Here is a 57,270-nt window from a genome sequence, read left to right on the forward strand (position 1 = left end):
GCGACTTTTTTGTAAACATCGATTGGTCCGAGATTCTCCAGGCCAGCCTCGACACCTTCTGGATGCTCGGCGGTTCGCTGCTGTTCACCGTCATCCTCGGCCTGCCGCTGGGCGTGCTGCTGTTCCTCACCGGGCCCAAACAGATGTTCGCCAACCGCGGCATCTACGGCGTGCTGGCGTTCATCGTCAACGTGCTGCGCTCGCTGCCGTTCATCATCCTGCTGATCGTACTGATCCCGCTCACGGTGATCCTGGTCGGTACCTCGCTGGGCGTTGCCGGGGCCATCCCGCCGCTGGTGGTGGGTGCCACGCCGTTCTTCGCGCGCCTGGTGGAAACCGCGCTGCGCGAGGTGGACAAGGGCATCATCGAAGCCACCCAGGCGATGGGCGCCAGCACCCGCCAGATCATCTGGAACGCGCTGCTGCCCGAGGCCCGTCCGGGCATCATCGCCGCCATTACCGTTACCGCCATCACCCTGGTGTCCTACACCGCGATGGCGGGCGTGGTCGGCGCCGGCGGCCTCGGCGACTTGGCGATCCGCTACGGCTACCAACGCTTCCAGGACGACGTGATGCTGCTCACCGTGGTGATGCTGGTGGTACTCGTCCAGATCCTGCAGACCGTCGGCGACAAGCTGGTGGTCCATTACTCGCGCAAATAACCACAAGGCCCGCCGGATGCGGGCCGACCAAGGAGCCAACCATGAAGAAACTGTTCGCCGCGTTCGCTGCCGCCGCCGTCATCGCTGCCCCGCTGGCCCAGGCCGCCGACAGCCTGACCGTCGCCGCTACCCCGGTGCCGCACGCCGAGATCCTCAACTTCGTCAAACCCATCCTGGCCAAGGAAGGGGTAGAGCTGAAAGTGAAGGAATTCACCGACTACGTGCAGCCCAACACCCAGGTCGCCGAGAAGCGTCTGGACGCCAACTTCTTCCAGCACCAGCCGTACCTGGATGAGTTCAACAAGACCAAGGGCACCAGCCTGATCGCCGTCACCGGCGTGCACATCGAGCCGCTGGGCGCCTACTCCACCAAGTTCAAGAAGCTCGACGAGCTGCCCTCGGGCGCCACCGTGGTGATCCCCAACGACGCCACCAACGGCGGCCGCGCGCTGCTGCTGCTGGACAAGGCCGGCGTGATCAAGCTCAAGGACAACAAGTCCATCACCGCCACCCCGAAAGACATCGTCGAGAACCCGAAGAACATCAAGGTGCGTGAGCTGGAAGCGGCCACCCTGCCGCGCGTGCTGACCCAGGTCGACCTCGCCCTGATCAACACCAACTACGCCCTGGAAGCCAAGCTGAACCCCACCAAGGACGCACTGGCCATCGAAGGCGCCGACTCGCCCTACGTGAACATCCTGGTTGCCCGTCCGGACAACAAGGACAGCGCCGCCATGCAGAAGCTGGCCGCCGCCCTGCACAGCCCCGAGGTGAAGCAGTTCATCCTCGAGAAGTACAAGGGTGCTGTCGTTCCGGCGTTCTGATCGCCGCGAAGTATCCCCCTGAAAAGCCCGGTCGAATGACCGGGCTTTTTCGTTTCTGGCTTTTGGCTTCAATTCTTTTGTAGGAGCGAGCTTGCTCGCGAACAAGACACGCCGAGGGCACCGACATTGGGCGTGTTCGCGAGCAAGCTCGCTCCTACAGAACAGGTTTGAGCATTTTTTCGCCAACCTTCCTTGCATATTTTCCATGCCGCAAAGGCATCGATTTTTCTCGACCTCGCTTAAAGCCACGAACGACGGTGCCTGCAGCGATACGTCAAAAACATATAGCACCAAAAGTTATTTAAATAAGAGAAACAATCACTTCAAGAGCTAAGACGCTCCGCCAATCATGCAGGTCCGTTTCAAGCGCGTCGTAGAGCCGCGCAGACCTGCAAGGAGATCGTTCATGGCTCAACCCCAGCATGCCCTCGCGCCGGATACCTTCCTGCGCCACGTGCCCGGCGGCGACCTGGTCGATCTCGGCCGCCCGCTGCGCCACGCGCTGGAGCTGGGCCGCCATGTGCCGGCAAAAGCCCGTGCGCTGAGCCGCCGCGAAGCCGTCCTGCTCGGTCTGTTCGCCCTGACGCTGCACGGCGCGGTGATCTACTGGCTGAGCCAGCAGCCCACGCCGAAGCTGCCGGAGGTGCCACCGCAGGTGCCGCCGATGACCATCGAATTCACTGCACCCACCCCGCCGGTCGTCGAACCGCCGCCACCCGAGCCGATCCCCGAGCCGGTTGTGCAGGAACCACCGCCCCCGGTGGTGGACGAGAACGCGGTGAAACCGCCGCCGCCCAAGCCGATCCCCAAACCCAAGCCGAAACCGGTCGCCAAGCCCAAGCCCGTGCCCAAGCCGGTCGAGCAACCTACGCCGCCCAAGGCCGAAACCCCGCCGCCGCAACCGGCACCACCCGCTCCGCCAGCGCCGGCTCCGGCCCCGCTGACACCGCCCTCGGCCAACGCCGGCTACCTGAAGAACCCGGCGCCGGAATACCCACCACTGGCCCAGCGCCGTGGCTGGGAAGGCACCGTGCTGCTGCGCGTGCATGTCCTCGCAAGCGGTAGCCCGAGCGAGATCCAGGTGCAGAAGAGCAGCGGCCGCGACGCCCTCGACGATGCGGCGGTGCGCGCGGTGAAACGCTGGAGCTTCGTCCCCGCCAAGCGCGGCGACGTGGCCCAGGACGGCTGGGTCAGCGTACCCATCGATTTCAAATTGCATTGATTCAACTTGCCCAGATCAGCCGCACGAGAAACGCGGAAGGAGAACACCCATGAGTCTGCCCCTGAACCCCCTGGAATCCGTCGAAGGCGCAGTCATCTGGCTGCTGGTCGGCTTCTCCGTCGTCACCTGGGCCCTGGCCCTGGTGAAAGGCGTCCAGTTCACCCGCCAGAAGTCCCAGGACAAGCGCTTCCAGAAGCAGTTCTGGAGCGCCACCAGCCTCGAATCGGCTGGTGACCAGGCCGCCGGCAAGCCCGGCGCCGGCGCCCGTGTCGCCCAGGCTGGCTTCGCCGCCATCCAGGTGCAGGACAACGGCCAGCCGGACCTCGCCCAGTCGATCAACCACCAGGACCGCCTCGAACGCGCCCTGCGCCAGCAGATCCAGCGCGAACGCCGCTCCCTGGAATCGGGCCTGGCGGTGCTCGCCTCCATCGGTTCCACGTCGCCCTTCATCGGCCTGTTCGGCACCGTGTGGGGCATCATGGAAGCGCTCAAGGGCATCAGCGCAGCCGGCTCGGCGAGCCTGGAAACCGTCGCCGGCCCTATCGGCAGCGCACTGATCGCCACCGGGGTGGGTATCGCCGTCGCCGTGCCGGCGGTGCTGGTCTACAACTACTTCCTCCGTCGCCTGAAGCTCACGGCGGCCGACCTCGACGACTTCGCCCACGACTTCTACAGCCTCGCGCAGAAGAGCGCCTTCCGCGTCGTCGCCCTGCCCACCGCCGCACGCAAACCGTCTGCCGGCGCCAGCGTGAAGGAGGCGAGCTGACATGGCCTTCTCGACCCAGGACAGCGACGAGGTTCTCTCCGAGATCAACGTCACCCCGCTGGTGGACGTGATGCTGGTGCTGCTGGTGGTGTTCATCGTCACCGCGCCGCTGCTGACCAACGCCATCCCGATCAACCTGCCCAAGACCGAGGCAGTCGCCCCGCCGGAGCAGAAGGACCCGCTGGTGGTGAGCATCGACGGCGCCGGCAAGTGGTTCATCAACAAGGACGAGATTCAGCCGGACCTGCTGCAAAGCAATCTGGCGGCGGCCAAGGCCAAGGACGCCGAGGTCCGTGTGCAGCTTCAGGCGGATGAAACCGTGAACTACGGCCAGGTGGCCAAGGCCATGGCCTCCATCGAGAAGGCGGGCATTACCAAGCTGGCGGTGATCACCGCGCGCTGAGGCACCTGTAAGACACTTGAAACAGAGCGGGTGTAGAAAGGGACCTCCACAACGTACCGAGCTTCAAGGCCGCTCTCCCAATACTCAGGCAGGGGTGAGCGGCCTTTTTTTATTCCCGACATACGTCGGGGTTCGCGAGCAAGCTCGCTCCTGCAGGTTTGGGCCGGGAGCGCTCTTTGTAGGAGCGAGCTTGCTCGCGAACCGCCCCTGATCCGTCCACCGCCGTTCGTCGTCATCCCCGCCCCGGCAATAAACCTATGCCTTTCAGGCCCTTCCGTGGCCGCCGCAGTTCTACTAAGTTGATGACAGTCTGGAGACCTGAGGGGTACCGCATGACATCGTCTCCCGCTTCGGAAGGCCCGTTCTATCCACCGACACTGGGGGTGCCGGAACGCTTCACACCCGAACAGCTGCGCGCCTCGCTCGACATCACCATGAGCGAACATGGCGCCGGCCCGGTGTGGCTGTTCGCCTACGGCTCGCTGATCTGGCGCCCGGAGTTCCCGGTGGCCGAGGCACGCCGCGCGCGGGTGCACGGCTACCATCGGGGGCTTTACCTGTGGTCCCTCACCCACCGCGGCACCCCGGAAGCGCCGGGCCTGGTGCTCGGCCTGGACCGTGGCGGCTCCTGCTCCGGTTTCGCCTTCCGCCTGCCCGAAGACCACCTCGACGCCAACCTCTATGCGCTCTGGGAACGGGAGATGCCCTACGCCTCCTACCGCCCGGAATGGCTGAATTGCCGGTTGGACGACGGCAGCCGTGTGCGCGCCCTGGGCTTTGTCCTCGAACGCCACCTGCCCAGCTATGCCGGCTCCCTGCCCGATACCGTCGTCGAGCACGTCCTGGCCAGCGCCCAGGGCCATTTCGGCACTACCCGCGACTACGTCGAGCAGACTGCCCGCGCGCTGCGTGAATACGCCATGCCCGACCTCAATCTGGAGGGCATTTTGGCGCGCTGCTGCCCGTTGCGCCGGGCGCAGGACTGACGCCTTATCGCCATTCGTTAGATAGAAATACTGCATAAGCAAAGAATTTCTTATTCCTTAACGAATATTAAAACCCTCCCTAGAATGCCTTCTCATGACGATTCGAGAGGGCCGCTCCATGCGCAACGAACGCATCCGCTACCTGATCGTGCCGGGCTGGCACGGTTCCGACGATGCCCACTGGCAGAGCCACTGGCAGCGCGCCCTGCCGAACGCCGCGCGGGTGCAGCAGCAGGACTGGATCACCCCGCAGCACAATGACTGGGTTGCCGAACTCGACCGCGAAATCCGCCGCGAGCCCGGCCGCGTGGTGCTGATCGCCCACAGCCTGGGCTGCGTCACCGTCGCCTCCTGGGCCTCCCGCGCCGACCGTCGCGCTCTCGCCCAGGTTGCCGGCGCCCTGCTGGTGGCACCGGCCGACGTGGAGCGAGAAACCTGCCACGAGGCCCTGCGCAATTTCGCGCCCATCGCCGTCCAGGCCCTGCCGTTCGCGACGGTGCTGGTGGGCTCGGACAATGACGCCGCCTGCAGCCCGCAACGCGCCATGGCACTGGGCCGCACCTGGGGCGCCGAGACGGTGATCCTGCCGTCCGCCGGGCACATCAACGTGAAATCCGGCCACGGCGCCTGGGAATCGGGCTACCGTCATCTGTATCGCCTGCAGTACCTGATCGACCAGCAATCGCGCCAGCGCGCCTGATTCCGTCTCCTGATTAGCGGAGCATGGAGCGCGGTGTGACGACCGCGCCTATCCCCTCTTGGCGTGGATTCGGCTAGGGTGAGGCATAGCCCCACGCCGGAGACCGCCATGCCCCCGTTGCACGACCTGTCCGCCGTCGAACTGCTGGCCTTGTACCGCTCGCACCAGCTTTCCCCCGTCGAGTACCTCGAACACCTGATCGCTCATATCGACCGCTGGGAGCCGCAGCTCTGTGCGCTCTACGCCTTCGATCCGCAGCGAGCGATGGAGCAGGCGCGGCGCTCCGAGGCACGCTGGATTCGCTGCGCGCCCTGCGGCGAACTCGATGGCGTGCCGGTGACCATCAAGGAACTGATCGCCACCCGTGGCGACCCGATTCCCCAGGGCAGTGCTGCCACCCTGCTGCAACCTTCCACCGGCGACGCACCGCCTGCTGCGCGGATGTTCGAGGCTGGCGCGATCCTGCTGGGCAAGACCACGGTGCCGGACTTCGGCATGCTCTCCTCCGGGCTCTCCAGCTTCCACGAACTGGCGCGCAACCCCTGGGACCTGCGCATGAATCCCGGCGGCTCCAGCGCCGGTGCCGCGTCGGCCGCCGCGGCCGGCTACGGGCCGTTGCACATCGGCACCGACATCGGCGGCTCGGTACGTCTGCCGGCGGGCTGGTGCGGTCTGGTCGGCTTCAAGCCGAGCTTCGGGCGCATTCCGATCGACCCTTACTACACCGGCCGCTGCGCCGGCCCCATGACCCGCACGCTGGATGACGCGGCGCTGATGATGAAGCACCTCGCCCGCCCGGACTGGCGCGACGCCACGTCACTGCCGCCGACGGACCTGGACTGGCACATCGAACCGCTGGATGTGCAGGGCCTGCGCATCGGCCTGCAGCTCGATCCTGGCTGCGGTCTGCAGCCGGACGCGGAAGTCCGTGCCGCCGTCGAGGCGGTTGCACGGCGCTTCGCCAACGCCGGCGCGGAGGTCGTCGAGGTCCAGCCGATCCTCGACCGCGAGCTGCTCGACGGTCTCGACAAATTCTGGCGCGCGCGGCTGTGGGCCGAGCTGGAGAACCTGCCTCGGGAGCGCCAGGCCAAGGTGTTGCCCTACATCTACCAGTGGGCCGAGGGTGGCGCCTCGGTCAGCGGCGCCGACGCCGTGCGCGGCTACAACCGCACTTTCGACATGCGTCGACGGGCCGCCGAGCAATTCCACGAAGTAGACTTCCTGCTCTCGCCGACCAACCAGGTCGCCGCCTTCCCGGCCGAATGGGCCTCGCCCACCAACGACCCGGCGCTGCCCTTCGAGCACATCGGCTTTACCGTGCCATGGAACATGTCCGAGCAACCGGCACTCTCAATCAACTGCGGCTTCACCAGTGCCGGCATGCCCATCGGCCTGCAGATCGTCGGCCCGCGCTTCGCCGACATCGCGGTGCTGCGCCTGGGCAAGACCTACGAACACTGGCGCGGCCCCGTCAGTCGCTGGCCGCAGCCGCCGGGAGTCAACTAGGCTCAAAGCCACCGCCGACCACAAGGAACCGATCGCGCGCCCATGCAGTATTCCGCCTACATCGCCCATTTCCTGGTGGTCATCCAGCTGCTGGGGATCATCGCCGCCGTCCATGCGGTACTCAGCGTGCGTACCGCGCAGGGCGCCATTGCCTGGGCGACTTCCCTGGTGTTCATGCCGCTGCTGACCCTGGTGCCCTACCTGGTGTTCGGTCGCAGCCGCTTCGACGCCTACATCGGCGCACGCCGGCAGGCCAACGAGGAAATGCACGTGGCCGCCGCCGAGCTGGACTGGCGCCCCTGGGTGGAGGAAGCCCTCGCCGCCCGCCAGTACCACGCCTACAAGTCGCTCAAGGCCATGGTCGGGCTGGCGCGCATGCCGACGCTGGCCAACAACAAGGTGCGCCTGCTGGTGAACGGCAAGACCTCCTTCGATGCGATGTTCGAGGCGATCTCCAGCGCGCAGAAAGTGATCCTCGTGCAGTTCTTCATCATCCGCGACGACGCCCTCGGCCAGCGCCTTGCGCAACTGCTGCTGGAGCGCGCGGCGAATGGCGTTGACGTGTTCCTGCTGTATGACGGCATCGGCAGCCATGCCTTGTCCCGCCGCTACATCGAGCGCCTGCGCCAGGGCGGCGTGCAGGTGCATGCCTTCAGCACCGGCAGCGGGATGATCAACCGCTTCCAGGTGAACTTCCGCAACCACCGCAAGATCGTGGTGGTCGACGGCGTGCGTGGCTTCGTCGGCGGGCATAACGTCGGCGTCGAGTACCTGGGCGAGAAGCCACCGCTGGCGCCCTGGCGCGATACCCACATCGAACTGCACGGCCCGGCGGTGGCGTGCCTGCAGGAGTGCTTCGCCGAGGACTGGTTCTGGGCCACCCACGCGCTGCCGACGCTGATCTTGCCCGATGGCTACGACGACGCCGGGATGCTCTGCCAGGTGGTGGCCAGCGGCCCGGCAGACACCCAGGAGACCTGCTCGCTGTTCTTCGTCGAATCGATCAACGCGGCGGTGGAGCGGGTGTGGATCACCACGCCTTACTTCGTGCCGGATGAAGCCGTCGCCGCCGCGCTGCGCCTGGCGGTGCTGCGCGGCGTGGACGTGCGCATCCTGTTGCCCTCGCGGCCCGACCACAAGACGGTCTACGCCGCGTCCAGCCTCTACGCGCTGGAGGCCGTGCGCGCGGGTGTGCGGGTGTTCCGCTACCAGCCGGGGTTCCTGCACCAGAAGGTGATCCTCATCGACCACGACAGCGCCGCGGTGGGCAGCGCCAACCTGGACAACCGCTCGTTCCGCCTGAACTTCGAGATCATGGTGATCACCGTCGACGAAGGCTTCGCCCGCGACGTGGAGAACATGCTGGAAGAGGATTTCGCGCAGTCGGTGGAGATGACCCTGGACGACCGCAGACGCGTGCACCGACTGCAGCAACTGGGGATGCGGGTGGCGCGGCTGGTGTCGCCGATTCTCTGAAGCTTTGGGTGAGGCGATGTTCGCGAGCAAGCTCGCTCCTACGAAGAGCGGATCGCGCCTCCCACTGTAGGAGCGAGCTTGCTCGCGAACGCTTTCCCCGCACAAAGGAAAACGCCCGGCTCACTCTCGTGAACCGGGCGTTTCTTTCTCTAGCGCGAGGTCATCAGGCTGGCGCGGAGGAGCGGATCAGGTGGTCGAAGGCGGAGAGCGACGCCTTGGCGCCTTCGCCGACCGCGATCACGATCTGCTTGTACGGTACGGTGGTCACGTCACCGGCGGCGAAGATGCCCGGCAGCGAAGTCTCGCCGCGAGCGTCGACGATGATCTCGCCACGCGGGGTCAGCTCGATGGTGCCCTTGAGCCATTCGCTGTTGGGCAGCAGGCCGATCTGCACGAAGATGCCTTCCAGGTCGATGGACTTGAACTCTTCCGAGTTGCGGTCCTTGTAGACCAGGCCGGTGACCTTCTGGCCATCGCCTTTCACTTCGCTGGTCAGCGCGCTGGTGATCACGTCCACGTTCGGCAGGCTGAACAGCTTGCGTTGCAGCACGGCATCGGCGCGCAGCTTGCTGTCGAACTCCAGCAGGGTCACGTGGGAGACGATACCGGCCAGGTCGATGGCCGCTTCGACGCCGGAGTTACCGCCGCCGATCACCGCCACGCGCTTGCCCTTGAACAGCGGGCCATCGCAGTGCGGGCAGAAGCACACACCCTTGGCCTTGTACTCTTTCTCGCCCGGCACACCCATTTCACGCCAGCGGGCGCCGGTGGCCAGGATCACGGACTTGGCCTTCAGGCTGCCGCCACCCTCGAACTGCACTTCGTGCAGGCCGCCGGCGCTCTTCGCCGGAATCAGCGCACTGGCGCGCTGCAGGTTCATGATGTCGACGTCGTAGTGCTTGACGTGCTCTTCCAGCTGGCGCGCCAGTTTCGGGCCTTCGGTCTCGGTCACCGAGATGAAGTTCTCGATGGCCATGGTGTCCAGCACCTGGCCGCCGAAACGCTCGGCAGCAACGCCAGTGCGGATGCCCTTGCGCGCGGCGTAGATGGCAGCCGCAGCGCCGGCCGGGCCACCGCCGACGACCAGCACGTCGAACTCTTCTTTCGCCGACAGCTTCTCGGCTTCGCGGGCAGCGGCGCCGGTGTCGATCTTGGCGAGGATTTCTTCCACGCCCATGCGGCCCTGGCCGAACACTTCACCGTTGAGGTAGATGCTCGGGACAGCCATCACCTGGCGGCGCTCGACTTCCTCCTGGAACAGCGCGCCGTCGATGGCGACGTGGCGGATGTTCGGGTTGAGCACGGCCATCAGGTTTAGCGCCTGCACCACGTCGGGGCAGTTCTGGCAGGACAGCGAGAAGTAGGTTTCGAACTCGAACGAACCCTGAATGCCCTTGATCTGCTCGATCACGTGCGCGTCGAGCTTGGACGGGTGGCCGCCGACCTGCAGCAGCGCCAGCACCAGGGAGGTGAATTCGTGGCCCATGGGGATGCCGGCGAAAGCCAGGCCGATGTTCGCCCCCGGGCGATTCAGCGCGAAGGAAGGCTTGCGAGCGTCGCTGCCATCTTCACGCAGGGTGATCTTGTCGGTCAGGCCGACGATTTCGTGCAGCAGTTCGCTCATCTCGCGGGATTTGTCGCTGTCATCGAGGGACGCGACGATCTCGAACGGCTGCTGAACCTTTTCCAGGTAAGCCTTCAACTGGGTTTTAAGAGTGGCGTCCAACATGATCCAGATCCTCGAAATTTGAGCAAAGGGGTTCCCCGGCGAGCCCTCGGGCCCACCCTACGCACGCTTTTGGCTTTAGGTAGGGAGGATGCCGGTAGGCATCCTCGGGGTGTTGCAAAACGGTGGGGGAAGCCGTCGGGCGAGCGCCCGGAGGTTGCGCGGCGGGAGCCACCGCGCAACCGCTTCCCGGCCGTTCTTAGATCTTGCCGACCAGGTCCAGGGAAGGAGCCAGGGTCTTCTCGCCTTCTTTCCACTTGGCCGGGCAGACTTCGCCCGGGTGAGCGGCGGTGTACTGGGCAGCTTTCAGCTTGCGCAGGGTTTCGCCGACGTCACGAGCGATCTCGTTGGAGTGGATTTCGACGGTCTTGATCACGCCTTCCGGGTTGATCACGAAGGTGCCGCGCAGGGCCAGGCCTTCTTCCGGGATGTGCACGCCGAAAGCGTTGGTCAGCTGGTGGGTCGGGTCGCCGATCAGCGGGAACTGAGCCTTGCCAACAGCCGGGGAGGTTTCGTGCCACACCTTGTGGGAGAAGTGGGTGTCGGTGGTCACGATGTAAACCTCGGTACCAGCGTCACGGAACGCCGCGTAGTTGTTGGCGGCGTCTTCGATCTCGGTCGGGCAGTTGAAGGTGAAGGCTGCCGGCATGAAGATCAGTACCGACCACTTGCCCTTCAGGGACTGCTCGGTGACTTCGATGAACTTGCCATTGTGGAAAGCGTTGACCTTGAACGGTTGGACTTGGGTGTTGATCAGGTTCATTAGGCAATTCCTCGTAGAGAGTTGTCGTTTAATCGAGTGGGTCGATCGTTAGAAATTCGACAGGTAGAAGATTATCGTCTGATGACAGAAAAGGCCCATTGATTTAGGGCATTAGGAATATTGAGTCTTTCTATGAGGGTGCTTATAGAAGGAAGAAGTTTCCTATCAAGCGCAACGGCGCATCCTACCGCTGGATGCTTGCTTCGAGGGCTCTGCCTGGCGGCCTCAAGCCCTTCCCCCCTGAGTCCGGCGGCTGGCACCGGTCCTGACACCTTGGCGCGAAAGCCACGGGAGGGCAACGGCGGATGCGACGTACGGTCCTCTGCCCCCTCTCCCGGCCTTCGCCTTTTTGCCCTGCCCGCCCACGAGCCTATGCTTGTGCGTGAGGGCTGCTGCCGGGGGGCTCTCGCGTATTCCGGACAGCCTTCGCGAAGCGCTACGCCGCACGCCTGACGACGAGGACTACCGATGATCCAGTTCCTGCTCGGCGACGAAGCCATCCAGGTCGACGGCCTGGCACCCGAGACCAGCCTGCTCGACTACCTGCGCATCCACCGCGCGCGCACCGGCACCAAGGAGGGCTGCGCCTCGGGCGACTGCGGCGCCTGCACCGTGGTGCTCGCCGAACCCGAGGGCGAAACCCTGCGCTACCGCGCAGTAAACGCCTGCATCACGTTGCTGGGAGCGGTCCACGGGCGCCAGGTGCTGACCGTGGAGAACCTCGGCGAACCCGGCGCGCTGCACCCGGTGCAGCAGGCGATGGTGGACTGCCATGGGTCGCAGTGCGGCTTCTGCACGCCAGGCATCGTCATGTCGCTGTTCGCCTGGCACCACTCGCCGCCGCCGCACAACCGCGAGACGGCGCTGACCGCGCTGTCCGGCAACCTGTGCCGCTGCACCGGCTACCGGCCGATCCTCGATGCTGCCACACAGATCGCCGGGCAGCCCTGTCACGACCTTTTCGAGCAGAACACCGCCCTCACCGTTGCCCGCCTACGGCAGATATCCACAGCCGGCGCCCTGCGCGAAGGCGAGGCGCAGGCCTGGTTACCCGCCTCGCTGGATGAGCTGGACGCCCTCCTGCAAAGCCAGCCGACTGCCCGACTGATCGCCGGCGGCACCGACCTGGCGCTGGAAGCCACGCAGAATCTCAAGGCCTTCCCGGCGCTGATCCACCTTGATCGGGTTAGCGAATTGCAGCGCCTGGAAGCCCACCCCGACCACCTGCTGATCGGCGCTGCACGGACCTATGCCGACTGCCTCGAAGCACTGCAGCAATTCCCCGGCCTCGCCGCCCTGCTGGAGCGCCTTGGCTCGCTGCAGATCCGCCAGCGCGGCACCCTGGGCGGCAATATCGCCAACGCCTCGCCCATCGGCGACATGCCCCCGCTGCTACTGGCACTGGACGCGCGGTTGCGTCTGCGCAGGGCGGGGAGCATGCGTGAAGTCTCCATCGACGGGTTCTTCACCGGGTACCGCAAGACAATCCTGCTGCCCGGCGAATACATCGAAACGGTGCTGATCCCGCGCTTGCGCAGCAATCAGCGGTTCCGCGTCGACAAGGTATCCAAGCGGCGTGACGACGACATCTCCGCCGTCTGCATGGCCCTGCGACTGGACCTGGACGACACCGGCATCGTCACCGACGCACGCCTCGCCTGCGGCGGCATGGCCGCTACGCCTTTGCGCGGCGCACAGAGCGAAGCGGCCTTGCGTGGCAGACGTTTCGACGCCGCTGCCGTGACCGCCGCACAAGCGGCGATCCCGCAGGATTTCCAGCCCATCGACGACCTGCGCGCCAGCGCCGCCTATCGCCTGAAGGTGGCGCAGAACCTGTTGCAGCGCGCACTACTGGAGTGGTCCGACAATGCTGCGGAGGTGCGCCATGCGTAGCCTGCCACCGCTGTCCAGCAATGGCGTCACGGTCGCCACCCACAGCGCGGGCAAGCCCCGCGAGCACGATAGCGCCGCGCTGCACGTAAGCGGCGCTGCACGCTACGTGGATGACCTGAAGGAGCCACGCGACCTGCTGCATGCCGCTGTCGGGCTGACTGAAATCGCCTGTGGCGACGTGCGCTCGCTCGACCTCGACGCCGTGCGCAGCGCGCCCGGCGTGGTGGCCGTGCTGACCCTGGACGACGCGCCCGGTCACACCGATATCGGCCCGGTGTTCCCCGGCGACCCGCTGCTGGCCGGTGAGCGGGTGAAGTACCACGGCCAGGCGCTGTTCGCCGTCGCCGCCGAAAGCCTGATCCAGGCGCGCCGCGCGGTGCGCCTGGCGAAGGTTGAATACGCGCAGGAAGACCCACTGATTGATCCGTTGAAGGCCAAGGCCGAAGAACGCTTCGTACGCCCACCACACCACATGCGCCGGGGCGATGCGCAGGCTGCACTGGAGGGCGCTCCGCACGTGCTGGAGGCGCGCCAGTTCATCGGCGGCCAGGAGCACTTCTACCTCGAAGGCCAGGCCTCGCTCGCCCTGCCCAGCGATGACGGCGGCATGCTGGTGCACACCTCCAGCCAGCACCCCAGCGAAGTGCAGAAGCTGGTGGCCGAAGTACTGGCGATTCCGCTGGCCAAGGTCACCGTGGAAGTGCGCCGCATGGGCGGCGGTTTCGGCGGCAAGGAGACCCAGGCCGCGCCCTTCGCCTGCCTCGCCGCGCTGCTCGCGCACAAGACCGGTCGCGCAGTGAAACTGCGCCTGCCGCGCGCTGACGACATGCGCCTGACCGGCAAGCGTCATCCCTTCCACAACCGCTACCGCATCGGCTTCGACGGCGAGGGCCGACTGCTCGCCGCGCAGCTCGAAGTGGTGGGCGACTGCGGCCATTCGCCGGACCTCTCCGACGCCATCGTCGACCGCGCGATGTTCCATGCCGACAACGCCTACTTCATCCCCGACGTGGCCATCTCCGGCTACCGCAGCTTCACCAATATCGTCTCGCACACCGCCTTCCGTGGCTTCGGCGGGCCGCAGGGGATGATGATCATCGAGCGCGCCATGGACGACATCGCCCGCGCGGTGGGCAAGGATCCGCTGGAGGTGCGCAAGCTGAACCTCTACGGCGGCTTACTTTCAAGTGAGAAAGGGCGCGAGCTGACGCCCTACCACCAGAAGGTCGAGCACAACCTGCTGGGCGAACTGATCGCGCGGCTGGAGCAGAGCAGCGACTACGCCACGCGTCGTTCGGCGATCCGCAAGTTCAACGCGCAGAGCCCGGTGCTGAAAAAGGGCCTGGCGCTGACGCCGGTAAAATTCGGCATTTCCTTCACCGCGCAGCACCTGAATCAGGCCGGCGCGCTGATCCACCTCTACACCGACGGCAGCATCCAGCTGAACCACGGCGGCACCGAGATGGGCCAGGGCCTGAACACCAAGGTCGCGCAGATCGTCGCCGAGGAATTCCAGGTGCCGCTGGAGCGCGTGGTGATTACCGCCACGCGCACCGACAAGGTACCCAACACCTCGCCCACCGCTGCTTCCAGTGGTACCGACCTGAACGGCATGGCCGCCCGCGATGCCGCGCGCACGCTGAAGAAGCGCCTCATCGACTTCCTCGCCGAACGCGATGGCGTGAAACCGCAGGAGGTTCGCTTCGAGCACGGCGGCGTGAGCGTCGGGGCGCAGCATCTGGGTTTCACCGAAGTCGTCCAGGCCGCCTACTTCGCGCGCATCCAACTCTCCGCCACCGGTTTCTATCGCACGCCGAAGATCTTCTATGACCGCGAGAAGAGCCAGGGCCACCCGTTCTTCTACTTTGCCTATGGCGCGGCGGTATCCGAGGTGGAAGTCGACACGCTGACGGGCGAGTACCGCGTGCTTCGCGTGGACATCCTCCACGACGTCGGCCGCAGCGTGAACCCGGCGATCGACATTGGCCAGATCGAAGGCGGCTTCGTCCAGGGCATGGGCTGGCTGACCACCGAGGAGTTGCGCTGGGACGACTCGGGCAAGCTGCTCACCGTGGGACCGGCCACCTACAAGATCCCGGCGGTGAGCGACGCGCCGGAAGACTTTCGCGTGGCGCTGTTCGAGCGGCCCAACGAGGAGGACAGCGTGTACCTGTCCAAGGCGGTGGGCGAACCGCCATTCATGCTGGCGATCTCGGTGTGGTCGGCGCTGCGCGACGCGATCGCCAGCCTCGCGGACTACCGGCTGAGCCCCGACCTGGATACGCCGGCGACGCCGGAGCGGGTACTCTGGGCCTGTGAGGCGATGCGTTGCGCAGGGCAAGAGCGCCCTCACCCTGACCCTCTCCCGCAAGCGGGAGAGGGGACCGATCGGCATGAAGCGCTCCCACAGTTTCAGCCGGTAACTGCCGGCAAGACCGACGCACCAACCTTAACCACCGCAGCGGACAGCCCCCTCTCCCTTCGAAGCGGGGCGCGCAGCCAGGGTTGGGGAGAGGGCAAAACATCTACACAGGAACCCCAACCATGACCCGCCACTGGATGGACGCCATCGCCCGCCTGCGCGACAGCGCTGAAAGCTACGTGCTGATCACCGTGGTCGGCGTGCAGGGCTCCACGCCCCGCGAGTCGGGCAGCAAGATGCTGGTGACCGCCGGGGAAACCTTCGACACCATCGGCGGCGGCCACCTGGAATTCGCTGCCATCGAGCACGCCCGCCAGTTGCTGCTGGCCGGCAAGGACAGCCAGGCGCTGGAACACTTCCCGCTCGGCGCGCGACTGGGCCAATGCTGCGGCGGCCGCGCCAGCCTGCTGTTCGAATGCTTCGCCGCACGCGGGCCGCAGGTCATGCTGTTCGGTGCCGGCCACGTGGGCCGTGCGCTCGCGCCGCTGCTGGCGGGGCTGCCGCTGCGCGTGGAATGGGTGGACAGTCGTGCGGCCCAGTTCCCCCAGTCCGTTCCCGAAGGTGTACGCATGCGTTTGCTGGAGGAGCCGGAAGACGCCGTGCACGAGGCGCCAGCGGGCAGCTACTTCCTGGTCATGACCCACAACCACCCGCTGGACTACGCCATCGCCGAAGCGGTGCTCAAGCGCGGCGACGCCGGCTTCCTCGGCATGATCGGCTCGCGCACCAAGGCCCGGCGCTTCCAGATGCGGCTGGAACAGCACGGTTATCCACAGGAGGTGATCGAACAGATGCATTGCCCCATCGGCCTGTCCGAAGTGCCCGGCAAACGCCCGCTGGAAGTGGCCATCTCGGTCGCCGCCCAGGTCATCGCCCGCTATCACCAGGACGCCCCTGCCCGACAGACGCGCGAAGGAGTGGAATGGGCCGAGCTGTGTGGTGAAGGCTCGTGCAGCGACGCGCCAGCAGACATAAAAAACTGACCGATTGGACAACAGTTTTTCCTACCCCCGCCGATACACTCAACGACCCCGTCTCTTCGCCCGCCTCTGTCGGGCGTTTCGTTGTGCGTTCGGAGGAAAACAAGAAAATGCGCCTGCGAAGTATCCAGACCCAACTCATCCTCAGCATGGGCGCTGCCCTGCTCATCAGCCTGCTCATCGTCCTCGGCCTGTATGCCGTGCTGGTCAATCGCCTGAGCGAGCGCTACCTGCTCGAACAGGCGCTGCCGGCGAGCATCCAGGCGATTGCCAACGACTTCGAGAAGCGCCTCACCGGCCCCATCACCGCGGCGGCAGGCATCGCCGACAACACCCTGGTGCAGGACTGGCTGGCAGCCGGGGAGAGCCCGGAGAAACTGGCCGAATTCACCCGCTATCTGAGCGGTATCCGTGCCTCCCAGAAGGCCTTCTCCGCGCTGATCACCTCCAACGCCAGCGGCGCCTACTACAGCGACAAGGGCAAGGAACGCACGCTGAGCCGCAGCGAGCCGAAGGACAGCTGGTACTTCCAGTTCATCGACAGCGGCAAGCCGCGCATGTGGAACATCGACACCGACGGCAGCACCGGCGAACTGGCGCTGTTCATCGACCAGCGCGTGGAACAGGGCGGCAAGCTGCTGGGCATCGCCGGGCTGGGCCTGGAAATGCGCGAGCTGTCGACGCTGATCCGCGACTTCCGCTTCGGCCAGTCCGGCCGCGTGTACCTGGTGAAGAACGACGGCCAGGTGCAGATCCACCCCGATGCCTCGCTGCCCAAGGGGCGCAACCTTGGCGACCTGATCGGTGCCAGCGCCGCCGGCGCGCTGCTCGGCCAGCAAGGCTTCCACAGCGCGCGTTTCGAGCGCGACGGCGAGGACTACCTGGCCGCCAGCCTGCCGCTGCATGACCTGGGCTGGACCCTGGTGAGTGAAGTCCCGGAAGCGGAAATCTACGCCGACGCCCGCGAGGCACTGGCCTTCTCCGGCCTCGCCGGGACTGTGGTCGCCCTGCTCTGCCTGGCGCTGGTCGTATTGATGGCGCGCAGCCTGGCCAGGCCGATCCGCCAGGTCACCGGTGCGCTGCTGGAAATCGGCGGCGGCGGCGGCGACCTCACCCGCCGCCTGGACGACAGCCGCGCGGATGAACTGGGCGACCTCGCCCGTGGCTTCAACCGCTTCCTCGAAGGCCAGCGCGCGCTGATCGGCGCCGTGCTCGGCACCAGCCAGCAATTGCTGCGCACCGTAGGCGAGGTAGCGCAGGTGGTGGACAACACCGCCGAGCGTGCCGGCCGCCAGCAGGAAATGACCGACATGGTCGCCACGGCGGTGAACGAGATGGGCAGCACGGTGCAGGAAATCGCCCGCAACGCCGAACAGGCCGCGAGTGCCTCGCAGCAGGCCCGCGAGGAAGCCGGCGAAGCACGCCGCGTGGTGGGCGGTTCGCTGCAGGTCGGTCAGCGCATGTCCGGGGAGATCGGCGAGGCCGCTGGCGCCGTGGGCGAGCTGGCCGGACAGGTGGCGAGCATCGACCAGGTGCTGGCGGTAATCCGTGGCGTCTCGGAGCAGACCAATCTGCTCGCGCTCAACGCGGCCATCGAAGCAGCGCGCGCCGGTGAACTGGGTCGCGGCTTCGCCGTGGTCGCCGATGAGGTGCGCACGCTGGCCAGCCGCACCCAGGGCTCGACCGACGAAATCCTCACCATCATCCAGCGCCTGAAGGGCGGCGCGGAGGCAGCGGTGCGCTCGATGCAATCCAGCCAGCAGACCACCGGGCAGAGCCTGGCTGCCAGCGAACAGGCCGGCGCCTCGCTGGGCGCTATCGCCGATCAGGTGGAGCGCATCAGCGACATCAACCACCAGGTCGCCACGGCCACCGAAGAGCAGTCGGCGGTAACCGAGGAGATCAACCGCAACGTGCAGGGCATCGCCGACCTGGCCCACGCCACCACGCGCGAAGTGCAGCATGGCCGCGAGCAATGCCGCGCGTTGCGCACCCTGGCCGATGACCTGGCGCGGCAGATGGCGCAGTTCCGACTTTGAACGGCTCTAGCGCCGGGCTTGCGCCGGCGCCTTTTCCCCAATGTTATCCACAGATTTTCCAAGCGAAACGGCAGGCTTTCCGCCATGGCCGGTGGGTGATCACGGCCGATCAGCGCACGAAGTGTCTCGTCAGCGAGACACCTTTCCCACACGTTGCGCACAGATTGTCCAGAAACTTACCCACAACCCTCGGGGCGCAACCCGCACAACCGATGAAAAGCCCAAGCCCAGGCTCAGCAAGCCCTGCATCAATTCGATGAATAACTCACCGAATGGTCAGAAGGCGCGCTTGACGATGTCCAGGTGAAATTTCACCCACATCTTTTCCACAGCTTGTTCATATTTTGCTCAACAGGCTGGCGTCCGATTGATCAGAAAATGAGCGTGGCGCTGCAAGCAGCGGACGGCGGGGCCAGGAGCGCTCCGGCCACAGGTTATCCACAGGCGGTTCCACGGCAATTGGGGAGAAGAATCAGGCGTCCAGCAACTGCGCCTGGGTACGACCACGGCTGAGGTCGTTGAGCAGCTTCTGCAAGGGCTCGACCTGAGTAGTCGGCAGGTTCAGCGTCATGCGCACGCCTTGCGCGCCGAAGGCTTCGTCTTCGATGCTGGCGCCAAGTGCCAGCACCCGTGCCTTGAACAGCGCGTGCTCGGCGAAACTGCAGTCGAAAGCCAGTCGGCTGCTGGGCACCAGTTCGAGGCGCTCGGCGTCCTGCAGGCATTTCGCCGCGCAGCCACCGTAAGCGCGGGCCAGGCCGCCAGTGCCGAGTTTGATGCCACCGAACCAACGGCTGACCACGACCACGACGCGGTCCATGTCCTGCCCCTCGATGGCGACCAGCATGGGCCGGCCGGCCGTGCCGCCGGGCTCGCCGTCGTCGCTGAAACGGTACTGGTTGCCCAGCTTCCAGGCCCAGCAGTTGTGCCCGGCGCTGGGGTCGCGGTGCGTAGCGAGGAAGGCCTGGGCCTCAGCTTCGCTGGCAATCGGGGCGGCGACGCAGTGGAAGCGGCTCTTGCGGATGTCTTCCTCGTAAACCGCAGGCCCGGCGAGGGTGAAACTCATGCCGAGGCCGGTGGCGGCGTCAGCCCGCAACCCTTGAGGATGATGCGGATGAGATTGTCGCTGGCGTCGCTGAAATCCTGCTTGGACATGCGTTTGCGGCCGGTGACGAAGCCGATCTGGGTGGCGAAGTCGGCGTAGTGCTGGGTACTGCTCCAGATCAGGAAGATCAGGTTCACCGGGTCCACCGCATCCATCTTGCCGGCGTCAATCCAGGCCTGGAACACCGCGGCACGGCCGGAGAACCAGGTGCGGTAGTCCTGGCTGAAATGCTCGGAGAGGCATTCGCCGCCGCTGATGATCTCCATGGCGAACACCCGCGAGGCCTGCGGGTAACGACGGGAGAACTCCATCTTGGCGCGGATATAGGTCGCCAGGGCAGCGGCCGGATCATCGTCCACGGTGAGGTGGTTGAAGGTGCTGTCCCACAGTTCGAGGATGTTGCTCAGCACCGCCACGTACAGCCCCAGCTTGTTGCTGAAGTAGTAGTGCAGGTTGGCCTTGGGCAGGCCGACGCGCTGGGCGATGGTGTTCATGCTGGTGCCCTTGAAACCGTGGCGGGCGAACTCCTCCTCGGCGGCGGCGAGGATGGCTTCCTCGTTCTTCTGGCGAATACGGCCGGCGGGCTTTTCGCCGTTGGGCGCAGTGTGGGCGGGTACCTGGAGGGTCATGCGGGTTGTCCGTGCATTGAGCGGGGGCGCTGCATGGATAACCCAGGCGGGTGGCGGGATTCAAGCATAAGGCATGAAAAAGGGCGGGAACCGGTGCCAGCCTGGCAACCGATCCCCGCCGGCAAGCGGCCCTGCCCCGGCGAGCGCCGGGGAAGCCCCTTACTTGGTGGTACCCGTGGTACCGGACGAGCTGTGGTGGCCACCACCACCATGGTTGCCGATGGCAGCACCCACCGCGACGATCGCGGCACCGATGCCGACAGCTGCGCCCACGGACATATTGCCGTACAGCGGGCGACTCAGCCCCAGGCCTGCACAACCGTCCGGAACCGGAACGATGGCCGCGCCATCACGGTTCTCCTCCTCGTTTCCTGCGGTGTTGCGTGCCTGCTGCGATTGCTCGTCAGACTTGCCGCCACCCCACAGCGGGGCGCACTCCGTGGTTGCGACCACGGCCTTGTGCTCCTTCTCGGGCTCCTGCGGCGCGGCCGGCTGGGACCGGACAACTACGTCCTGGTAGAAGCCACCGGCATGCGTTTCTTTGTGAACCCTGGTGGGCGGAATGCCGTCCTGCGCCACAGGCGCAGCCAGCAACGGCGCACTGACGCTCACGGCGATTGCCACGATCAACAATCTTTTCATTGCTCGAATCTCCATGGTGAAGCAAGGAGAGGCAACGCTAGAGGCACGGGCGCCCGCGACCAATTGGCCGGGGCCGGGATAGAGCGTGGGCAATTTCCGAATTTTGTGAAAGCAAAGGGACTGGAGCGAGGAAGGGGGCAGTGCCTGAGACAACGACCCCGCCGGGCGGCGGGGTCGTCAAGAGCGTCAGAAGTGGTACTTGACCAGCGCGCTGACGGTGTTCTGGTCGGTGGTGAAGTACTGCGAATCCTTGATGCCGTACTTGTCGGACCAGTAGTCGTACTCGATACCCACGTACAGGTGCTTGGCCTCGTAGCCCAGGGATTTGCCCAGGTCGTACTTGAGCTGCGGGTTGAAGTGCAGGTTGGCGTGGTAGTCCGACTGGTTGCGGTGGCTGGAGCTGGCGTCCTTGTTGTTCACGACCCAGTCCATGAAGCCGTCGAACAGGATATCGGAGTTGCCCACCGGGATGGTGATGGCCCAGGCCGGGGTGATCTGCCAGGCGCCGGACGGCACGCGGTTGCCATCGGGCTTGCGGTAGTAGAAGTTCAGCTGGAAGTAATCGAAGCCCGGCAGTGCCAGGTCGAAGCCCGGACCGACCAGGTAGGACTCGACGTCGCCCTCGCCGAATTCGTAGGTGGTGGCCAGCAGCACATCCTTGACCGGGCCGAAGGACAGGTCGGTGCCGGTGATCTTGCCGAACGACAGGCGCGGGCTGAACTCACCGTAGTAGGTGTTCTTGCCGTTGGTGGCGCTTTCCTTGCCGTTGTAGTTGATCTGGTCGACGAAGAACCAGATGTCGCCCCAGGTCCAGGCGCTCGCGCTCTCGAAGGTGAAGGTCTGCTGGATCGGCGGGTCTACCTTGAAGTTCTTGCCCCACAGGTAGGACAGGCTTTCGTTGTGCCAGATCAGCGGGCCATCGTTGACGGCCTTGGCCGGCTCCAGGTCTTCACCGCCAGCCATGGCCTGCCCGGCCGCGAGCAGCCCGCCGGCGAGCAGCAGGGATGCGAGAGTGCGAGTCATGCGTTGCTCCTAATCAGTGCAGTCGTGTTGCGTTTTTAATTGTCGGTGGAACCTGTCCGGTCGGTCAGGCCTGGCGAGGAAAAGCAAGATTGGCGCCAATCCTGACCAGATGTTCCACTTTTATGACGAACCCCTTGGGATTCGCTCCTTTGGCAGAGAAGACGCAGGTGCACGGGCCGGGCCATTTCCTGACTCACAGGACAACTTCGCCTGTTTAGAGGGCGTCGGCCCCAGCAGGAAGCACCGCAATGGCGATTGCCAACCAGAAGATTGGATACATGACAAACCTGTGTTGAAACGAATCAACACAAATTGTGTATACAACTCCCTTGTGGGAAATCTACACAACAGCCGTCGGAATACACCACGCGTTTTTCCGGGCGCGGATAATGCCAGACAAGGGCATTTACCACACCTGCCAGAGTGCCTCGGACCGCCGGGCGGTCGAGCTTCCGGACGTTTCCGTCAGCGCTGCAACAAAAGTCGATTCCACCGTGAGCGCCTCTGCTCCGGCTTGAGACAAGCGGGGCGGCCTGCCAGACTTTGCCAACCAGCGATACTCTTCCAAGATATGCCGATGAAAGGACAAGCTCCCGAACTGCAACGCCTGATCCCGGTGCTGGACCGCCTGCCGCGGCCGGTCTATGCGCGGGCCGAACGGCTGCGCGCGGGCTCCTGGACCAGCCGGCATCATCACGCCTGGGTGCAACTGTCCTATGCCATCACCGGCGTACTGGGTGTGCACACCGCTGAGGGCAGCTTCTTCGCGCCGCCGCAGCGGGCCATCTGGATTCCGGCCTTCCTCGATCATGAAGTGGTGACCTCGACCCAGGCGGAAATGCGCAGCCTGTACATCCGCGACGACGCCTGCCGCTGGGCGCCGGACCGCTGCCGGGTGCTGGAGGTGACGCCGCTGGCGCGCGAGCTGATCAAGAGCTTCTGCGAGCTGCCGGTGGATTATCCACAGGGCGACAGCGCTGAATCGCGGCTGGTGGAAGTGCTGCTGGACCAGCTGCGCGACCTGCCGGAAGTCGCCTTCTCCCTGCCGATGCCGCAGGAGGGCCGGCTGCTGCAGTTATGCCAGACGCTGATCGACCACCCGACCGACAGCCACACTCTGGGTGACTGGGCGCAGCGCATCGGCACCTCGGAGAAGACCCTGTCGCGGCTGTTCCAGCGCGAGACCGGGATGACCTTCCGCCTGTGGCGACAGCGCCAGCGCCTGCTTGCCTCGCTCGGCTCACTGGAGGCCGGCGACAGCGTGACCGCGGCGGCGCTGGATTGCGGGTACGACTCCACCTCGGCGTATATCGCGTCGTTCAAGGGGTTGTTCGGGTTTACGCCCGGCGATCTGTTCCGGCAGCGGTAGACCGTGCCGGTGGGTACCGATCGCGGACGGAGTCCGCTCCTACCCAAAGCCCACCCCCGCGTAGGAGCGGACTCCGTCCGCGATGGGTTGGCTCCCGCGCCGCAGCGTCTTGTGTAGGAGCGAGCTTGCTCGCGAACCGCCCAATCTCGTGCCGCCGGGAAATTCGTTCGCGAGCAAGCTCGCTCCTACAGATACATGCATCGGCGGATTTCCGCTCAAGACCCGCGCCAATCGGCGCCGCTTCGCCTGCCATCACCCGACAGAAAACCACTGAAACCCTTCTGCCACGCGGCTTTCGAGCCTTGGCACGCTGCCTGCTATCGCCCTCGACACTGCGCCGCCCTCGCGGCGCGCCGGCGTGACGTTTTCGAGTAGTCCGCACGCCTGACGACAACAACGACAAGAGGAATACCCATGGATAGCGCAAGCGCCGTCTCCGCTTCTGCCGCACCCCGCACGACTTCCCAGCGCATCAAGTCGATCTTCAGTGGCTCGGTCGGCAACCTGGTCGAGTGGTACGACTGGTACGTCTACGCCGCCTTCTCGCTGTACTTCGCCAAGGCGTTCTTCCCCCAGGGCGACATGACCGCCCAGTTGCTGAACACCGCCGCGATCTTCGCCGTGGGCTTCCTGATGCGCCCGATCGGCGGCTGGCTGATGGGTATCTATGCCGACCGCAAGGGCCGCAAGGCGGCGCTGCTGGCCTCGGTCCTGCTGATGTGCTTCGGCTCGCTGATCATCGCCCTGACCCCCAGCTATGAAACCATCGGCGTCGGCGCCCCGATCCTGCTGGTGCTCGCGCGCCTGCTGCAGGGCCTGTCGGTCGGCGGCGAATACGGCACGTCCGCGACCTACCTGAGCGAGATGGCCAACAAGGAGCAGCGCGGCTTCTTCTCCAGTTTCCAGTACGTGACCCTGATCTCCGGCCAGCTCATTGCCCTGGCGGTGCTGATCGTCCTGCAACAGACGCTGAGCGTCGAGCAGCTGGAAAGCTGGGGCTGGCGTATTCCGTTCTTCATCGGCGCGCTGTGCGCGGTCGTCGCCATGTTCCTGCGTCGCGGCATGGAAGAGACCGAGTCCTTCAGCACCAAGAAGGAAGAGCCCAAGGAAAGCCTGATGCGCTCGCTGATGCGCCATCCCAAGGAAGTGCTCACCGTGGTCGGCCTGACCATGGGCGGTACCCTGGCCTTCTACACCTACACCACGTACATGCAGAAGTACCTGGTGAACACCGTGGGCATGAGCAAGAACGACTCGACCATGATCTCGGCGGCCACGCTGTTCCTGTTCATGCTGCTGCAGCCGATCGTCGGCGCGCTCTCGGACAAGATCGGCCGTCGCCCGATCCTGATCGCCTTCGGCGTGCTGGGCACCGTGTTCACCTACCCGATCCTCAGCACCCTGCACACCATCGACACCTGGTGGGGCGCGTTCTTCCTGATCATGGCCGCGCTGGTCATCGTCAGCGGCTACACCTCGATCAACGCCGTGGTGAAGGCCGAGCTGTTCCCCACCGAGATCCGCGCCCTGGGCGTGGGCCTGCCGTACGCACTGACCGTGTCCATCTTCGGCGGCACCGCCGAGTACGTGGCGTTGTGGTTCAAGAGCATCGGCATGGAGAGCGGCTTCTACTGGTACGTCACCGCGTGCATCGCCTGCTCGCTGCTGGTCTATGTGACCATGAAGGACACCCAGAAACACTCGAAGATCACCACCGACTGATTGGGCTCCTTGCCCAGGCCCCGGCGCACACTCTCCGGGGCTTTTTATCCACAAGGCCCGGCATCTGCCGGGTCTTGTCGTTTGAGCTCTTCGCCGTCTGTAGGAGCGAGCTTGCTGGCGAACAAACCCCGCTGCGGACTCGGTTCGCGAGCAAGCTCGCTCCTACACGAACAGTGCCCTCATTCGGGTGGGTTATCCTTTTCCCATCCTTCCCTTCGCTGGAGCCCTGCCATGACCACCCCGAAATCCGCCCTGATCATCGGCGCCTCGCGCGGCCTCGGCCTGGGCCTGGTGCGCGAGCTGCTGGACCGCGGCTGGGACGTCACCGCCACCGTGCGCGACGTCGTCCATCCCGGCGAGCTGGCCAACCTGCCGGTGCGTGTCGAAGCCCTGCTGCTGGACGACATCCACTCCCAGGACCGCCTCGCCGAAGCCCTGGCCGGCGCGCACTTCGACCTCGTCTACATCAACGCCGGCATCTACGGCCCGCCGCACCAGTCGGCCATCGACGCCAGCCTTGCCGACGTCGGCCAATTGTTCATGGTCAATGCCATCGCCCCGCTGCGTCTGGCCGAACGCCTGCTGCCGCGGCTGAACGCGGACAACGGCGTGCTGGCCTTCATGACCTCCGAACTGGGCAGTGTCGCCGGCAACGAGTCCGGGGGCATGGCGCTGTACCGCGCGAGCAAGGCGGCGCTCAATTCGCTGACCCGCAGCTTCGTCGCCGAGCTGGGCGAAACCGGCATCACCGTGCTCAACCTGCACCCGGGCTGGGTGCGCACCGACATGGGCGGCGAATCCGCGCCGCTGGACGTGCAGACCAGCGTGAAGGGCCTTGCCGAGCAGATCGAAGGCCACGCCGGCCGTGGCGGGCAGTTCTACCTGGATTACCAGGGAACGACGATCGACTGGTGACGATCCGCCTCGTGGGCGTTACCATGCGCCCACGCCTGACTCCGAAGTCAGCGAACCTGGATCAGCAGACAGGGTGAACACTGAGCTGGCTTCCCATGAACCCATGGAGCCGGCTCGAACGAACGGCTCCGTCCGTTTGGAGAATTCATCCATGTCTTCCCCGCGTCTCTGGCTGCGCAACCCGCTGGCCATCTTCACCGCTAACGATCAGGACGCCCGTGGCGGCATCGTCGTCCAGGACGGCCGCATCGTCGAACTGGTCGCTGCCGGCCAGCAGCCCTCGACTCCCGTCCAGCAGACTTTCGACGCCAGCCAGCACGTGCTGACGCCCGGCCTGATCAACACCCACCACCACTTCTACCAGACCCTCACCCGCGCCTGGGCGCCGGTGGTGAACCAGCCGCTGTTCCCCTGGCTGAAGACCCTCTATCCGGTGTGGGCACGCCTGACGCCCGAGCAACTGGGCGTGGCCACCAAGGTGGCGCTGGCCGAGTTGCTGCTCTCGGGCTGCACCACCGCTGCCGACCACCACTACCTGTTCCCCGACGGCCTCGAGCAGGCCATCGACGTACAGGCCGGCGTGGTCCAGGAGCTGGGCATGCGCGCCATGCTCACCCGCGGCTCGATGAGCCTGGGCGAGGCCGATGGCGGCCTGCCGCCGCAACAGACCGTGCAGAGCGCCGAGGACATTCTCGACGACAGCCAGCGCCTGATCCGCGAGTATCACCAGCGCGGCGAAGGCGCCCAGGTGCAGATCGCCCTGGCGCCTTGCTCGCCGTTCTCGGTCACCCCGGAAATCATGCGCGCCAGCGCCGAACTGGCCGAGCGCGAGGACGTGCGCCTGCACACCCACCTGGCCGAAACCCTCGACGAAGAAGACTTCTGCCTGCAGCGTTTCGGCCAGCGCACCGTGGATTACCTGGACAGCGTCGGCTGGCTCGGTCCGCGCACCTGGCTGGCTCACGGCATCCACTTCAACGACGAGGAAATCCGCCGCCTGGGCGAAGCCGGCACCGGCGTCTGCCACTGCCCCAGCTCGAACATGCGCCTGGCCTCGGGCATCTGCCCGACCGTGGCGCTGGAAGCCGCCGGCGCGCCGGTGGGCATCGGCGTGGACGGCTCGGCCTCCAATGACGCCTCCAACATGATCCTCGAAGCCCGCCAGGCCCTGTACATCCAACGCCTGCGCTACGGCGCCGAACAGATCACCCCGGAACGTGCGCTGGGCTGGGCCACACGAGGTTCGGCGAAGCTCATCGGCCGCAGCGACATCGGTGAGCTGGCCGTGGGCAAGCAGGCCGACCTGGCCCTGTTCAAGCTTGACGAACTGCGCTTCTCCGGCAGCCACGACCCGCTGTCGGCCCTGCTGCTGTGCGGCGCCGACAAGGCTGACCGGATCATGATCGGCGGCACCTGGCGCGTGGTGGATGGTGAGGTGGAAGGCCTCGACCTCAAGCGCCTGATCGCCGACCACACCCAGGCGGCGCGCAAGCTGCTCGGGACGCTGTAAGCGTCAGCCGTCGTAGGAGCGAGCTTGCTCGCGAACGAATTTCCCGGCGGCACCGAGGTTGGGCGGTTCGCGAGCAAGCTCGCTCCTACACCAGAGACGGTGGTGCGGGGTTCAGCCCACGCGAGGGTGGGCTTTGGGTAGGAGCGGACTCCGTCCGCGATGTGCAACCGGCTTGCTCGGAGCGGCCGGAAATCGATCGCGGATGAATCCGCTCCTACGCACACCTCGACACCTGCAGGAGCGGGCCACCTGCGCAATCGCGCTCATGGCCACCAAACATCCAGCACCCCTTGCCGAACATTTTTCTCCACAGCCGGAGTGGCTCCGGATGCCATTCCAGCCGGCACGTTTTGTCATCGAAAAATCGCTACAGCCCGCGTCACACAAGGCCTGCGAGCTACCGCCCGTCGCCCTCCGAACAGCGACGATGAACGGCCATTCAGCGAAAACCCCTCTAGATCAAGGGTCTATCCCCGGTGACGGGAATATGCCGTCAGTTTGACATCACCGAGCGACACTCTAGTTTTAAATCGCTGGGCCGAATTCCTGCTCAAGACGTTGTCAGCAGCCGTTTGGCCCGGTTACCGGCGCCCGGCAATGGAGTGCACTTCATGCGCGATTCACAGTTGAACCCCCAGGCGGTTCAAGGAACCGGCCACGATTGGCCGCGGCGCCTCATCATTCAGTCCCTGCCCTGGGCAGTGGTCGCCGTGCTCTGCGCGGTCGGCGTGCCGTTCTGGTGGATGCTGCCGGTAGGCTGGCTCTCCAGCCTGGTATTGAGCAGCCTGCTGTGCGGCGCCAGCAAGACCACCGTCGATGCCAAGGCGACCACCCTGCACAACGACGATCTGCCGCACTGGCACCCATTGCAGGAAGCCGTGGAAAGCCACCTGGCCCAGCTCAACGGCCATACCCACCAGATCGACAACATCCTGCACCAGGCCATCCGCCAACTGACCGACAGCTTCCACGCCCTCGCCGATCGCGTGGACACCCAGCGTGGCCTGTCCCACTCGCTGATCGAGCGTTACGACGGCCGTGGCCACATGGACGGCGACATCGACTTCCAACGCTTCATCCACGCCACCCAGGAAACCCTCGGGCTGTTCGTCGAAGCCACCCTGGAGACCAGCCGCACCTCGCAGCAACTGGTGCAGCGTATGGACCGCGTGACCCACAAGATCGCCGAGATCCTGCAGTCCACCCAGGACATGGATGCCATCGCCAAGCAGACCAACCTGCTGGCCCTCAACGCCGCCATCGAGGCCGCCCGCGCCGGCGAAAGCGGCCGAGGTTTCGCGGTGGTGGCCGACGAGGTGCGCGCGCTGTCGACCCGCTCCACGCACTTCTCCCAGGCCATCCGCGAACACGTCGACGTGGTCTACCACGAGATCAAGGATGCCGAAGGCGCCATCAGCCAACTGGCCGACAAGGACATGACCTTCGCCCTGGATTCGCGGCAGAAGATCCAGCACATGCTCGATGACCTCGACGCCATGAACCAGCACACCGTGAAGGTGGTACAGGAGCTGGACCGCATCTCCCTGGAAGTGGGCGACGGCGTCAACGCCGCGGTCACCGCCCTGCAGTTCCAGGACATGAGCAGCCAGCTGCTCGGCCAGATCGGCAAGCATAGCGCCCGTCTCGGCGCCCTCGCCGTCGGCCTGGGCGCGCTGGATGGCCGCGAGCCCGGCGAGTGGGGCGAGCGCCTGCGCGGCGAAGTCGCTGAACTCGGCCGCCCCCTGAGCAACCCGGTCGCCCAGACCAGCCTCAGCGCTGGCGAGGTCGAACTGTTCTGAACTGAAGGCAAGGCAGGAGTCCCGACATGCTGCAGTCCGTCTTCGAATACCTGGCCAATCTCGCCCTCATCGGCTGAGCCCCACACACCATTTCCGCGCGCCGGGATGGCGCGAGTTTCTGTGCGCCTGGCGACAACAAACGCATTGCAATCCGAGGAGAACCAACGCAATGGGAAAGCAGATTCTGATCGTCGATGACTCGGCCTCGATCCGGCAGATGCTGAGCTTCACGCTCAAGTCCGCCGGCTACGAAGTGGACGAGGCCGTGGACGGCAAGGACGGCCTGGGCAAGGCCCAGCGCAAGACCTACAACCTGGTCTTCACCGACCAGAACATGCCCAACATGGACGGCCTGACACTGATCCGCAGCCTGCGCGACATGGCCGGCTACCGTGGCACGCCGATCCTCATGCTCACCACCGAATCCAGCGATGCCATGAAACAGCAGGGCAAGAGCGCGGGCGCCACCGGCTGGCTGGTCAAGCCGTTCGACCCGCCGAAACTGCTGGAAGTGACCCGCAAGGTCCTGCCCTAGGGGAACCCTGAATGGCTACCGGTATGGAGCAATTCCTCCAGGTCTTCTTCGAGGAAACCGATGAGCACCTGGCGACTCTCGAACTCCTGCTGATCGGGCTCGACCTCGATCAGCCGGACGCCGAGACGCTCAATGGCATATTCCGCGCCGCCCACTCGATCAAGGGCTCCAGCGGCATGTTCGGCTTCGACGACCTGACCGCCGTGACCCACGAGCTGGAGACCCTGCTCGACCGCATCCGCTGCGGGCAGACCGCCCTGCACGTGGACATGATCGGCGTGTTCCTCGAAGCCCGCGACGTATTGCAACGCCTGCTCGATGCGCACCGCAGCCAGGTGCCCGATCCGGACGTACCGGTAGCCACCACCGTGGAGCGCCTGCGCGCCTGGCTGGTGGAGCCTGTTGCGGCGGCCGATAACGGCTTCGGCTTGTTCGAGGAGGCTCCCGCGGCAGCTCAAACCAGCCCTGGCAGCGCCGAGGAATTCGGCTTCTTCGACGATGCGCCCGGCACACCCGGCGCCAGCCAAACCAGCGCGGGAAGCGACGATGACTTCGGCTTCTTCGACGACGCACCCGGCGCCCCGGACACCACGCCCGTCGAACCCTACGGCATCTTCGACAAGGCACCCGGCGCTCCTGTCACGACGGCTCAGGTGGTCGCCAGCGAAGCGCCCAAGGCTGCCCCCGTTGCCAGCAAACCCGCTGCCGCACCCCGCACCGACAGCGAATCCAGCTCAATCCGCGTCAGCGTCGAGAAGATCGACAGCCTGATCAACCTGGTGGGCGAGCTGGTGATCACCCAGGCCATGCTCAGCCAGCTCAGCGAGGACCTCGACCCCACCCACTTCGAGCGCCTGCAGCAGGCCCTGGCGCAACTGGAACACAACACCCGCGACCTGCAGGAATCGGTGATGTCGATCCGCATGCTGCCGATCAGCTTCATTTTCAGCCGCTTCCCGCGCCTGGTGCACGACACCTCCGCGCGCCTGGGCAAGCAGGTCGAACTGATCCTGCAGGGCGAGCACACCGAGTTGGACAAGAGCGTCATCGAGAAGCTCAGCGACCCACTCACCCACATCGTCCGCAACAGCATCGACCACGGTATCGAGACGCCCGCCGAACGCCTGGCCGCCGGCAAGCCGGCCCAGGGCTCGGTGAAGCTCGCCGCCAGCCACCAGGGCGGCAGCGTGGTGGTAGAAATCTCCGATGACGGTCGCGGCCTGTCCCGCGAGCGCATCCTCGCCAAGGCCCGCGAGAAGGGCCTGCCGGTGCACGATGGGATGACCGATGCGGACGTCTGGCAACTGATCTTCATGCCGGGCTTCTCCACCGCCGAGGCGGTCACCGAGCTGTCCGGTCGGGGCGTGGGCATGGACGTGGTACGGCGCAACATCCAGGCCATGGGCGGGCGCATCGACATCGATTCGGCGCCCGGCATGGGCACCCGCATGAGCATCCGCCTGCCGCTGACCCTGGCCATCCTCGACGGCCTGATCGTCGCCGTGGAGCAGGTCAACTATGTGGTGCCGCTGACCTACATCGTCGAATCGCTGCAGGCCCGCGCCGACGACGTGCGCGGCCTGGCCGGCGAGGAATCGACGGTGATCCGCGTACGCGGCGAATACCTGCCGCTGTTCTCCCTCAACCAGTTGCTGCGCATCGGCGCGGCGCCCGTGCCACCGGAGCAGGGGATTGTGGTGATCCTCGAATCCGAAGGCCGGAGCTTCGCCCTGCAGGTGGACGAACTGGTCGGCCAGCAGCAGGTGGTGATCAAGAGCCTGGAACAGAATTTCCGCCGGATCGACGGGATCGCCGGCGCCACCATCATGGGCGACGGCAGCGTCGCCCTGATCCTCGATGTCGATGCCCTGCCGCGTCTGGCAGCACAAGGAGAATCCACCCATGAGCGCAGCTGAAGCCAGCGCAGCGAGCAGCCCGGTGCAGGAGTACCTGACCTTCACCCTGGGCCGTGAGGAATACGCCATCGACATCCTGCGCGTGCAGGAGATCCGTGGTTACGACCAGGTCACGGCGATCGCCAACGCCCCCGCCTTCATCAAGGGCGTGATCAACCTGCGCGGCGCCATCGTTCCCATCGTCGACCTGCGCATCAAGTTCAACCTGGCCGACATCAGCTACGACCAGTTCACCGTGGTGATCATCCTCAACGTCGGCCGGCGCATCGTCGGTGCGGTGGTGGATTCGGTCTCCGACGTGATCGCCCTGGCCGGCGAGGAGATCAAGCCGCGCCCGGAATTCGCCGCCAGCTTCGACACCGAGTACCTGTTGGGCCTGGCCACCCTGGGTGAGCGGATGCTCATCCTGGTGGACATCGAAAAACTCATGACCAGCCGTGAAATGGCGCTGGTCGACGAAACCGCCGCCTGATCGCGACCGAGGATAATCAACATGGGTCTGTTCAACGCACACGCCGTGGCGCAGCAACGCGCCGACCGCATCACCGCCATCCTCCACAGCCTGGTGGACGGCAACCTCGACCTCGCCATCGGCGATGCCCCCGCCGCCGGCTATGAGCGCCTCTACGACGGGCTGCGCGGAATCCAGCGCAGCCTGCGCGAGCAACGCGCCGAGCAGGCCCAGGTGGAAGCCCTGGAAGCGGGCCTGGTGGAAATGACCCGCCAGCACGAACTGGGCTGGATCGACGAGGTGATCCCGGTGGACAAGTTCGCCGGCCGACCGGCGCGCATCGCCAAGGGCATCAATGACCTGGTTGCCGCGCACATCGCGGTGAAGATGCGGGTCGTCGCCACCGTCACCGCCTACGGCAAGGGCGACTACTCGGTGGAAATGGACCGCCTGCCGGGCAAGAAAGCCATCATCACCGAGGCCATCGACGGCGTGCGCAGCAGCCTGAAGGCCAACGCCGATGCCGCCGAGTACAACGCACGGATCAAGAGCGCGCTGGATAACGTCTCGGCCAACGTGATGATCGCCAACAACGATCTCGAGATCATCTACATGAACCGCACGGTGACCGAGATGCTCGGCAACGCCGAGGCCGACATCCGCAAGCAGCTGCCGAACTTCAACGCCAGCCGCCTGATGGGCGCCAACATCGACATGTTCCACAAGAACCCGGCGCACCAGCGCGGCATGCTCGCGCACCTGACCGCACGGCATAAGGCCGAACTGAACCTGGGTGGCCGCCGCTTCGCCCTGGACGTGGTGCCGGTGTTCAACGATGCCGGCGAGCGCCTGGGTTCGGCCGTGCAGTGGACCGACCGCACCGAGGAGTTCCGCGCCGAGCAGGAAGTCTCGCAACTGGTGGACGCCGCTGTTGCCGGTGACTTCACCAAGCGCATCGAGGCCTCGAACAAGGAGGGCTTCTTCCTGAAGATCGCCACCGGCCTGAACAACCTGGTGGATACCGCCGACAAGGGCCTGCGCGATGTCACCCGCGTGCTCGGCGCACTGGCCCAGGGCGACCTGACCCAGCGCATCGACGCCGACTACCAGGGCACCTTCGGCGAGCTCAAGGACTACGCCAACGAGACCGCACAGAGCCTGTCGCGCATGCTCGGGCAGATTCGCGAAGCCGCCGACACCATCCACACCGCCGCCAGCGAGATCGCCAGCGGCAACGCCGAACTCTCCACCCGCACCGAGCAGCAGGCGTCGAGCCTGGAGGAAACCGCGTCGAGCATGGAGGAGCTGACCAGCACCGTGAAGCTCAACGCCGAGAACGCCCGCCAGGCCAACTCGCTGGCGGTGAACGCCTCCGAAGTCGCCACCGAAGGCGGTAGCGTGGTGCAGAAGGTGGTGGGCACCATGTCCGCGATCAACGACTCGGCGCGCAAGATCGCCGACATCATCGGGGTGATCGACGGCATCGCCTTCCAGACCAACATCCTCGCGCTCAACGCCGCGGTAGAAGCGGCGCGCGCCGGCGAGCAGGGCCGCGGCTTCGCGGTGGTGGCCGGTGAGGTGCGCACCCTGGCGCAGCGCTCCGCCGCCGCCGCCAAGGAGATCAAGACGCTGATCAACGACTCGGTGGACAAGGTCGAGAGCGGCAACACCCTGGTCGCCCAGGCCGGCCAGACCATGAGCGACATCGTGGTGGCGATCAAGCGCGTCACCGACATCATGGCCGAGATCGCCGCCGCTTCCGCCGAGCAGAGCAGCGGCATCGAGGAAGTGAACGGCGCCGTGTCGCAGATGGACGAGATGACCCAGCAGAACGCCGCACTGGTGGAAGAAGCCGCCGCCTCGGCCGAGGCCCTGCAGGAGCAGGCCGGCATGCTCAACCAGCAGGTTGCGGTGTTCAAGCTGGAAACCATCGCGGCCACCGTGGTGCCGCTGGCTTCCGCCCGCCCGGCCCGCGCCGAACCGGCCGCGCACACCTCGCGCGCCGCCCGCGGCGTGGCCAAGGCGGTGCGCGCCAAGGGCAAGGAAGACGACTGGGAAGAGTTCTGATCGGGCGGGGCTGAGGGATGGCGGCGGCCGGAGCAATGGGAGGGCCGGTTGCCGCGCGCGGACCAGGGATGGTCTGGGATGGACTCTGTGCCATGCAGAGCCCCTCTCCCTAACCCTCTCCCTGAAGGGAGAGGGGACTGTATGGCATCAAGCGGAGCACCGTAGATCCCGGCAACGTCGAACGGCTCCCTCTGCCTTCAGGGAGAGGAACCGTATGGCATCAAGCGGAGCACCGTCGATCCCGGCAACGCCGAACGGCTCCCTCTCCCTTCAGGGAGAGGGCGGGGGAGAGGGTAAGACCCCGCGCAGAAGTTTCCCGAACCACCGAATGTGGTAGGGCGCATAACACCACAAGCGTTATCCGCCCTACGCAACCCGCTCACCACCGAGACAACCCGATGTCGATCAACCTGCCCGCCCCCGAGCACGAATTCCACTACACCCGCCGGGACTTCCAGCAGGTACGTGAGCGCTTGTATCGGCATGCCGGCATCAGCCTCTCGGAAAACAAGCAGCAGCTGGTCTACAGCCGCCTGTCTCGGCGCCTGCGCAGCCTGCGCCTGGGCAGCTTCGCCGAGTACTTCGCCTACCTGGAGGCTCACGAGGAAGAGTGGCAGCAATTCGTCAACGCACTGACCACCAACCTCACCGCCTTCTTCCGCGAGAAGCACCATTTCGACCACCTCGGCCGCTTCGCTGCCGAACAGTTGCAGGACCACCAGCCGCTGCGCTTCTGGTCCACCGCCTCGAGCACCGGCGAGGAGCCCTACTCCATGGCCATGACCCTGGTGGACGCACTGGGCAGCTTCGCCCCGCCCGTGGAGCTGATCGCTTCGGACATCGACACCGGCGTGCTCGGCCAGGCGCGCCAGGGCATCTACCCGTTGGAGCGCATCGAAGCGCTGAGCCCCGCGCAGAAGAAGCGATTCTTCCTCCGTGGCACCGGCGGCAACGCCGGCAAGGCACGGGTGGTGCGCGAGCTGCGGCAGATGATCGACTACCGGCAGATCAACCTGCTCGACCGTGACTGGGGCATCCCCGGCAGCCTGGACGCGATCTTCTGCCGCAACGTGATGATCTATTTCGACAAGCCGACCCAGACCCGGCTGCTCGAACGCATGGTGCGCCTGCTGCGGCCCGGCGGGCTGTTCTTCGCCGGGCACTCGGAAAACTTCGTCCACGCCAATCACCTGGTTCGTTCGGTGGGCCGCACTACCTACCAGGCGGTGGGGAATCACTGATGGGCGCAGCCCTGGACCAACCCAATCGCTACTACGACCCGCGCTTCGGCATGGAAGCGGTGAAGCTGCTGCCCGGCGAGTGCTACGTCACCGCCGAGCCGGTGATGCTGGTTACCGTGCTGGGTTCCTGCGTCTCGGTGTGTCTGCGCGACCGCAGCAGCGGGCTGGGCGGCATGAACCACTTCATGCTGCCCGGCGACACCGGCGTGCAGGGCCTGATGTCCAATTCCGGGCGCTACGGCGTGCACGCCATGGACCTGCTGATCAACGGCCTGATGCGCCGCGGCGGCCAGCGCCGGCACTTCGAGGCCAAGGTGTTCGGCGGTGGCTCGGTGCTGAAGAACCTCAGCGCCGACGTCGGCCAGCGCAACGTCGAATTCGTCCTGCAGTACCTGGACGACGAGGGCATCCCGCTGGCCGCCCAGGACCTGCTCGACGTGTACCCGCGCAAGGTCTACTTCTTCCCCGGCAGCGGCCGGGTGCTGGTGCGCAAGTTGCGCACCCTGGCCAACGACACGGTGCTGCAGCGCGAGCAGCAGTACTGCCAGCAACTGTCCCGCCGGGAGCGCGGCGGGAGCATCGACCTGTTCTGAACGGAGGGACGCCCGATGGCCGTCAAGGTCCTGATCGTCGACGACTCGGCGCTGATTCGCAGCCTGCTCAAGGACATCATCCAGAACGACCCGGAGCTGCAACTGGTGGGCGCCGCGCCCGACGCTTTCGTCGCCCGCGACCTGATCAAGCAGCACGCGCCGGACGTCATCACCCTCGACGTCGAGATGCCGCGCATGGATGGCCTGACCTTCCTCGACAAGCTGATGAAGGGCCGGCCGACACCGGTGCTGATGATCTCCTCGCTGACCGAGAAAGGCTCCGAAGCCACCCTGCGCGCCCTGGAACTGGGCGCCATCGACTTCATCGCCAAGCCGCGCCTGGGGATTGCCGAAGGCATGCAGGCCTACGCCGAGGAAATCTGCGCCAAGCTCAAGACCGCCGCGCGTGCCCGATTGCCCCGCGCCCGCCCTGCCACCTCGGCCGGCGCACCGGCAACGAGCAGCGCGCCGCTGCTGAGCACCGAAAAGATCTTTGCCATCGGCGCCTCCACCGGCGGCACCGAGGCGATCAAGGAGGTCCTGTTGGGCCTGCCGCCGGATTCCCCCGGTACCGTCGTCACCCTGCACATGCCGCCGGGTTTCACCAAGTCCTACGCCGACCGGCTCGACCGTCAGACGCGCCTGTCCGTGCGCGAAGCCCGCGACGGCGACCGCATCCTCCCCGGCCACGTTCTGCTCGCCCCCGGCGATTACCACATGGAAGTGCAGCGCAGCGGCGCCAACTATGTCGTGCGCCTGCACCGCGAGGCAGCGGTGAACGGCCACCGCCCGGCGGTGGACGTGATGTTCAACTCCCTTGCCCGCTGTGCCGGGCGCAATCTCATTGCCGCACTGCTCACCGGCATGGGCAAGGATGGGGCCCGCGGCTTGCAGGCAATCCGCCAGGCCGGCGGCCATACCGTCGCCCAGGACGAAGCCACCTGTGTGGTCTACGGCATGCCGCGCGAAGCGGTCGAGTTGGGCGCGGCCAAGGAAATCCTCCCGCTGGAGCGCATAGCTGGCTCGCTCCTACAGCAGGCACGCCAGAGCGGAAGTGGGAACCGTGTCTAGTTATGAGGGAATCATCCCGCACCGCTGCGCGACTTTTCACACAGAGTCTAGACTCAGGCCAATTGACCGGCGCCAATAATATGGCGATTCGATATCAATTTGGTTTGATTGTGCCCGTATACAAAATGCACAATTGAGCTTTCGCCAAAAGACCGGCACACGGCGGGCGACACGGGGAATAAAGATAGCCATGGCGGCAAGATGGGGGTTGCGCGGCAAATCGGTGGTGGCACTGCTCATCGCCTGTCTCCTGGCGCTGGTACCGGCAGTGATGCTGGGCTGGAAGGCCATGGAGGACATCCGCACGCATTTCGGCCTCGCCTTCGCGAGAAACTTCACGCTGCTCAACCAGCAGAAGATCATCGCACCGGTGATCCGCGAGCTCGCGCTGTCGCGGCGCCTCGCCGAGTCCGTGGTGACGCAGGACTGGCTGCTGGCCGAGAATGACCCGGCGCGCCGTTCGCTGTTCTTCCGTGAAGCCGAAGGCTTCCGCGCGGACCAGCACAACTACTCCTACTTCGTCGTGGTGGACGCCTCGCGCCACTACTACTTCAACGACTCCAGCTCGCCGCTCTCCAACTCCCCGCGCTATACCCTGAGCCGGGACGACCCCAAGGACTCCTGGTACTTCGACACCCTCGCGCGCGACGAGCCGTACAACATCAACGTCGACTACAACGAGAAGCTCAAGGTCACCAAGGTCTGGTTCAACATGGTGGTGCGCGCCGGCAACGAAAAAGTCGGCCTGGCCGGCGGCGGCCTCGACCTTACCGAGTTCCTCGACCAGTTCATCTCGCGGCGCGAGGCCGGGGTGACGCCGATGATCGTCGACCCCGAGGGCGCCATCCAGGCGCATCCGGACACCCGGCTGATCGCCTACAACTCAGGCTCCAGCGGTCAGGCCAAGCACCACGTCTACGACCTGCTGGGCAATGACCAGGAGCGCACCGCGCTACGCCAGACCCTGCGCCAGGCCGAAGCCAACCCTGGCGAAGTCGAGACGATGTGGGTCACCATCGACGGCAAGGAACAGCTCCTGGCCACCGCCTATATCCCGCAATTGCGCTGGCACGTGCTCAGCGCCATCGACCTGCATGCCGCCCAGGTCCTCGACAGCCGCTGGATCTGGCCGCTGGCGGGGACCCTCGCCGGGCTGCTGGCGATCCTGCTGATCGGCTTCGCCTACACCGTCGACCTGCTGGTACTGCGCCCACTGCGCGGCCTCAAGCAGTCGGCCAAGGCGATTGCCGCCGGGCAGTACGACAGCCCGCTGCCGCGCACCCGCCCGGACGAGATCGGCGAACTCTCCAGCGCCTTCGCCAGCATGGCCGACCAGGTCCGCCGGCACACCGAAGAGCTCGAAGACAAGGTCCAGCAGCGCACCCAGGCCCTCGAAGCGGCCAACCGCGAAATGGCCGCCGCGCAGAAGAAGATCGGCGACTCCATCGACTACGCCAGCCTGATCCAGCGCGCGATCCTTCCCGACCGCCAGCTGCAGGCATCCCTGGGCGAGCACCACTTCGTCCTGTGGAAACCGCGCGACGTGGTCGGCGGCGACTTCTACATCTACCGCGAAGGCCCCGTCGACAGCCTGATTGGCGTGGTCGACTGCGCCGGCCACGGCGTGCCTGGCGCGCTGATGACCATGCTCGCCCTGGCCGCCATCGACCACGCCATCGACAGCGTGAGGAGCCACGACCCGGCCGCCATCCTGCGCGAGACCGACCACGTGATGCGCGGCATGCTCGGCCAGGAGGAATTCACCCACTCGCTGGCCACCAACATGGACGCGGGCCTGGTGCGCGTCGACCACCAGCGCAAGCTGCTGCACTTCTCCGGCGCGAAGATTTCCCTGTTCGCCAGCGACGGCAACGACGTGCGCGAATACAAGGGCGCGCGCCGCGCCATCGGCGACAAGCGCCAGGGCGACTATCAGGACGTTGAAATCCCGATGGAAGCCGGCTGGACCTATTACCTGTGCACCGACGGCTTCCTCGATCAGGCCGGCGGCGAGCACGGCTTCGGCTTCGGCAACAGCCGCTTCGCCGACCTGCTGCGCAACCACGCGCGCCGTCCGCTGGCCGAGCAGGCCGACGTGTTTGCCGCTACCCTCGCCCAGTACCAGGGCGAGCAGCCGCAGCGCGACGACATCACCATTCTCTCTTTCCGCTTCGACTAGGGGTTAATCCATGGAATCGCTAGATCTGTTGGCCATGCGCGAGAGCTTCACCCGGCAACGCATATTGCTCTGCTTCAACGGGCCCATTTCGCGCAGCCTGATCGAGGAAATCGGCCACGCGCTGCGCAACTACCTGCAAGCCGAGCAGGCGCATCCCAGCGAAGCGATGGACGTGTTCGCCGTCTACATCGAGATGACCCAGAACATCCGCCACTACGCCACCCAGCGCGGCTACAACGACCAGGAGGCCTCGGCCACCGTGGCGATCGCCCGCGATGACGAAGGCCACTACGTGGTCTCCGCCGGAAACCTGGTAGAGCTGGCCGACGGCCAGGGCCTGGTGCGCAGCATCGAAGCCATCGCCGGGTTGGACAAGGCCCAGCTCAAGGCGGCCTATAAGGAGCAGCTGCGCCGCCCGCGCGACGCAGAAGCTTCCACTGGAGCGGGCCTTGGCCTGCTGGACATCGCCCGCAAGTCCAGCGCGCCGCTCAAGACCTCCCTCACCGAACAACCCGACGGCCGCGCCTTCTTCAGCCTGCGCGCCGTGATCTGATTTGCGAATTCAGGAAGACCCGACATGAGCGATCTCCACGTCAACGGTACCCAATCCACCCCACAGATCCACGGCGACTGGCAGGCCGGCATCCTCGCGATGCAGGGCGACTCCTACCCGGAAAATTCCTTTGAGCTGTTCGGCCAGGTCATCGAATGGGTCGAACGCTTCCTCACCCAGGAACAGCGCCCGTTGGAACTCGACCTGCGCCTGCTGTACCTCAACACCAGCTCGATCAAGGCCATGATGGACATCTTCGACCTGCTCGAAGAAGCCCACCGCGAAGGCCGCAGCGCCAGCGTCGCCTGGCACTACGACCGACGCAACGAGCGCGTCGCCGAACTGGCCGAGGAATTCCGCGAGGACTGTACCTTCCCGTTCGTCATCCAAGCCTACGACGAGTAAGAGCCATGACTAGCGAGCGCGAGCTGGACCTGCTGATCGAAGACCTGCTGGCCGACCCACAGTACGAAGGGCACCCTCTGCGCGAGGCCCTGTACCAGAAGCACCAGCAATCCCTCGACCAGCTCGCGCGCCTGGAGCGCATCGCGCGGATTTCCGACGGCTTCCAGTCCATGGCCCGGCAGCAGAACAGCACCCTGTCCGAGCGTTACCACAAGCAGTTGCGCCAGCTGGAAAAGGTTGCGCGCATCTCCGACCGCTACCAGGACATGATGCGCGACCTCAACGTCGCGCTGAAGGAAGCCTCGACCCACGACACCCTCACCGGCATCGCCAACCGCCGCCTGCTGATGGAGCGCCTGCGCGAGGAAAGCGAACGCGCCCAGCGCCATGGCGAGTCCTACGTGCTGGCCATGCTCGACGTCGACCGCTTCAAGCAGGTCAACGACACCTGGGGCCACGAGGTCGGCGACCGCGTGCTGGTGGAAATCGGCCGCGCGATGGAGTCGGCCCTGCGCCAGTACGACCTTTGCGGCCGCTGGGGCGGTGAGGAATTCCTGCTGATCCTCCCCGACACCCGCCTGAACGATGCCGCCGCGATCATCGAGCGCGTACGCAACGACATCCGCTGCCTGGCCGTGCGCGTGGGCACCAACGCGCTTTCCGTCACCGCCAGCTTCGGCGTCGCCGAGCATCATCCGGGCGAGAGCTACTCGCAGACCCTCAGCCGCGCCGACGCCGCCCTGCTCGACGCCAAGCGCAGCGGGCGCGACAAGTGCGAGTTCGCCACGGCCTGACTCCGCACCGGCGCGCCCACGCAGGTGGCATCTCCCGGCCAATCCGATTAAGGTCCCTGGAACACCTGGAAAGGACGCAGCATGGCCACCAAAACCTCCACTCCGCGCCAGCAGACCCATCTCGCCGTCCTGATCGACGCCGATAACGCGCCCGCCGCCATTGTCGAAGGCCTGTTCGAGGAGATCGCCAAGTACGGCGTCGCCAGCGTCAAACGCATCTACGGTGACTGGACCAAGCCCAACCTGGGCAAGTGGAAGCAGGTATTGCTGGACCACTCCATCCAGCCCATGCAGCAGTTCGCCTACACCAGCGGCAAGAACGCCACCGACAGCGCGCTGATCATCGACGCCATGGACCTGCTCTACACCCGTCGCTTCGACGGCTTCTGCCTGGTCTCCAGCGACAGCGACTTCACCCGCCTGGCCGCGCGCCTGCGCGAGGAAGGGCTGACCGTCTACGGCTTCGGCGAGGAGAAGACGCCCAAGCCGTTCGTTTCCGCCTGCGACAAGTTCATCTACACCGAAATCCTCCGCGCAGCGCCTGAAGCGACCGTCGAACCGGTGCCCGTCACCGACAAGAACTCCGCCCCGAGCGCCAATGACACGCCCAAGCCCGCCGCCAAACCCAAGTCGCAGAAGGTCCCACTGGACTTCATCGCCAAAGTGCTCGACGACATCGATGGCGACGATGACGACTGGGTCCAACTGGGCGCCCTCGGGCAGAACATCAGCAAGCTGCAGCCTGCCTTCGATCCGCGCCTTTACGGCTTCAAGAAGCTCAGCGACCTGATCAAGGGCCACCCCAAGCGCTTCGAGCTGCAGGCACGCGGCACCAGTGGTACCGGCGGCAAGGACCTTTACGTACGCAATGTGAGCGCCGCGCGCTGAGAGCATCACGACACTGCCCCTGCTCAACGAACACTCCACGCCTGACGGTTAAAGTCGGGCGTGAGTATCTCTGCGGAGCAGTCCCATGCGTTTCCTGCTGATCCCCCTGCTGGCCCTCCTTGCTGCGACAGGCGTGCACGCCGGCACTCTGCGCTGCGGCACCAGCCTGATCAACGAAGGCGACCCGATGGACGAGGTACTCGCCAAATGCGGGCAACCGGACAAGCGTGTCGTCACGCCGCCCACAAAACCGCGTCGTGGGCCGGACGGGAAGTTCATCCCCGGGCGGCCGCAATTGGAAACCTGGATGTACGGCCCGAGCAATGGCGCCTATCGCTACCTGTTCTTCCGCGACACTCAGCTTCAGCTGATCAACACCACTCGCAAAGAATTGCTCTAAGCGCGCCGCGCTGAAAATCCCTGCACGCCCGCCGCTACCAAAGACGCCTACCCATGGCAGCGGCATCTCCCTAGACTGGTCGCCTTCGCCAATCCGGAGGGCACCATGCAAACCACCTTCAACTTCACCCTCGGCATCGACCCACAAGCCCGCGACGTCGTGGTCAAGGGCCTGCTCGCCTACAACCTCGGGCAGATGGGCCGCAGCAACACCTACGACGACTTCGAGCTCTACGCCCGTAGCGAAGACGGCGAAGTGGTCGGCGGCATGTTTGGCCAATCCGGCATGGGCTGGCTCTACATCGATTACCTCTGGCTGCAGGACGACCAGCGCGGCAGCGGCCTGGGCAGCCAGCTCATCGCCCTGGCCGAAGACGAAGCCCGCCGCCGCGGCTGCGTCGGCCTGTTCCTCTACACCTACAGCTTCCAGGCCCCCGGCTTCTACGAGAAACAGGGCTTCGAGCGCATGGGCGTCCTCGAAGACTGCCCGCCGGGTCATCAGCGCATCTACCTGAAGAAGCACCTCGGCTGATTCCCGCTCACGGTTCCTTGTAGGAGCGAGCTTGCTCGCGAACCCGCCCAACGCAAATCTCGCCGGGCCAATAGCGGACAGAGTCCGCCAGAGCCCCTCTCCCTAACCCTCTCCCGCTCGCGGGAGAGGGGACCATCTGGAGCAGGATAAAACCTCAGCGCCAGCCGGCACGGACGGCTCCCTCTCCTTCGGGAGAGGGCTGAAGTGAGGGGGCGGCGCTGGCAGGCCCCACCGGCAGAAAACATCGGCGGCGGATAACCCGTCCCGGGTTATTCGCCCTACGCCCCTAAGCGAAAAACCGGATGAAGGGGCAAGACCTTTGCCTCCTTTGGGTGGGGCGGCCATCCGTCGTTTGCCAAAGGAGGTCGCCCGAAGGGGCGAAACAGGAAGCCCACGCGCATGCCGACGCGGCGCCGGAAAGGTGAGGTGTTGGCCCAACCTCCTTGAAATGAAAAAGGCCGGTCAACTGACCGGCCTTTTTCTTACCGCTTACTCACCATCAGCCATTGCTGGGGAAGGCGAACTGCGCCGCTTCGTGCGACTTGCGCTGCGGCCAGCGCTGGGTGATGGCCTTGCGCTTGGTGTAGAAGCGCACGCCATCCGGGCCGTAGGCGTGCAGGTCGCCGAACAGCGAACGCTTCCAGCCACCGAAGCTGTGGTAGGCGACCGGGACCGGCAGCGGTACGTTGACGCCGACCATGCCGACTTCGATCTCATCGCAGAACAGGCGGGCAGCCTCACCGTCACGGGTGAAGATGCAGGTGCCGTTGCCGTATTCGTGGTCGTTGATCAGCTGCATGGCTTCTTCCAGGCTGTTCACGCGCACGATGCACAGCACCGGGCCGAAGATTTCTTCCTGGTAGATGGTCATGTCCGGGGTCACCTTGTCGAACAGGGTGCCACCGACGAAGAAGCCGTTCTCGTGACCGGCGACCTTGTAGTTGCGGCCGTCGACCAGCAACTGGGCGCCCTGCTCGACGCCGGCATCGATGTAGCCGGTGACTTTCTGCTGGGCAGCGCCGGTGACCAGCGGGCCCATGTCCAGGCCGCAGGAGGTGCCGGCGCCGATCTTCAGGGCCTTGATCTGCGGAACGATCTTCTCGACCAGGGCATCACCGATCTGGTCGCCCACGCACACGGCGACGGAGATGGCCATGCAGCGCTCGCCGCAGGAGCCGTAGGCCGCACCCATCAGGGCGCTGACGGCGTTGTCCAGGTCGCAGTCGGGCATCAGCACGGCGTGGTTCTTGGCGCCGCCCAGGGCCTGCACGCGCTTGCCGCGCTTGGTGCCTTCGGAATAGATGTACTCGGCGATCGGGGTCGAACCAACGAAGCTCAGGGCTTTGACTTCCGGGGCCTCGATCAGCGCGTCCACGGCGGTCTTGTCGCCGTGCACCACGTTCAGCACGCCCTTGGGCAGGCCGGCTTCTTCGAAGAGTTCGGCGATCAGCAGGGTGGAGCTCGGGTCACGCTCGGACGGCTTGAGGATGAAGGTGTTGCCGCAGGCGATGGCCAGCGGGTACATCCACAGGGGCACCATGGCCGGGAAGTTGAACGGAGTGATGCCGGCGACCACGCCGATCGGCTGGAAGTCGCTCCAGGCGTCGATGTTCGGGCCGACGTTGCGGCTGTATTCGCCCTTGAGGATTTCCGGGGCGGCGCTGGCGTACTCGACGTTCTCGATGCCGCGCTTGAGTTCACCGGCGGCGTCTTCCAGGGTCTTGCCGTGTTCTTCGCTGATCAGCTGGCTGATGCGTGCTTCGTTGGCTTCGAGCAGTTGCTTGAAGCGGAACAGCACCTGGGCGCGCTTGGCCGGCGGGGTGTTGCGCCAGGCCGGGAAGGCGGCCTTGGCGGCGTCGATGGCCTGCTGCACGGTTTCGAGGCTGGCCAGCGGGACCTTGCGGATGGCTTCGCCGGTGGACGGGTTGAAGACGTCGGCGGTGCGGCCGGTGTCGGCGATCATCTCGCCGCCGATCAGGTGCTTGACGGTGGTCATGGGAAGTCTCTTCTCGCTGAAAGTATTGGGGCGGGGCTCGCGAGGAGCCCCTCTCCCTAGCCCTCTCCCTGAAGGGAGAGGGGATTGTTCGGTATGAAGCGTGGGCTGCAAGGCACGCCGGCAGTCACTCTAAGGTGACTCGGCGCGGCATGCCTTCTCGCGTGCCCGCGCGCTCAGTGGTCGTGCGGCTGACCGTCCTTGAGCTCGATCTCGATGAACGCCACTTCGTGATCGCACGGGTTGATCACGTTGTGCTCGGTACCGATCTGGCGGGTGTAGCTCACCCCCAGGACCAGCGGTGCGCGGCGCTCACCCTCGGGGGTTTCCAGCAGCAGCTCGCCGTTGGTCACCGGAACCACGACGTACTCCATGCCGTGGCGGTGCCAGCCGGTCTCGGCACCGGGGGCGAAGCGCCACTCGGTGACCAGGACCTTGTCGTTGTCGATCTGTACCGTCGGGACGGCCTTGGGACGTTCGCTCACTTACGCCACCCCGTTGAGGGCGTCGCCGACGGCGCTGAACAGGCGGTCCAGGTCTTCGGGCTTGGCGTTGAAGGTCGGGCCGAACTGCAGGGTGTCGCCGCCGAAGCGCACGTAGAAGCCTTCTTTCCACAGCTTCATGCTGGCTTCGAACGGACGCACGATGGCGTCGCCGTCACGGGCGCCGATCTGGATGGCGCCGGCCAGGCCGCAGTTGCGGATGTCGACGACGTTCTTCGCGCCTTTCAGGCCGTGCAGGGCCTTCTCGAAGTGAGGAGCCAGTTCCAGGGACTGCTGGATCAGGTTCTCTCTTTCCAGCAGGTCCAGCGCGGCGAGACCGGCGGCGCAGGCGACCGGGTGTGCGGAGTAGGTGTAGCCATGGCCGAACTCGACGGCGTATTCCGGCAGGTTCTGGCCCATGAAGGTGTCGTAGATTTCGCTGCTGGCGATCACCGCGCCCATGGGGATGGCGCCGTTGGTGACCTGCTTGGCGACGTTCATGATGTCCGGCTTCACGCCGAAGAACTCGGCGCCGGTGGCCTTGCCCATACGGCCGAAGGCGGTGATCACTTCGTCGAAGATCAGCAGGATATTGTGCTGGTCGCAGATTTCGCGCAGACGTTGCAGGTAGCCCTTCGGCGGAACCAGCACGCCGGCGGAGCCGGACATCGGCTCGACGATGACGGCGGCGATGTTGGAAGCGTCATGCAGTTCGATCAGCTTCAGCAGTTCGTTGGCCAGCTCGACGCCGCCAGTCTCGGCCATGCCCTTGGTGAAGGCCATGCCCGGCTGCAGGGTGTGCGGCAGGTGGTCGACGTCCATCAGCTGGCCGAACATCTTGCGGTTGCCGCCGATGCCGCCCAGGGCGGTGCCGGCGACGTTCACACCGTGGTAGCCACGGGCGCGGCCGATCAGCTTGGTCTTCTGCGCCTGGCCTTTCAGACGCCAGTAGGCGCGGGCCATCTTGATGGAGGTGTCGGCGCACTCGGAGCCCGAGCCGGTGAAGAACACGTGGTCGAGGCCGGCCGGGGTCAGCTGGGTGATCTTCTCGGCCAGCTTGAAGGACAGCGGGTGGCCGTACTGGAATGCCGGGGAGTAGTCGAGGGTGGTCAGCTGCTTGGCGACCGCGTCGGCGATTTCCTTGCGCGAGTGACCGGCGCCGCAGGTCCACAGGCCCGACAGGCTGTCGTAGATCTTGCGGCCCTTGTCGTCCACCAGCCAGCTGCCTTCGGCGGCGACGATGATGCGCGGGTCTTTATGGAAGTTGCGGTTGGCGCTGAAGGGCATCCAGTGGGCCTTCAGGTTCAGTTCGCTGGCCACCGACGGGGTGACGTTCACTTGCTGGTTCATGCAGCTTGTCCTCGAAGACAGTCTTGTTGGGCGCGCAAGCCGCGTCGGGCCTGATGCGATGCTCGTAGATTGGGCCTGACTTAACGTGAGTTAAAGCTTATTCTTCTTACGTTCAGTTTCGGATTGGTAAAACTAAAATGGCGAAACAACGAGCGCCTTCCCTGGGCCAGGTCAGCGACTTCGAGATCCGCCTGTTGCGCATCTTCAAAACCATAGTCGAGTGCGGCAGCTTCTCGGCCGCCGAGAGCACGCTGGGCATCAGCCGTTCGGCGATCAGCCTGCACATGGGCGACCTGGAGAAGCGCCTGGGCATGCGCCTGTGCCAGCGCGGCCGGGCGGGCTTCGCGCTGACCGACGAGGGCCGCGAGGTGTACCGCGCGACTCAGTCGCTGCTGGCGGCGCTGGAGGGCTTCCGCGCCGAGGTCAACGAGCTGCACCAGCACCTGCGCGGCGAGCTGAACATCGGCATCATCAACAACCTGGTGACCCTGCCGCAGATGCGCATCACCCACGCCCTGCGCGCGCTGAAGGCCAGCGGTCCGGGCGTGCGGATCAATATCGGCATGACCACGCCCAACGAGATCGAACTGGGAGTTCTCGACGGACGGTTGCATGTCGGCGTGGTGCCGCTCATCAGTCCGCTGTCGGGGCTGGAGTATTCCTCTCTATATGAGGAGCGCTCGCTGCTGTTCTGCAGCCAGGAACACCCGCTGTTCGAGCGCGACGACGCGAGCATCACCGTGCAGGAAATCCACGCCTGCGACGCAGTGGCGCCGAGCTACCGCATCCCTGCCGAGGCGCAGGAGAGGCACCAGGAACTGTCGGGCAGCGCCACGGCCTCGGACCGCGAGGGCATGGCCTTCCTGATCCTCACCGGCAGCTACATCGGCTACCTGCCCGACCACTACGCCGCCGACTGGGTCGCCCAGGGCCGCCTGCGCCCGCTGCGGCCGGAGCGCTTCCACTACGACATCCCGCTCACCGTGGTGACCCGCAAGGGCCGCCGGCCGAACCTGGTGCTGGAGCGATTCCTCGAAGCGGTGGCGCAGAGCCGCTGAGACGATGCTTTCGTAGGAGCGGACTCCGCCCGCGAAGGCATCCAGCGCGACTCGAGTCTATCGCGGACAGAGTCCGCTCCTACGCCCCCCCACGACTGTAGGAGCGAGCTTGCTCGCGAACCAGCCCCGCAGCGGAGTCTGTTCGCGAGCAAGCTCGATCCCACGAAAAGCCGCACAAGGCACATTCTGCCTATCCAATTTGTCGCCCCAGCCACCAAAAATCCTATAGCCCCGCCCCTGCAGCCCGCGGGCCGCGGGGTTTGCGTGGGTGCAGCTTTTCCCTAGCCTGCGACTACAAAAAACATAATTTCGCTATTCACAGCCTCTGAACAGAATGCGGCCAACACCTCATCGCTAGCCGCAACAAGAACAAACGTGATCAGAGTCTGAGGAAGCAAGCCATGACCGACCTGAATCCAGGCGCCTTCGGCAAGAAGTCGCTTGATAACCTGGAAATCGACACGCTGGTCGTTGGCGCCGGACAAGCCGGCGTCGCCATGAGCGAGCACCTGACCCAACAGGGCGTGCCGCACATCGTGCTGGAAAAGAGCCGCATCGCCGAAGCCTGGCGCACCGGTCGCTGGGACTCGCTGGTCGCCAACGGCCCGGCCTGGCACGACCGCTTCCCGAACATGGAATTCCCGGTCGGCCCGGACGATTTCCCGCACAAGGAGCAGGTGGCGGATTACTTCGTCGCCTACGCCAAGCAGTTCAACGCGCCGATCCGCACCGGCGTGGAAGTAAAGAAGGTCACCCGTAACGAAGGCCGCCCCGGCTTCACCGTGGAAACCTCCGAAGGCACGATCCAGGCCCTGCGCATCGTCTCCGCCACCGGCCCGTTCCAGCGCCCGGTGATCCCGGCCATCGCGCCGAAGGACGAAGGCCTGTACCAGATCCACTCGGCCAAGTACTACAACCCGCAGCAGTTGCCCGAAGGCGCCGTGCTGGTGATCGGTGCCGGCTCTTCCGGCGTGCAGATCGCCGACGAGCTGAACCGCGCCGGCAAGAAGACCTACCTGTCCGTCGGCGCCCACGACCGTCCGCCGCGCGCTTACCGCAACCGCGACTTCGTCTGGTGGCTGGGCGTGCTCGGCCTGTGGGACGCCGAGGAAGTGCAACCGGGCCGCGAGCACGTGACCATCGCCGTGAGCGGTGCCCGTGGTGGCGAGACCATCGATTTCCGCCGCCTGGCCAACGAGGGCATCACCCTGACCGGCCTGACCAAGTCCTTTGCTGACGGCAAGGTGACCTTCCAGGACGACCTGGTGGCCAACCTGAAAGCCGGCGACGACAACTACCTCGGCCTGCTGGACGCCGCCGACGCCTATATCGAGCGCAACGGCCTGGACCTGCCGGAAGAGCCGGATGCCCGCAAGGTCTACCCGGACGCCGAGTGCATTCGCAATCCGATCCAGGAGCTGGACCTCGCCGCCGCCGGCATCACCGCGATCATCTGGGCCACCGGCTACGCCGTGGACTTCAACTGGCTGCAGGTCGACGCCTTCGACGACAAGGGCAAGCCCAAGCACCAGCGCGGCGTATCCCGCGAGCCAGGCGTGTACTTCGTCGGCCTGCCGTGGCTGTCCCGTCGCGGCTCCACCTTCATCTGGGGTGTATGGCACGACGCCAAGCACGTGGCCGGCCACATCGCCACCCAACGCCGTTATGTCGAATATCAGGATGCCTCGCAGCGCGAAGGCTCCGTACCGAAAGCCGCATCCTGGGAGTAAGAGATGCCTACCCACACTCGCATTCGCATGTTCAACACCAAGGACACCTACCCGAACCAGACCCTGGACAACGACCTCTGCCAGGCCGTGCGCGCCGGCAACACCGTTTACGTACGCGGTCAGGTCGGTACCGACTTCGAGGGCAACCTGGTCGGGCTGGGCGACCCGCGCGCCCAGGCCGAGCAGGCGATGAAGAACGTCAAGCAACTGCTGGAAGAAGCCGGCAGCGACCTGTCGCACATCGTCAAGACCACCACCTACCTGATCGACCCGCGTTACCGCGAGCCGGTGTACCAGGAAGTCGGCAAGTGGCTGAAGGGCGTGTTCCCGATCTCCACCGGCCTGGTGGTGTCGGCCCTCGGCCAGCCGCAGTGGTTGATGGAGATCGACGTCATCGCGGTCATTCCGGACTGAAAGCTACTGCGCTAGGCCATGCTGCGTTGGGGCCGGTCGAGAAAAAGCTCATTTGCACCAGCAAACTCCGCTTTTCTCGCCCAACCCCGCCTTGCCTGGCCGTCGCTCGTGACGCTTTCAAGCGTGCAGGCGATGCGGATAATCCGCATCGCCCTTTGTCGTTTCAGCTACCAGAACAAGCAAGGAGCCACCATGACCTTCTCCATCGTCGGCCGCTGCGCCGAAACCGGACAACTGGGTATCGCCATCAGCTCCTCGAGCATCGCCGTGGGCGCCCGCTGCCCCTGGGTACGCGCCGGCGTCGGCGCCGTCTCGACACAGAACATCACCCTGCCGGCCCTCGGCCCGCAGATCCTCGACCAGCTCGAAGCCGGCCTGGAGCCGGGCGCGGCGCTGGACAAGGCGCTCTCCAGCAACGGCTACAGCCAGTACCGCCAGGTAACGGTGATCGACCAGCACGGCAAGGTCGCGCTGTTCACCGGCAGCGAAGCGCTGGGCGTGTACAACGCGGTGGCCGGGGAAAACTGCGTGGCGGCCGGCAACCTGCTGTCCTCCACGGCGGTGATCGAAGCCATGACCAAAGCGTTCGAAGGCGCCAACGGCTGCCTGGCCGAGCGCCTGCTCGCCGCGATGCAGGCAGCGATGGCTGCCGGTGGCGAAGCCGGCCCGGTGCATTCGGCCGCGCTGAAGGTGGTCGGCGACCTCGTCTGGCCGATCGTCGACCTGCGCGTCGACTGGGCGGACGAAGCGCCCATCGATGAGCTGGAGAAACTCTGGGTGGCCTACAAGCCGCAACTGGAGGACTACCTCGTGCGCGCCCTCGACCCGACCAAGGCGCCGAGCTACGGCGTGCCGGGCGACGAGTAAGACCATGTACCTGTAGGAGCGAGCTTGCTCGCGAACCTGGGCCCCGCAGCGGAGGCTGTTCGCGAGCAAGCTCGCTCCTACAGAAAAGAGCTCTTTCCTGCAGGCCCCGACCATGCCTTCCAGCCGTGAAATCCTCGCCGACCTGATCGCCTTCGACACCGTCAGCCGCAACTCCAACCTGGCGCTGATCCACTACATCCGCGACTACCTCGCAGGCCACGGCATTGTCTGCGAGCTGTTCCACGATGCCGAAGGCGGCAAGGCCAACCTCTACGCCACGCTGGGTCCGCAGGACCGCGGCGGCGTGTGCCTGTCCGGCCACACCGACGTGGTGCCGACCGATGGCCAGCCGTGGACGGTGCCGCCGTTCGAACTGACCGAGCGCGACGGTCGTCTCTACGGGCGCGGCACTGCGGACATGAAGGGCTACATCGCCTGCGTGCTGGCGGCGGTGCCGGCGTTCCTTGCCCAACCGCTGCGCCTGCCGGTACACCTGGCCTTCTCCTACGACGAGGAAGTCGGCTGCCTGGGTGTGCGCTCGCTGCTCGCCGCACTGGAGCACCGCGAGCACAAGCCGATGCTGTGCATCATCGGCGAGCCCACCGAACTCAAGCCGGTGCTCGGCCACAAGGGCAAGCTCGCCATGCGCTGCCAGGTGCACGGCGCCCCGTGCCACTCGGCCTATGCGCCGCAGGGCGTGAACGCCATCGAATACGCGGCGAAGCTGATCGGCCGCCTCGGCGAGATCGGCACCCGCCTGGCCGCTCCCGAGCGCCATGACCCGCGCTTCGACCCACCCTATTCCACCGTGCAGACTGGCGTGATCAGCGGCGGCCGCGCGCTGAACATCGTGCCCGCCGAGTGCCAGTTCGATTTCGAGGTACGCGCGTTGCCCAGCGATGACCCGCAACAGGTCGCCGATGACTTGCGCGCCTTCGCCGAGGCCGAGCTGCTGCCGAAGATGCGCGCGGTGAAGGCCGAGACGGATATCCGCTTCAGCGAAATTTCCGCCTATCCGGCGCTGGTCACCGACCAGCAGGCCCAAGCGGCTGAGCTGATCGCGCAGCTGACTGGCTCGCGCGACTTCACCACCGTCGCCTATGGCACCGAGGGCGGGCTGTTCCACCAGGCCGGCATCCCAACCGTGGTCTGCGGCCCGGGCAGCATGGACCAGGGCCACAAGCCGGACGAGTTCGTCAGCCTGGAGCAGTTGGCCAAGTGCGATGAAATGATGGGCCGGCTGACGCAGTGGCTGCGCGCCTGATGCGTCGGACAGTGCACCAGGTTTCGTAGGAGCGGACTCCGTCCGCGATGTGCCACCGGCTCGCCCGGAGCGGCCGGCAATCGATCGCGGATGAATCCGAGCCAGAGCCCCTCCACCGCGCGCGGCAGAGGGGCTATTCGGTGCAGGATGAGCTTGCAGTGTCAGCCGGCACGATCAGCTCCCTCTCCCACACGGGAGACGGCTGGGGTGTGGGCATGCCATGGCTCGGGACTTCAGGTCAGGTTCGCGAGCAAGCTCGCTCCTACAGGGTGCGCTCGCTCTTTGTAGGAGCGAGCTTGCTCGCGAACAGTCCCCGCACCGGGCTATCAGGCAAACGCCGCGCGCAACTCGTCCATGCTCGCGAAGTAATGCGCCGGGCCTTCCGCCATCAGTTCCTCGCGGCTGCCAAAGCCATAGCCGACACCAGCAGCGGACAGGCCATTGCGGTGCGCGCCGATCAGGTCGTGCTTGCGGTCGCCGATCATCAGCGTCTGCGTCAGGTCCAGCTGCTCGATGCCCAGCAGGTGCTCGATCAGCTCGACCTTGTTGGTGCGGGTGCCATCCAGCTCGCTGCCGTAGATCACCTTGAAGTACCGGGCGAAGTCGAAGTGCCGGGCGATCTCGGCAGCGAATACCGTCGGCTTGCTGGTGCAGATATACAGCGTGCGACCCTGGCCGCCGAGCAGGTGCAGCAGCTCGGCAACGCCGTCGAACACCTTGTTCTCGTACAGCCCGGTGTCCTTGAAGCGTACGCGGTAGTGGTTCACCGCTTCCCAGGCGCGTGCCTCGTCGAAGTCGTAGGTACTCATGAAGCACTGCAGCAGCGGCGGGCCGATGAAGTGTTCGAGCTGGCGCAGGTCCGGCTCATCGATGCCCAGTTGGGCGAGGGCGTACTGGATCGAACGGGTGATGCCCTCGCGCGGGTCCGTGAGGGTGCCGTCGAGGTCGAAGAGGATGTTCTGGTAATGCATGAGGTCAGCGTCCGGCCGCGAAAGTCGGGCGGGAAGGATACTGCGCATGGCCGCCTGCGCGAAGCGCGGAGCGCCGAACGACACCTCAGGGCGCCGAGCCCTGCCCCTGCCTGAGCACGCGAAAACCACCGCTGACGCTCACCGGCTCGGCCTCGCCGGCGCCGTAGCTCTGCACGCTTGAGCCCTCTTCCGGCTCGTCCTCCGGCTGCGCCAGACGGCCGCTCAGGCTTGCCTGCACGCGGGCGCCGAGGTGATCGACACCGGACATCACGCCGCCCTCCGGGTCACGCATCAACGCCAGCCACTGTTCGTCGAAGGCGGCATTGATCTCCTTGCGCAACTGGGTTTCCACCTCGGGCCGCTCGTGGTCGTTGCCTGCCATGCTGAACAGGGTGAAGGCCACCGAGATGACCGAACCGGCGACCTTGCCCGCCGCGCCCGCTACCACGCCGGCGATGCTGCGGTTCTTCAGTTCGTTGACCAACTTGGCGCTGGTGCGCTGCGCCACCGGTGAAACCCCGCTGACCCTGGTACCGGCCCCGGCCTTGCCGGAGGCAGTGCGAATTTCCTGCATCAAGGCGGCGAAGGCCGGCAGCTTGCCGATGTCCTTGGCATTCACCACGTCGTAAAGCGAGGCGTCACGACTGGACGGCGGGCCGAGGCTGATTGCCGGAACGCCCATCAGGTGTTCATCGAACGCCTTCTGCGGGATGCCGCGGCGCTGGGGGATCTCCTTCACCGCCACGGTCAGCAGTTCGATGTAGTGCCGGGTGGCCTTTTCCATCACCGAGTCAGGGTCGATCTGCTTGGCCACCGGGACCAGTACCTGCTTTCGGTACTGCTCCTGCAGGTAAGCGGCCAGCTTGTCGACAGTGGGATCAAGGTCACCGTGGGAGCCCATCTTGTACCAGGCGACCTTCATGCCCAGCCATTGCTGGGTCCAGTAGCTGGAGAACCAGGGGATGAATTTCTCGTCGGTGCGCTGGTAGACCAGGTCCATCCATTGCTGCATGGCTGCCTCGGCGTAGGCGCGGGCCTGGGACGTGGCGGCCAGCGAGGCGGCGCCGATGTCGGCGTCGACCTGGTGCCAGGTGGCCTCGGTGATCGGTGCGACGGGCTGGGCAGGGTGATGGGCGCAACCGCTCAGCGCCAGCAAGAGCAGGACGATGACACCGCCGCGCAGCCAGGGCGAAACGGTGGCGCTGGGAGAGCACAGACTGTTCATGGCCGCTCGCCGGCTCGGCGGCGCCGAGATGGCTGGCCGCCCGCTGCTGAACCCGGCCGGGCACGCGCTGGCGTCCGGTCACCTTGGCTCAGTATAGGGCGCGGGGCTTGGCGCGACGGGCCGTCTGGCGGTTCGGCCAAGGTTCGCGAGCAAGCTCGCTCCTACTAGAGCGCGCGAGGCTTTCTGTAGGAGCGAGCTTGCTCGCGAACCGCCGAACCGCCGAACCGCCGAACCGCCGAACCGCCGAACCGAATGAAATCAATCGGAACGTACAACCGTAGGCCGCATAACGCCGCAGGCGTTATCCGCCATCATGGCATCAGCCCGCAAACCCCTCGGCAATATGCTGATCCTTCAACTTCACGTAATTCCCGGCCGTATAGCTGAAGAACGCTCGCTCCTTGTCAGTCAGCGGCCGAGCTTTCTTCACCGGGCTGCCGACATACAGGAAGCCGCTCTCCAGCACCTTGCCCGGCGGCACCAGGCTGCCGGCGCCGAGGATCACCTCATCCTCGATCACCGCACCGTCCATGACGATGGAGCCCATGCCCACCAGGATTCGGCTGCCGATGGTGCAGCCGTGCAGCAGCACCTTGTGGCCAATGGTCACTTCATCGCCGATGGTCAGCGGGAAGCCGTCCGGGTTGAACGGGCCGGCGTGGGTGATGTGCAGCACGCTGCCATCCTGCACGCTGGTACGCGCACCGATGCGGATGCGGTGCATGTCGCCGCGGATCACGACGAGCGGCCAGACCGAGCTATCCGCGCCAATCCCCACGTCGCCGATGACCACGGCACTGGCATCGACGAAGACGCGCTCGCCGAGGGATGGCGTTTTGCCCTGATAGGTTCGAATCGTCACGATAGCTGCTCTCCTAATATCAGCCTCAAGCTGCGGTTGACGCCGATTGTATTTAAGATGGCCGGGTGTTTCTTCAGCCAAGGTGCCACCGTGAGCGCGAATCCTCTTCTGCAGAGCTACGACCTGCCGCCCTTCTCCTCCATTCGCCCCGAGCACGTGAAGCCGGCCATCGAGCAGATCCTCGCCGACAACCGCGCCGCCATCGCGCGCATCCTCGCCCAGCAGAACGGCACCCCGACCTGGGCCGGCCTGGTGCTGGCCATGGACGAACTGCATGACCGCCTGGGCAAGGCCTGGAGCCCGGTCAGCCACCTCAACGCGGTGTGCAACAGCGCCGAACTGCGCGATGCCTACGAAGGCTGCCTGCCGCTGCTGTCCGCCTACTGGACCGAGCTGGGCCAGAACTCCGAACTGTTCAAGGCCTACGAGGCGCTCGCCAGCAGCCCCGAGTCGAAAGGCTACGACGTCGCCCAGAAGACCATCCTCGAACACGCCCTGCGCGACTTCCGTCTGTCGGGTATCGACCTGCCGGCCGAGCAGCAACAGCGCTACGCCGAAATCCAGACGCGCCTGTCCGAGCTGGGCAGCCGCTTCTCCAACCAGCTGCTGGACGCCACCCAGGCCTGGACCAAGCACGTCACCGACGAAGCGGCCCTCACCGGCCTGACCGACTCGGCCAAGGCGCAGATGCAGGCCGCCGCACAGGCCAAGGAGCTGGACGGCTGGCTGATCAGCCTGGAATTCCCCAGCTACTACGCGGTGATGACCTACGCCGAAGACCGCGCCCTGCGCGAAGAGGTCTACGCCGCGTACTGCACCCGCGCCTCCGATCAGGGCCCGAACGCCGGGCAGAACGACAACGGCCCGGTGATGCAGGAGATCCTCGACCTGCGCCAGGAGCTGTCGCGCCTGCTGGGCTTTGCGAACTTCGCCGAACTGTCCCTGGCCACCAAGATGGCCGAGACCCCGGAGCAGGTGCTGAACTTCCTCCGCGACCTGGCCGTGCGCAGCAAGCCCTTCGCCGCCCAGGATCTTGCGCAGCTCAAGGCGTATGCCGCCGAGCAAGGCTGCGCGAACCTGTCGAGCTGGGATGCCAGCTACTTCGGCGAGAAGCTGCGCGAAGCGCGCTACAGCGTGTCCCAGGAAGCGCTGCGCGAATACTTCCCGATCGACAAGGTGCTCTCCGGCCTGTTCGCCATCGTGCAGAAGCTCTACGGCATCCAGATCCGCGAGCTGAGCGACTTCGAGCGCTGGCACCCGGACGTGCGCCTGTTCGAGATCGAGGAAAACGGCCAGCACGTCGGCCGCTTCTACTTCGACCTCTACGCCCGCGCCAACAAGCGTGGCGGCGCCTGGATGGACGGCGCCCGCGACCGTCGCCGCACCGCCGGCGGCGACCTGCAGGCGCCAGTGGCGTACCTGGTGTGCAACTTCACCCCGGCGGTCGGCGGCAAGCCGGCGCTGCTGACCCACGATGAAGTCACCACCCTGTTCCACGAATTCGGCCACGGCCTGCACCACCTGCTGACCCGCGTCGAACATGCCGGCGCCTCGGGCATCAACGGCGTGGCTTGGGACGCCGTGGAGCTGCCCAGCCAGTTCATGGAGAACTGGTGCTGGGAGCCCGACGGCCTGGCGCTGATCTCCGGCCATTACGAAACTGGCGCGCCGCTGCCCCAGGACCTGCTGGAGAAGATGCTCGCAGCGAAGAACTTCCAGTCCGGCCTGATGATGGTCCGCCAGCTGGAATTCTCCCTGTTCGACTTCGAATTGCACGCCACCCATGGCGACGGCCGCAGCGTGCTCGACGTGATCGAGGCGATCCGCGATGAAGTCGCGGTGATGCGCCCGCCAGCCTACAACCGCTTCGCCAACAGCTTCGCGCACATCTTCGCCGGCGGTTACGCGGCCGGTTACTACAGCTACAAGTGGGCTGAGGTGCTGTCCGCCGACGCCTTCTCGCGCTTCGAGGAAGAAGGCGTGCTCAACCCGGCGACCGGCGCGGCGTTCCGCGAGGCGATCCTGGCCAAGGGCGGTTCCCAGGAGCCAATGGCGCTGTTCGTCGCCTTCCGTGGCCGCGAGCCGTCCATCGACGCTCTGCTGCGCCACTCGGGCCTCTCCGAGGAGGCGGCGTGATGAGCGAGGTGAAGAAACGCTTTATTGCCGGGGCCGTCTGCCCGGCCTGCAGCGAGCAGGACAAGATCGTCATGTGGGACGTCGACGGCGTGCCGCACCGTGAATGCGTAGCCTGCGGCTATGCCGATACGCTTAACGCCCAGGGCCAGTCGGTACCGAAAGAGCTCTCCACCCGCGTCAACACCAGCGCGCTGGAAAAGCCCAAGGACCCGAAG

At 65.7% G+C, this 57,270-nt stretch carries 51 protein-coding genes and 1 pseudogene (2 of these 52 running past the window's edge); 40 read left to right on the forward strand and 12 right to left on the reverse strand.

Translation table 11 applies throughout. The features are described 5' to 3' along the window. From AC2T4A_RS03810 to cls, 9 genes are all read left to right on the forward strand, one after another. A protein-coding gene (locus tag AC2T4A_RS03810) for a methionine ABC transporter permease (RefSeq protein WP_024766991.1) crosses the window boundary here: on the forward strand, positions 1-662 show its 3' portion. Its footprint begins 4 nt before the window's first position; only the last 662 of its 666 coding nucleotides appear in the window; its start codon lies beyond the left edge, outside the window; its stop codon occupies positions 660-662. A 41-nt stretch (positions 663-703) separates the two neighbouring features. After that, positions 704-1,486 carry a MetQ/NlpA family ABC transporter substrate-binding protein gene (locus AC2T4A_RS03815; protein ID WP_416743887.1) on the forward strand — a complete coding sequence of 261 codons (783 nt, stop codon included), beginning with the start codon at positions 704-706 and terminating at the stop codon, positions 1,484-1,486. A gap of 406 nt (positions 1,487-1,892) precedes the next feature. Next, entirely contained in the window at positions 1,893-2,708 is an 816-nt protein-coding gene (locus tag AC2T4A_RS03820) for an energy transducer TonB (RefSeq protein ID WP_478376854.1), read from the forward strand. A gap of 49 nt (positions 2,709-2,757) precedes the next feature. Further along, positions 2,758-3,474, forward strand: a complete 717-nt coding sequence (locus AC2T4A_RS03825) for a MotA/TolQ/ExbB proton channel family protein (protein ID WP_343576229.1) — start codon at positions 2,758-2,760, stop codon at positions 3,472-3,474. Between the two features lies 1 nt (position 3,475). Further along, positions 3,476-3,877 carry an ExbD/TolR family protein gene (locus AC2T4A_RS03830; protein ID WP_024766994.1) on the forward strand — a complete coding sequence of 134 codons (402 nt, stop codon included), beginning with the start codon at positions 3,476-3,478 and terminating at the stop codon, positions 3,875-3,877. A gap of 332 nt (positions 3,878-4,209) precedes the next feature. Next, positions 4,210-4,863 carry a gamma-glutamylcyclotransferase gene (locus AC2T4A_RS03835; RefSeq protein WP_416743891.1) on the forward strand — a complete coding sequence of 218 codons (654 nt, stop codon included), beginning with the start codon at positions 4,210-4,212 and terminating at the stop codon, positions 4,861-4,863. Positions 4,864-4,981: 118 nt separating this feature from the next. Then, the gene (locus tag AC2T4A_RS03840; RefSeq protein WP_416743892.1) at positions 4,982-5,563 is read left to right on the forward strand and encodes an alpha/beta hydrolase; all 582 of its coding nucleotides are present in this window, start codon (positions 4,982-4,984) and stop codon (positions 5,561-5,563) included. 108 nt (positions 5,564-5,671) lie between these two features. Continuing rightward, a complete protein-coding gene (locus AC2T4A_RS03845; RefSeq protein ID WP_478376856.1) occupies positions 5,672-7,069 on the forward strand; it encodes an amidase in 1,398 nt (465 codons plus the stop codon). A gap of 42 nt (positions 7,070-7,111) precedes the next feature. Next, positions 7,112-8,545 (forward strand): cardiolipin synthase, encoded by a 1,434-nt coding sequence (gene cls / locus AC2T4A_RS03850; RefSeq protein ID WP_486742761.1) that lies wholly within the window; start codon positions 7,112-7,114, stop codon positions 8,543-8,545. A 163-nt stretch (positions 8,546-8,708) separates the two neighbouring features. Here cls and ahpF read toward each other — a convergent pair whose 3' ends face one another. Together ahpF and ahpC are read right to left on the reverse strand one after the other, a co-directional pair. Beyond that, positions 8,709-10,274 (reverse strand): alkyl hydroperoxide reductase subunit F, encoded by a 1,566-nt coding sequence (gene ahpF, locus AC2T4A_RS03855; protein WP_416743897.1) that lies wholly within the window; start codon positions 10,272-10,274, stop codon positions 8,709-8,711. Positions 10,275-10,470: 196 nt separating this feature from the next. Further along, a complete protein-coding gene (gene ahpC / locus AC2T4A_RS03860; protein WP_037016170.1) occupies positions 10,471-11,034 on the reverse strand; it encodes an alkyl hydroperoxide reductase subunit C in 564 nt (187 codons plus the stop codon). 468 nt (positions 11,035-11,502) lie between these two features. Between ahpC and xdhA the strand changes: the two genes are divergently transcribed. From xdhA to AC2T4A_RS03885, 5 genes and pseudogenes are all read left to right on the forward strand, one after another. Continuing rightward, positions 11,503-12,927, forward strand: a complete 1,425-nt coding sequence (gene xdhA / locus AC2T4A_RS03865; protein WP_486742762.1) for a xanthine dehydrogenase small subunit — start codon at positions 11,503-11,505, stop codon at positions 12,925-12,927. Next, positions 12,920-15,475, forward strand: a complete 2,556-nt coding sequence (gene xdhB, locus AC2T4A_RS03870; RefSeq protein WP_486742763.1) for a xanthine dehydrogenase molybdopterin binding subunit — start codon at positions 12,920-12,922, stop codon at positions 15,473-15,475. Before xdhA ends, xdhB begins: the two co-directional genes overlap by 8 nt. Beyond that, positions 15,472-16,332 carry a xanthine dehydrogenase accessory protein XdhC gene (xdhC, locus tag AC2T4A_RS03875; protein ID WP_486742764.1) on the forward strand — a complete coding sequence of 287 codons (861 nt, stop codon included), beginning with the start codon at positions 15,472-15,474 and terminating at the stop codon, positions 16,330-16,332. Before xdhB ends, xdhC begins: the two co-directional genes overlap by 4 nt. 146 nt (positions 16,333-16,478) lie before the next feature. Further along, positions 16,479-17,453, forward strand: a pseudogene (locus AC2T4A_RS03880) (cache domain-containing protein); the annotation flags it as partial. 210 nt (positions 17,454-17,663) lie between these two features. Continuing rightward, a complete protein-coding gene (locus AC2T4A_RS03885) occupies positions 17,664-18,368 on the forward strand; it encodes a methyl-accepting chemotaxis protein (RefSeq protein ID WP_486743644.1) in 705 nt (234 codons plus the stop codon). Positions 18,369-18,840: 472 nt separating this feature from the next. On the opposite strand, the gene AC2T4A_RS03890 is transcribed toward AC2T4A_RS03885, so the two are convergent. The 4 genes from AC2T4A_RS03890 to AC2T4A_RS03905 all read right to left on the reverse strand — a co-directional run bounded on the left by AC2T4A_RS03890 (position 18,841) and on the right by AC2T4A_RS03905 (position 21,764). Continuing rightward, positions 18,841-19,431 (reverse strand): IMPACT family protein, encoded by a 591-nt coding sequence (locus AC2T4A_RS03890; RefSeq protein ID WP_486742765.1) that lies wholly within the window; start codon positions 19,429-19,431, stop codon positions 18,841-18,843. Beyond that, positions 19,428-20,099, reverse strand: a complete 672-nt coding sequence (locus tag AC2T4A_RS03895; RefSeq protein ID WP_478376862.1) for a TetR/AcrR family transcriptional regulator — start codon at positions 20,097-20,099, stop codon at positions 19,428-19,430. The genes AC2T4A_RS03890 and AC2T4A_RS03895 overlap by 4 nt, the downstream gene beginning before the upstream one ends. 159 nt (positions 20,100-20,258) lie before the next feature. Further along, positions 20,259-20,741, reverse strand: a complete 483-nt coding sequence (locus AC2T4A_RS03900) for a hypothetical protein (protein ID WP_416743904.1) — start codon at positions 20,739-20,741, stop codon at positions 20,259-20,261. Between the two features lie 186 nt (positions 20,742-20,927). Then, positions 20,928-21,764, reverse strand: coding sequence for an outer membrane protein OmpK (locus AC2T4A_RS03905; protein WP_416743905.1), 837 nt, complete (start codon positions 21,762-21,764; stop codon positions 20,928-20,930). 571 nt (positions 21,765-22,335) lie between these two features. Between AC2T4A_RS03905 and AC2T4A_RS03910 the strand changes: the two genes are divergently transcribed. The 19 genes from AC2T4A_RS03910 (at position 22,336) to AC2T4A_RS04000 (ending at position 42,703) form a co-directional block, all read left to right on the forward strand. After that, positions 22,336-23,133 carry an AraC family transcriptional regulator gene (locus AC2T4A_RS03910; RefSeq protein WP_139791593.1) on the forward strand — a complete coding sequence of 266 codons (798 nt, stop codon included), beginning with the start codon at positions 22,336-22,338 and terminating at the stop codon, positions 23,131-23,133. Positions 23,134-23,547: 414 nt separating this feature from the next. Further along, a complete protein-coding gene (locus AC2T4A_RS03915) occupies positions 23,548-24,855 on the forward strand; it encodes an MFS transporter (protein WP_416743909.1) in 1,308 nt (435 codons plus the stop codon). A gap of 231 nt (positions 24,856-25,086) precedes the next feature. After that, the gene (locus tag AC2T4A_RS03920; protein ID WP_486742766.1) at positions 25,087-25,770 is read left to right on the forward strand and encodes an SDR family oxidoreductase; all 684 of its coding nucleotides are present in this window, start codon (positions 25,087-25,089) and stop codon (positions 25,768-25,770) included. A 151-nt stretch (positions 25,771-25,921) separates the two neighbouring features. Then, positions 25,922-27,280, forward strand: a complete 1,359-nt coding sequence (locus tag AC2T4A_RS03925) for an 8-oxoguanine deaminase (protein WP_416743915.1) — start codon at positions 25,922-25,924, stop codon at positions 27,278-27,280. Between the two features lie 1,046 nt (positions 27,281-28,326). Next, positions 28,327-29,079 carry a methyl-accepting chemotaxis protein gene (locus tag AC2T4A_RS03930; protein ID WP_416744381.1) on the forward strand — a complete coding sequence of 251 codons (753 nt, stop codon included), beginning with the start codon at positions 28,327-28,329 and terminating at the stop codon, positions 29,077-29,079. A 169-nt stretch (positions 29,080-29,248) separates the two neighbouring features. Beyond that, positions 29,249-29,614 (forward strand): response regulator, encoded by a 366-nt coding sequence (locus AC2T4A_RS03935; RefSeq protein ID WP_045213473.1) that lies wholly within the window; start codon positions 29,249-29,251, stop codon positions 29,612-29,614. Positions 29,615-29,625: 11 nt separating this feature from the next. Further along, a complete protein-coding gene (locus AC2T4A_RS03940) occupies positions 29,626-31,530 on the forward strand; it encodes a chemotaxis protein CheA (protein WP_416743918.1) in 1,905 nt (634 codons plus the stop codon). Next, positions 31,517-32,002, forward strand: a complete 486-nt coding sequence (locus AC2T4A_RS03945) for a chemotaxis protein CheW (protein ID WP_416743920.1) — start codon at positions 31,517-31,519, stop codon at positions 32,000-32,002. The genes AC2T4A_RS03940 and AC2T4A_RS03945 overlap by 14 nt, the downstream gene beginning before the upstream one ends. Before the next feature lie 21 nt (positions 32,003-32,023). Further along, entirely contained in the window at positions 32,024-34,048 is a 2,025-nt protein-coding gene (locus AC2T4A_RS03950; RefSeq protein ID WP_416743922.1) for a methyl-accepting chemotaxis protein, read from the forward strand. Positions 34,049-34,446: 398 nt separating this feature from the next. Then, positions 34,447-35,289, forward strand: a complete 843-nt coding sequence (locus AC2T4A_RS03955) for a CheR family methyltransferase (RefSeq protein WP_416743924.1) — start codon at positions 34,447-34,449, stop codon at positions 35,287-35,289. Beyond that, the gene (gene cheD / locus AC2T4A_RS03960; RefSeq protein WP_416743926.1) at positions 35,289-35,882 is read left to right on the forward strand and encodes a chemoreceptor glutamine deamidase CheD; all 594 of its coding nucleotides are present in this window, start codon (positions 35,289-35,291) and stop codon (positions 35,880-35,882) included. Before AC2T4A_RS03955 ends, cheD begins: the two co-directional genes overlap by 1 nt. Before the next feature lie 15 nt (positions 35,883-35,897). Beyond that, positions 35,898-36,953 (forward strand): protein-glutamate methylesterase/protein-glutamine glutaminase, encoded by a 1,056-nt coding sequence (locus AC2T4A_RS03965; RefSeq protein ID WP_416743928.1) that lies wholly within the window; start codon positions 35,898-35,900, stop codon positions 36,951-36,953. A gap of 190 nt (positions 36,954-37,143) precedes the next feature. After that, positions 37,144-39,132: a biofilm regulation protein phosphatase SiaA gene (gene siaA, locus AC2T4A_RS03970; protein ID WP_416743930.1), complete on the forward strand. Its 1,989-nt coding sequence runs from the start codon at positions 37,144-37,146 to the stop codon at positions 39,130-39,132. Positions 39,133-39,142: 10 nt separating this feature from the next. Beyond that, a complete protein-coding gene (gene siaB, locus AC2T4A_RS03975) occupies positions 39,143-39,685 on the forward strand; it encodes a biofilm regulation protein kinase SiaB (RefSeq protein WP_416743932.1) in 543 nt (180 codons plus the stop codon). A gap of 24 nt (positions 39,686-39,709) precedes the next feature. Further along, the gene (gene siaC, locus AC2T4A_RS03980) at positions 39,710-40,090 is read left to right on the forward strand and encodes a biofilm regulation phosphoprotein SiaC (protein WP_416743934.1); all 381 of its coding nucleotides are present in this window, start codon (positions 39,710-39,712) and stop codon (positions 40,088-40,090) included. Between the two features lie 5 nt (positions 40,091-40,095). Further along, positions 40,096-40,884 carry a biofilm regulation diguanylate cyclase SiaD gene (siaD, locus tag AC2T4A_RS03985; RefSeq protein WP_416743936.1) on the forward strand — a complete coding sequence of 263 codons (789 nt, stop codon included), beginning with the start codon at positions 40,096-40,098 and terminating at the stop codon, positions 40,882-40,884. Between the two features lie 81 nt (positions 40,885-40,965). Beyond that, complete coding sequence (locus AC2T4A_RS03990; RefSeq protein ID WP_416743938.1) at positions 40,966-41,772, forward strand: NYN domain-containing protein; 807 nt, start codon at positions 40,966-40,968, stop codon at positions 41,770-41,772. 85 nt (positions 41,773-41,857) lie between these two features. Next, positions 41,858-42,172, forward strand: a complete 315-nt coding sequence (locus AC2T4A_RS03995) for a DUF2845 domain-containing protein (protein WP_486742767.1) — start codon at positions 41,858-41,860, stop codon at positions 42,170-42,172. A 105-nt stretch (positions 42,173-42,277) separates the two neighbouring features. Next, positions 42,278-42,703, forward strand: a complete 426-nt coding sequence (locus AC2T4A_RS04000) for a GNAT family N-acetyltransferase (RefSeq protein ID WP_416743942.1) — start codon at positions 42,278-42,280, stop codon at positions 42,701-42,703. Positions 42,704-43,202: 499 nt separating this feature from the next. Here the strand turns inward: AC2T4A_RS04000 and AC2T4A_RS04005 are convergent, their stop codons facing one another. From AC2T4A_RS04005 to aptA, 3 genes are all read right to left on the reverse strand, one after another. Continuing rightward, positions 43,203-44,699 carry a CoA-acylating methylmalonate-semialdehyde dehydrogenase gene (locus tag AC2T4A_RS04005; RefSeq protein WP_486742768.1) on the reverse strand — a complete coding sequence of 499 codons (1,497 nt, stop codon included), beginning with the start codon at positions 44,697-44,699 and terminating at the stop codon, positions 43,203-43,205. Positions 44,700-44,872: 173 nt separating this feature from the next. Further along, positions 44,873-45,181: a cupin domain-containing protein gene (locus AC2T4A_RS04010; protein ID WP_416743945.1), complete on the reverse strand. Its 309-nt coding sequence runs from the start codon at positions 45,179-45,181 to the stop codon at positions 44,873-44,875. Then, positions 45,182-46,528 (reverse strand): omega-aminotransferase AptA, encoded by a 1,347-nt coding sequence (gene aptA, locus AC2T4A_RS04015; RefSeq protein ID WP_478376869.1) that lies wholly within the window; start codon positions 46,526-46,528, stop codon positions 45,182-45,184. It abuts the gene before it with no gap. Positions 46,529-46,665: 137 nt separating this feature from the next. On the opposite strand from aptA, the gene AC2T4A_RS04020 reads away from it, so the two are divergent. The 5 genes from AC2T4A_RS04020 to argE all read left to right on the forward strand — a co-directional run bounded on the left by AC2T4A_RS04020 (position 46,666) and on the right by argE (position 51,861). Then, positions 46,666-47,586, forward strand: a complete 921-nt coding sequence (locus AC2T4A_RS04020; protein WP_416743947.1) for a LysR family transcriptional regulator — start codon at positions 46,666-46,668, stop codon at positions 47,584-47,586. Positions 47,587-47,987: 401 nt separating this feature from the next. Then, positions 47,988-49,316, forward strand: a complete 1,329-nt coding sequence (locus AC2T4A_RS04025; protein WP_478376870.1) for a flavin-containing monooxygenase — start codon at positions 47,988-47,990, stop codon at positions 49,314-49,316. A 3-nt stretch (positions 49,317-49,319) separates the two neighbouring features. Continuing rightward, positions 49,320-49,730 (forward strand): RidA family protein, encoded by a 411-nt coding sequence (locus tag AC2T4A_RS04030; RefSeq protein WP_015474916.1) that lies wholly within the window; start codon positions 49,320-49,322, stop codon positions 49,728-49,730. 192 nt (positions 49,731-49,922) lie between these two features. Further along, on the forward strand, positions 49,923-50,597 hold the full coding sequence (locus AC2T4A_RS04035) for a DUF1028 domain-containing protein (RefSeq protein WP_416743951.1): 675 nt from the start codon (positions 49,923-49,925) through the stop codon (positions 50,595-50,597). 112 nt (positions 50,598-50,709) lie between these two features. After that, positions 50,710-51,861 carry an acetylornithine deacetylase gene (gene argE, locus AC2T4A_RS04040; RefSeq protein WP_486742769.1) on the forward strand — a complete coding sequence of 384 codons (1,152 nt, stop codon included), beginning with the start codon at positions 50,710-50,712 and terminating at the stop codon, positions 51,859-51,861. Positions 51,862-52,187: 326 nt separating this feature from the next. On the opposite strand, the gene AC2T4A_RS04045 is transcribed toward argE, so the two are convergent. From AC2T4A_RS04045 to AC2T4A_RS04055, 3 genes are all read right to left on the reverse strand, one after another. After that, positions 52,188-52,832, reverse strand: a complete 645-nt coding sequence (locus tag AC2T4A_RS04045; RefSeq protein ID WP_486743645.1) for an HAD family hydrolase — start codon at positions 52,830-52,832, stop codon at positions 52,188-52,190. Between the two features lie 85 nt (positions 52,833-52,917). Next, positions 52,918-54,057 (reverse strand): hypothetical protein, encoded by a 1,140-nt coding sequence (locus AC2T4A_RS04050; RefSeq protein ID WP_486742770.1) that lies wholly within the window; start codon positions 54,055-54,057, stop codon positions 52,918-52,920. Positions 54,058-54,376: 319 nt separating this feature from the next. Then, positions 54,377-54,919, reverse strand: a complete 543-nt coding sequence (locus AC2T4A_RS04055) for a gamma carbonic anhydrase family protein (protein WP_486742771.1) — start codon at positions 54,917-54,919, stop codon at positions 54,377-54,379. Between the two features lie 90 nt (positions 54,920-55,009). On the opposite strand from AC2T4A_RS04055, the gene prlC reads away from it, so the two are divergent. Continuing rightward, positions 55,010-57,055, forward strand: coding sequence for an oligopeptidase A (prlC, locus tag AC2T4A_RS04060; protein ID WP_486742772.1), 2,046 nt, complete (start codon positions 55,010-55,012; stop codon positions 57,053-57,055). After that, positions 57,055-57,270, forward strand: the 5' portion of a protein-coding gene (locus AC2T4A_RS04065) for a YheV family putative zinc ribbon protein (RefSeq protein WP_024763727.1). Its footprint extends 54 nt past the window's final position; the window shows 216 of its 270 coding nt (coding positions 1-216); it begins with the start codon at positions 57,055-57,057; its stop codon lies beyond the right edge, outside the window. Before prlC ends, AC2T4A_RS04065 begins: the two co-directional genes overlap by 1 nt.

The organism is Pseudomonas sp. PVC-3-1, assembly GCF_057444315.1.

Coding starts and splice junctions, on each gene's coding strand:
- AC2T4A_RS03815 (WP_416743887.1), top strand. CDS start 704: ATGAAGAAACTGTTCGCCGCGTTCGCTGCCGCCGCCGTCATCGCTGCC.
- AC2T4A_RS03820 (WP_478376854.1), top strand. CDS start 1,893: ATGGCTCAACCCCAGCATGCCCTCGCGCCGGATACCTTCCTGCGCCAC.
- AC2T4A_RS03825 (WP_343576229.1), top strand. CDS start 2,758: ATGAGTCTGCCCCTGAACCCCCTGGAATCCGTCGAAGGCGCAGTCATC.
- AC2T4A_RS03830 (WP_024766994.1), top strand. CDS start 3,476: ATGGCCTTCTCGACCCAGGACAGCGACGAGGTTCTCTCCGAGATCAAC.
- AC2T4A_RS03835 (WP_416743891.1), top strand. CDS start 4,210: ATGACATCGTCTCCCGCTTCGGAAGGCCCGTTCTATCCACCGACACTG.
- AC2T4A_RS03840 (WP_416743892.1), top strand. CDS start 4,982: ATGCGCAACGAACGCATCCGCTACCTGATCGTGCCGGGCTGGCACGGT.
- AC2T4A_RS03845 (WP_478376856.1), top strand. CDS start 5,672: ATGCCCCCGTTGCACGACCTGTCCGCCGTCGAACTGCTGGCCTTGTAC.
- cls (WP_486742761.1), top strand. CDS start 7,112: ATGCAGTATTCCGCCTACATCGCCCATTTCCTGGTGGTCATCCAGCTG.
- ahpF (WP_416743897.1), bottom strand. CDS start 10,274: ATGTTGGACGCCACTCTTAAAACCCAGTTGAAGGCTTACCTGGAAAAG.
- ahpC (WP_037016170.1), bottom strand. CDS start 11,034: ATGAACCTGATCAACACCCAAGTCCAACCGTTCAAGGTCAACGCTTTC.
- xdhA (WP_486742762.1), top strand. CDS start 11,503: ATGATCCAGTTCCTGCTCGGCGACGAAGCCATCCAGGTCGACGGCCTG.
- xdhB (WP_486742763.1), top strand. CDS start 12,920: ATGCGTAGCCTGCCACCGCTGTCCAGCAATGGCGTCACGGTCGCCACC.
- xdhC (WP_486742764.1), top strand. CDS start 15,472: ATGACCCGCCACTGGATGGACGCCATCGCCCGCCTGCGCGACAGCGCT.
- AC2T4A_RS03885 (WP_486743644.1), top strand. CDS start 17,664: ATGGGCAGCACGGTGCAGGAAATCGCCCGCAACGCCGAACAGGCCGCG.
- AC2T4A_RS03890 (WP_486742765.1), bottom strand. CDS start 19,431: ATGAGTTTCACCCTCGCCGGGCCTGCGGTTTACGAGGAAGACATCCGC.
- AC2T4A_RS03895 (WP_478376862.1), bottom strand. CDS start 20,099: ATGACCCTCCAGGTACCCGCCCACACTGCGCCCAACGGCGAAAAGCCC.
- AC2T4A_RS03900 (WP_416743904.1), bottom strand. CDS start 20,741: ATGAAAAGATTGTTGATCGTGGCAATCGCCGTGAGCGTCAGTGCGCCG.
- AC2T4A_RS03905 (WP_416743905.1), bottom strand. CDS start 21,764: ATGACTCGCACTCTCGCATCCCTGCTGCTCGCCGGCGGGCTGCTCGCG.
- AC2T4A_RS03910 (WP_139791593.1), top strand. CDS start 22,336: ATGCCGATGAAAGGACAAGCTCCCGAACTGCAACGCCTGATCCCGGTG.
- AC2T4A_RS03915 (WP_416743909.1), top strand. CDS start 23,548: ATGGATAGCGCAAGCGCCGTCTCCGCTTCTGCCGCACCCCGCACGACT.
- AC2T4A_RS03920 (WP_486742766.1), top strand. CDS start 25,087: ATGACCACCCCGAAATCCGCCCTGATCATCGGCGCCTCGCGCGGCCTC.
- AC2T4A_RS03925 (WP_416743915.1), top strand. CDS start 25,922: ATGTCTTCCCCGCGTCTCTGGCTGCGCAACCCGCTGGCCATCTTCACC.
- AC2T4A_RS03930 (WP_416744381.1), top strand. CDS start 28,327: ATGGACGGCGACATCGACTTCCAACGCTTCATCCACGCCACCCAGGAA.
- AC2T4A_RS03935 (WP_045213473.1), top strand. CDS start 29,249: ATGGGAAAGCAGATTCTGATCGTCGATGACTCGGCCTCGATCCGGCAG.
- AC2T4A_RS03940 (WP_416743918.1), top strand. CDS start 29,626: ATGGCTACCGGTATGGAGCAATTCCTCCAGGTCTTCTTCGAGGAAACC.
- AC2T4A_RS03945 (WP_416743920.1), top strand. CDS start 31,517: ATGAGCGCAGCTGAAGCCAGCGCAGCGAGCAGCCCGGTGCAGGAGTAC.
- AC2T4A_RS03950 (WP_416743922.1), top strand. CDS start 32,024: ATGGGTCTGTTCAACGCACACGCCGTGGCGCAGCAACGCGCCGACCGC.
- AC2T4A_RS03955 (WP_416743924.1), top strand. CDS start 34,447: ATGTCGATCAACCTGCCCGCCCCCGAGCACGAATTCCACTACACCCGC.
- cheD (WP_416743926.1), top strand. CDS start 35,289: ATGGGCGCAGCCCTGGACCAACCCAATCGCTACTACGACCCGCGCTTC.
- AC2T4A_RS03965 (WP_416743928.1), top strand. CDS start 35,898: ATGGCCGTCAAGGTCCTGATCGTCGACGACTCGGCGCTGATTCGCAGC.
- siaA (WP_416743930.1), top strand. CDS start 37,144: ATGGCGGCAAGATGGGGGTTGCGCGGCAAATCGGTGGTGGCACTGCTC.
- siaB (WP_416743932.1), top strand. CDS start 39,143: ATGGAATCGCTAGATCTGTTGGCCATGCGCGAGAGCTTCACCCGGCAA.
- siaC (WP_416743934.1), top strand. CDS start 39,710: ATGAGCGATCTCCACGTCAACGGTACCCAATCCACCCCACAGATCCAC.
- siaD (WP_416743936.1), top strand. CDS start 40,096: ATGACTAGCGAGCGCGAGCTGGACCTGCTGATCGAAGACCTGCTGGCC.
- AC2T4A_RS03990 (WP_416743938.1), top strand. CDS start 40,966: ATGGCCACCAAAACCTCCACTCCGCGCCAGCAGACCCATCTCGCCGTC.
- AC2T4A_RS03995 (WP_486742767.1), top strand. CDS start 41,858: ATGCGTTTCCTGCTGATCCCCCTGCTGGCCCTCCTTGCTGCGACAGGC.
- AC2T4A_RS04000 (WP_416743942.1), top strand. CDS start 42,278: ATGCAAACCACCTTCAACTTCACCCTCGGCATCGACCCACAAGCCCGC.
- AC2T4A_RS04005 (WP_486742768.1), bottom strand. CDS start 44,699: ATGACCACCGTCAAGCACCTGATCGGCGGCGAGATGATCGCCGACACC.
- aptA (WP_478376869.1), bottom strand. CDS start 46,528: ATGAACCAGCAAGTGAACGTCACCCCGTCGGTGGCCAGCGAACTGAAC.
- AC2T4A_RS04020 (WP_416743947.1), top strand. CDS start 46,666: ATGGCGAAACAACGAGCGCCTTCCCTGGGCCAGGTCAGCGACTTCGAG.
- AC2T4A_RS04025 (WP_478376870.1), top strand. CDS start 47,988: ATGACCGACCTGAATCCAGGCGCCTTCGGCAAGAAGTCGCTTGATAAC.
- AC2T4A_RS04030 (WP_015474916.1), top strand. CDS start 49,320: ATGCCTACCCACACTCGCATTCGCATGTTCAACACCAAGGACACCTAC.
- AC2T4A_RS04035 (WP_416743951.1), top strand. CDS start 49,923: ATGACCTTCTCCATCGTCGGCCGCTGCGCCGAAACCGGACAACTGGGT.
- argE (WP_486742769.1), top strand. CDS start 50,710: ATGCCTTCCAGCCGTGAAATCCTCGCCGACCTGATCGCCTTCGACACC.
- AC2T4A_RS04045 (WP_486743645.1), bottom strand. CDS start 52,832: ATGCATTACCAGAACATCCTCTTCGACCTCGACGGCACCCTCACGGAC.
- AC2T4A_RS04050 (WP_486742770.1), bottom strand. CDS start 54,057: ATGAACAGTCTGTGCTCTCCCAGCGCCACCGTTTCGCCCTGGCTGCGC.